Consider the following 57,671-nt stretch of genomic DNA (forward strand, 5'->3'; position numbering starts at 1 on the left):
CAATAAAGTATTTCCCGTTCGACTTGCATGTGTTAAGCACGCCGCCAGCGTTCATCCTGAGCCAGGATCAAACTCTCTGATAAAGTGTTTGATGCACTCAAGACAACCAACTAGCTTAGTTATCTCTCGTCATTACTGTTCTAAAAAGTTCATTCTCTTCGAATGATGTTTGTAAAAGAAATTTTCGAGAATCGTATGTGTTTCACTGTTTAGTTATCAAGGTTGTTCCGCTGTCAGCTCTTTGCGACAGCTTATTTAGATTATCACATTTGGAAGATCTTGTCAAGAACTTTTTTCAAAAGTTTTTCGAAGTGTTTTCCAAACGGATGCTTCGCTGCAATCTTTCTTATCTGTCTCAGCGACTTGATTACTTTACCATAAGTTCAGTCGATTGTCAACAGTTAATTTTAATTTTCTGAAAACTTATTTATTTTTCAGTATTCCAGAAGCAATTCCTTGCGACAGCTTGTTTAATATACCACTGCCGCAAGGAGAAGTCAAGCACTTTTTACAAATAATTACATATTTTTTTGTGCAGATTATAGATATGGCAGGCGCGTCACCACGCCTGCCATATCTTCTTTTCTTTATTCTAATTCTTTATGCTGGTGCAAATACTTTTCCCTGGTCGCAAGCCCGCCACGAATATGCCGCTCCGACTTATTCACATCCAACACCTCCCGTGCCTGCCTGGCAAGCGCTGGATTCAGGCTCACAAGCCTGCTTGTTACGTCTTTATGTACCGTGCTCTTACTAACCCCAAACTTTTTCGCTGTTTGTCTCACTGTTGCCTTCGTCTCAATAATATAGTTCCCAATTTCCACTGCCCGTTCTTCAATATATTCTTTCAAAAGAAACGCCTCCGAAGACGTTGTTTTTACAGTGTATGCAGAGGTGTTTCTATAATATGAAAGCAAATGAGCTGCGTTAACGTAATTTAGTGAATCAAGGCGGACGCCTCTGAACACCTGTTATTCCACGCAGGTCGGTGCAACGCTCCGGTGAACTAACTGCTAACTACGGCTTAATCGTGAAGGCTCTCCTGAGATGTTTAGTCGCAGTTGACAGTTAGCTCGGCGAAGTGTTGCGACGACCTGCGATGAATATAGCTTCCAACAGTCATTATTCTCGCCGAAACCAATCATATTGTTGTAGCATTCTTCTGTCAGCAGCTGAAATTTTTTCCATTTTTTATTTTTCATAGCATTCTGTCCCCTTTGTAATCGTCTATTATTTCCCGCAACATTTCTTATACTTCTTTCCAGAGCCGCAAGGGCAAGGATCATTTCTTCCTATTTTGGGACTTTCACGGATGAATGGAACCTGAGGTTTTGCGTTTATCCAAGGGAACATATTTTTCTCGTCAAACTCGTCATCATATTCCTCATCGAATGCGTCATACCGTCCCTGTAATCGATCTCTGAGTTTATCTGCCGCTGTTCTTCCAAAACTTGAACTGTTTTCCAGTTCTTTCAGCAAAGCTTCTGCTTCTGCCTCTTTTCCAAATGTAATACATGCATCGCAAAGCAAATATATGAATTCTTCTGAGCATACATTTTCCTGTTTTTTTAAGTTGAAAAGCCTTTGTATCTCATGGGATTCTCCAAATTCACAGGCATTATACATCCATTCCTGAACACTTTTTGGGAATTCATACATGTGCAGTTTTTTATCGGAAAATACTGCCGCATGATTTGATACCATATCCACGCTCCAGGGCGACATATTTTTTTCTCTTGCATATTCTGTCCGGCTTCTTCCTTTTAGCATAGGCAATTCCAGTTCCAGCATAATTCCAGAAATTGCCATCCAGACTTCTGCATTTGCCGCAATGTCAGATTTCCCATTGCTCCATTCTGATATAGCCTCAAAAGCTTCCTCTAAAGTAGTTCCGTTCATTATACCGATTACAGTAGATATCAGACATCTCTCGGCTGCTTCCAGCGGTATGTTTACCTGATAACGCAGCTTTGAAAACAAAATATCAATCCATTCTGTTCTATTTGCCAGGTTTTCTGAAAGTAAACGAATATCTTCTATGGAAAATGAAGCATAGTCCATATCTGCTGCATATTTTTCCTGCATGGCAATTACTTTCTGCGAATCAATATCTTCTATAAAAGAAAAACATCTTCCATCACCTGTATAAGCAGTTTTAAAAATACAGTTAAAGCTGCCATACCAGTAAACATATCTGTAGAACTCTGTTTTGTCCTGATTTTTGTCATACAATGTACAGTAAATTTTGTATGCGTCCTCTAATTCCAGCATACCTTATACCCGCAGCATTGCCTCCATATTCTCAGAGAATTTCTTAATTCTACGATAGGTGTCTTTTTGCATTTTAGAGGTTATTTTTTTTAATAGCGGCTTATTTTCTTTGTAACCTCCATAATTCCAGAAGTTATCCTCTCCAGTGTCCTGCTCAATCAAAATATCATCACTTGGAATTCGAAAATCATGCATGTGGTATCCATCCCAGTCAAACAGGATCTGAATAATTTCATGCAAATCATCAATCCAAATACTATATGGATATCAAAGTTATTCTTGCAAAAACAACACTATCGTCATATTTTTATATAGAATAAATTCCCAAAATCTGCTATGATAAAAGACATTGAACGTACAAATTTATTTAAACGACAGAGGTGTTAGACATGAGTTGGTATAACGAAGCAGTTTTTTATCACATTTATCCATTGGGTTTGACAGGTGCGCCGAAGCAGAATGCGTATGAGGAGCCGGTTCACAGGCTGAATACGCTTCTTCCCTGGATCGACCATATTAAGGAAATCGGATGCACCGCTTTATATATAGGTCCTTTATTTGAAAGTGTGGGACATGGTTACGAGACAACAGATTATAAGAAACTGGACTCCCGTCTGGGTGACAATGAGGATCTGAAGAATTTCGTAGCAGCATGTCATGAAAAAGGAATTAAAGTTATCTTCGACGGTGTATTTAACCACACCGGACGTGATTTTTTCGCATTTAAAGATATTCAGGAAAAGCACCAGAACTCACCTTATGTAAACTGGTACTGCAACGTGAATTTCTCCGGAAATACCGAGTATAACGATGGATTTTCCTATGAGAACTGGGGCGGATACAACCTTCTGGTAAAATTAAACCAGCGCAATCCGGATGTACAGAACTATATCTGCGATGTGATCCGTTTCTGGGTTTCTGAGTTCGATGTGGATGGAATTCGTCTCGATGCTGCTGATGTTCTGGATTTTGATTTCATGAAACAGCTTCGCCGCACTGCTGAAGAAGTGAAACCGGATTTCTGGCTGATGGGCGAGGTAATCCACGGCGATTACAGCCGCTGGGTAAATGGAAGCACCCTGCACAGCGTTACCAACTATGCCCTGCACAAGGCACTTTACAGCGGCCACAACGACCACAACTATTTCGAGATCGCACATACTGTGAAATATCTGCAGAACATGGGCGACCTGGATCTTTACAATTTCGTGGACAACCATGATGTGGAGCGTATTTACACCAAGCTTTCCAACAAAGCGCATTTTGCTCCGGTTCACGTACTGCTCTATACGCTTCCAGGCGTTCCAAGCATTTACTATGGTTCTGAATTTGGAATCGAAGGCCGCAAGGAAAGAACCTCCGATGACAGCTTAAGGCCTGCATTGAATCTTGCGGACTACGCAGATGCCACTGAGAAAAATCCTTGCACCGCGCTTATTGCCGCTCTTGGAAAGGTTCGCCAGAATACGCCGGCACTTAACTATGGAAGCTATGCGGAGCTGATGCTGACCAACCGCCAGTATGCTTTCGCCCGTGACCTTGATGGAGTTCGCGTGATCGTAACTGTAAACAACGATGATAATGCCGCTTCCATGAATTTGCCAGCTGGAAATGCTGCTGAATATGTAGGCACACTTACCGGGGAAAAGGTTTCCGTGGAAAATGGCAGCATTAATGTAACCGTTGCTGGAAACAGCGGAAATATCTGGGTTGCGGCCGGGGACATGCCGGAGTATAAGCCAGTTGACATGGCTGCGAAAAAACCAGAGACAGCTTCCGAGAACAGTTCAGCGAATACAGCAAAAACAGAAGCCGCTTCTACAACTGAAGCAAAGGCTTCCAACTATAAATCAGATGCTGAGCCAGCTGCTGAAAACACAGCTGCCTCTGAATCCGCTGTAAATCCCGCAGCTTCAGAAGTCGCAGCTTCCAACGATGTTTCTGCAGACAAAGAAGCCGCTGCCGACAATGAAGCTACTTCCCAGACAGCTTCCGAGAAATCCGAAGTAACCGTAGACTGGACCAAGTCACCGGAAGACATGACTGTGGAAGAACTCCAGACTGGCATCCTTGCCAAAATGGCAAACAACGGCCCGGTAACCGACCAGATGAAGAAAACCGTTTACGACAACATCTGGCATGATTCCCTGGTAAACTGGCTGAAGAGCTTCCGTTAATGAACCTACTACACCTAAATACAACGAATGATTTCATGTAAGATTGGGCGCTGCCAATACACACCGCAGCATTTTATTCCATAAGCATGTATTTCATTCCCTAAAAATCAAAAACTGCTTTTTCTCATGCTATACTTACTCCAACATATCATTGAACCGATAAAGGAGTATAAGCCTATGAAGAAAAAGCAGTTTTTTTATACATTTGCAGCGGGAATTTTCGCAGCAGCGATATTAGCAGGCGGACTTGTTTCCAGCCCAACTTTGGTAAGCGCAGACGAAGAACCTACGGCTGAAGCCACGGACGCTTCAAACAACCCCCAAGACAACAATGCCAGCCAGCTTCAGACCCTTCTGGAAAACGAAGGCTTCTATGTTCAGCAGGGTTCCTTCTATGAACTGGACACATTAAAGGAGGCTTCCGCTGGCCGTCTTCTCAGCTGTTTCGGCAATAATGCAGGTTCCTCCTACATGGTCTTCAATCTTCCTGCCGCCCCGGAACAGGACAATGCCAAGGGAAATCCAGACTACAACTGGCCGGACGAGACAGCCACTCTCTATGATGATCCAAATGTAGAAAATGCTCCGGCGAATCCATATTTTGCCCCGGGCGGCTGGCAGTATAAGCTTGGACAGGACGAAGCTATCGTTCTGATCACACAGCTTTCCCCCGAATGCAAGTACTATTCCTTCATCAATTACGTAATGTTTACCCAGCAAAAAGAGGGAAAGGATTACACCAACGAAAAGGCATTTTTCAGCGCAGGAAATGAGGAAACCGGTCTGTATCACCCTATTTTCGGTTCCATCGGGGACTCTGTAAATATGGTAAATATCAAGCATGATGGAGACAGCGCATACGGTTCTCAGGCGGTTATTGTAATCAGCGCCAACCAGACTGTAACCGAAAAAGTAACTGCACAGCTGACTGCTGCCGGCTACGATGAAAGCATGATCAATGTGATGCCGATTCCCGTAGACACCTATAATATGGGGCTGCAAAAAGGAGCCGACACCTTTAGTTTCCTCGGCCGCATTTCCCAGCCAACAGATCAGGACGCCTATGACAGCTACACAGAAAGTCTTTCTGCAAACTCCGTTGTTTACCGTGTTTCCCCGCAAAAAGAGCTGGATGCAGATCCTTACGAAAACGCAGTTCTCACAGCCCGCGGAACTGGCGAACATGAAATTTCCAAATTGAAAAATGGCAGCCAGCATCTGGATGAAATTCGGGAAGCAATCATCTCCCAGTACGCAAATGAGTATGATTATGAAGAGCTCAGCACAGATATTGCGGTTCCGGAGGGACTTACTGCTTACCTGAATGACCGCAATGCACAGGGTGACAACCGGGATACCGCCTATGTGATGACAAAAGATTTTACCTTAAATTCCGATGAGGATTTCGTTGTTGTTTACGGAGTCAATCACACACAGACCGGAAAGGCCTTATACTCCAACGCGGTTCTCTATGCCCGCCCTATGCTCAACGGCGTATGCAGCGTGTACGATTCCCTTTTCCCAGGCAGCGCGGCTTCCTATCTTGAGGAAGACTGCGACAATGCAGACGATTATTATGTGTACAAAATGGCCCGTACCCAGATGGATGATTACACCGCCATCATCGAACATTCTACCGGAAATGAGAAGGGAAAATTCTATGGTGTAGACAACGGTGATACCCTTCTTCTGGCCTTCCGTGCATATATGGATGAGAACAACGTAGGGGCTTCCTATTATGAAATCGTGTATGACCGGGCAATTGTGTTCCATAAAAAGTAATAAATTCGCTGCCAATAGTTCTGTTAGCATTATCATATAAAAAATATGCCAGAGAAAAAGCACTCTGCATCTATATGCAAATGCTTTTATCTCTGGCATTTATGATTGTCTTTTTATCGAAATCCTTTCAGATATTCCTTCTGTTCCGGTGTGATCCGGTAGCTTTCCACGGCCTTCTGAACGGTCTTTCTGTGTACCCAGTCTGATAATTTATGCTGTTCAATATAGGGAACCGTGGCATCCCACTGCTTGGCAAGGGCGGTGGCAAAATACCAGGCAATCATCATATTTACATAATACTCCTGGGATTGAACCGCTGCCGCCATTTCAAGATATTCCGAGGAAAAATCTTCGTCCAGGAAAAGGCGCATCAGCATACCGATTCCATAACGAATGACATAGGTTTCTCCTGAAGAAATCCATCTCTTTGCTTCCTCCAGCACCTGATCTTTATGCCTGGCAAAGCACTTCGGTGCCGGGTAATCACAGGTTGCCCAGTTGTCAATACAGGGAAGAAATCTCTGAATCTCTTCCATACATTTCTCATAGTCCTTTATCCCCGTGATCAGCATCATGTGAAGATTATTTTCTTCATAATATCGGTGAGGAAGCTGCCGCAAAAACGCCTCTGCCTCCGAAGTCCCGGCGAATTCCTTTGCAAATTTCCGAAGGACTGGCGTACGGATTCCAATGACCGTTTCCTTGTCTGTTTCGGGCATTAATTTGCTGTGAAAATCACGGTATTTCAAATCCTGCAATTCAAATAACTGCTTCTGCAGTTTGGTCAACTCAGCCATATTTTTCTATTCTTCCATTTCTTTACTCCGCTTTCTCCGCTGCCTCCAGGCTTGCCATCAGCAGCTCGTAGAAATCATCTTCCCCTTCCAGCTTCGGAGAATTCTCCCCTCCGCCGTTGGTACTGCGGCGCATGGTGGCGTAGAAATCCTCTCCTGCAGACACCAGATCCATCTCATACAATTCATAGCCAAGACTTCTGCACAGCCTGCAGAAAACAGTGAGAGGATCCTTCTCCAAACGGGTTGCCAGAAGCTTTTTGCGAAGTTCTCCATCTTTCAGTGCATCGCCCTGCAGACGGTCCAGAATTTCCAGTGTAGTCATATGCGGTACCTCCTCTGCGTTATTTTCATCTATTTTAACGCGCAATCTGTCACTGTGCAACTGTGAATTGTGAATGTTTTTTTTACACCGCGTTATGGTATTCCTCCACATAACTCCGCTTCTGATCTGTCATAACCAGCATGATCTCATCCATAGCCGGACCGATATACTGAATCTTATCCGGCGGAGCCGCGATGATCAGCTGCAATGGCAGGCGGCGAAGGAATTCCAGTACGCCGCCAATTCTCTCATCATCCATGTTGTTGAACGCCTCATCAAACAGCACCAGTCCAGCCGCCTCTCCTCCAATATTGTTGCTGTAAAGCTGTACGAAAGAAGCTGCCACGGTCACATAGAACGGGGTCTGTGTCTCACCGCCGCTCTTTTCCTCGCATACCTTGGAATAGTAAGAATAGGTGCCGTCATCATGTATGATCTTAATATCATAATCCATATAAGTACGGTAATCCGTAAACTCCTCCAGAGTCTGCGTGCTGTTTTCACCGCCTACAGAAAGCCGTTCAAACAGCTCCTCAATCACATCCTTATGAGCCTCATGGAACATTCCGGAAAACAGGGATTCCCCTTGAATTACATTGAAATCGTCCATGATCATTTCATAATAGCTGCGGTATTTCTTGCTTGGCATAAACTGGAATTCATAGCGCTCACTGCTGAAGTCAATCCCCTTTAAAGCCTTGTTCAGCTCCTTAAATTCCCCTTGCGCCAGCTTCATATTCTCCTGAAGCTTTGCAAGAAACTGCTCCTGGAACTCTGTTTCCGCAGCATGTCGGGCAGACTGTACTTTCTCCTCATAATCCAAAAGCTCGGAATTTTTCAGTCTGTCATATACAGCTTGAAACTCAGAAAAACCTTCCAGGCTGGCAGCTGCACCGAAATCATGCTCTGTCTTGTATTCCACCATGGCATTTATCATCTGGTCTTTGATTTTTTCCCACCTGTCACTGTTGTTTCTTCGTTTGCCAAGATACTCATTCTGGAACTGCTCCACCGGACGTTTTCCAAGCGCTTCCTCGTACTCCTGATTCCAGGAATTTAAGACATCCCCAGCTGCCTCTCCCAGGGAAAGGACCTTCCCCTTCTCTGTCATCTCGTTCTCCAGAAAGGCCTGTTTTCTGGTAATCAGATCCTGAATTCTAGTTCGTATTCCGCCGATTTTCTCCGTATCAGAATTCACAGAAGCATCCAGCCCACGCAGCACTTTTTCCAGTTCTTCCAGCTGAATCTGCTTCTCAATCAATGTAGAATTTTCCTTCAGCTTCTGGATGTTTTCCTGGCATTTGGCAATGGCCCTGTCCACGGTTCCAAGAGTATGAAGCACATCCAGGCGGTACTTGATATCCACATCACTGTCTGTGGAAAGAAGTCCCAGAATTTCATTCATCCCGGCCAGTTGCTTCTCCTGATTTTCCAGAAGCTCATTCATCTTCTGGTACTCCTCCTCTGCCTGAACCAGCTGAACGGTAAAGGCATTTTTGCCGATAAACGGCACCCGGAATACCTCTGGTTTGATGGCGCTTGCCACCCGGTTCTGGTAGCGCATACAGCCCTTTGTAATGGAAATGGGGTACTTTTTCAGGTCCTCGTAACGCTCGCACATCTGCACTTTTCCCAGGATCATGTTGCTGTACTGGCGGGCATATTGATTCTGGGAAGTTACAACGGAAGCCAAAGTTCCTGCAGGAGCAGTATCATAATTTTCCAAATCTCTGGTATTGATCAGACCCACGCCATAGACCTTTTTCTCCTTGCGAAGGCGGTCATAGATTCCAAGTGCAATGTCGAAATTCTCCGGCTCCACAAGCACATAAAAACGCTGTGTATTCAGATATCCTTCTACTGCATTTCGCCATTCTTCATCCTGGATTTCCAGCATTTCGCAGAGAACTCCCGGCTGGATTTCCCGTCCCAGGCTGGCAAATTCCTCCTGTATAGTTTCTGTAAGGAGTTCTACTCCTGATGGATAGGTAAGCTTTTTACGCTTCAGTTTGCTGATCTTTTTGTTCAGCTTTTCCCGTTCTGCGTGATTCTGTTTCAGCTGGATCTGCAGCTTGGCAAGCTCTCCCTGAAGTCCTGCAAAATACTTCTGCTTGCAGTGGATCACATCGTCTGTCAGGCTTTTCAGTGCTGCTACATTGGCCTCAGAATCCAGTTTCTGCAGCTGTGTGCGGTATTCCCGGACGCAGGATATCAGTTCCTGGGAATCACCGCCTGCATCCTTAACGCCCATGAGAAGCCGCTCGCTGTCTTTCGCCGCCTTTGCAACACTTTTCTTCAGTTCCGATTCATCCTGCAGTGCATTTCTACGCTTTTCCAGCTGTCTTTCCAGCTCTTTTTTCTCTTCCTCAAGAGCTACAAATTCCTGATTATGGCGCAGTTCTACCCGTAGATTGGTGGCAATTTCCTGCTTCTCGGCACGTTCCTTCTGCAGCATTTCCAGCTGGACTTTGGCCTGTTCCAGACGGACTTCCTCGTTCTTTTTGGCTGCATCTATGCTTCTTATTTTGCCTTCCACAAGGTCCAGGTCACTGCGTTTCAGGAAATATTCATACATCTGATCCCGTTCCATCCGCTCCTGCAGGCGCTGATGCAGTTCCTGAATCTTTTCCAGCTTTTTCATCCGCTTTTTCACATTATCCAGGGTGCGCTCCATATCCTGATAGGTGCGCACATTCTCCCGGAGAACCTCAATATTAACCTCTTTTTCATCCAGCACATAGGAGTAAACAAAGTCCTTGATATCATCAATAGGCTTAAATGCAAGAGCTTTCGGAATCAGACGGAAGAACTTGTCTTCGATTCTTCCAAGCCTTGCTGTGACCATTTTTCGCGCTTCCACATTGGTCTTGCACCACTGGCGAATGTCAATGTTGGAGCCTCGGAATTCTGCAATGGATTTCACCTGATTTCCGTAAAGAAACAGGTCATCGGAAAGTCTGGTGTTCTCCATCAGATAACGGACGGTCGTTTCCTGCCCCTCAGAAGCAGAGTCTACCACCGCGCCGATAATGAAATACTTATCCTTGCTTTCCTCATAAAATTCCAGCGCAACATGGGCACTGATCTCCCCGGTGCGCTCATAAGGCTGATTCTCTTTTCCGGTTTTGCAGCGGATATAGCCGGTCAGTTTTCGCTTGCCGTTTTCGTGGGCGGCCTTGTTGAAATACCCGGTGGAACAGATGATCACGAACTGGATTGCATCCAGAAGAGTGGATTTTCCAGCGCCGTTTTCACCGGACAAAAGAGTGGAATCTCCAAAATCTATGGTACAGTTGTTGAACCTGTGCCAGTTAATCAGCTTCATCCTCGTCAGTTTCTTCATTGCTTATGTTCTTTCCCTTTCTGTATGTTTCCAGTTTCTCAAATGCAGTTTTAATGTCTTCCACGCGTACAGCCATCAGGATAGAATCATAGATCAGAACCCTTGATTCCTCATCCCCCAGGTCCCGGTCCAGAAGTTCCACGATCTGGTATCTGCGGAACAGGCTCAACGCATTTCGCATGGTTGTTTTGTCGATTATTTTGTCACGGATATTTAAGCTGAGGAAGCGGTCCTGAATGTCTCCAAGGGTGACGATCACCTCTTCCACTGCCGAAAGCTGCCGTTTCTTTTCATCATAAAGGATCCGAAGAATCAAAAGCACAATGGAATCGTAAAGCTTCAGATTCATGCGGTTGATTCCCCGGGGGCTGGTCAGCTGAACCACGCCATATTCCTCGTTAATCTCCAGGCGGTAGCCCAGTACCCCTAAATATTCCTTAAATTCCTTGCGGTATTTCAGCACGAAATAATAGTCCGGTCTGGTATTCTGGTTTCCTTTGCACAAAAAGCAGGTTCCCAGAAGACGGTTGCAGACTCTGCCGAAATTATCCTTCTCTTTTTGAAGCATTCCCTCCAGATATTCCATTCTCTCTCCTCCGTATCCGAAAATCTTTGAAACGGTAGCCGTTCACTTCCCGTTCTTCCATTGTCTCAATTGTATATCCCATATTTTTCCGCTGTCCGTAAAGCCTGGTGTAAATCAGCTTAATAAAATCATCTTCATTGGCAAGGGGCAGCTGGCTGGCGTTCATCTCATCCACATTTCCAAGCTGCTGATCTACATAGTCCTGGATTTTTTCCACGCTGACCACCTTCTGGATCTTCTCAGCCATCCTCCGCATTTTTTCCCGGCGCAGTTCTTCGTCCGGCTCTTTCTCATCCAGGCTTGCAGGAGTAAATTCCCGCTTGCCTTCCACTGCAAGATACAGGGAACTTTGTTCCAGGATGGAGCACTGGTAGATCTGCACCAGGTCATCCAGGAAATCAATGCGGTAGATGCCGCCTAGGTCCATGTTCTCCCGGTTGATCTCTTCGTTGATTCCCATAAGGATCTCTTTTAGCTGACCTCGCACATCCTCGTTTCCTGCAAGAAGAAACTTGGCGCGCCCTATGGCAGCTCTCTGGTACTGGGTGTTTTTCTGATTGATCTCCTGGAGAATATCGTCCATGCCGCGGAAAGCTTCTATAATCTCATGTAGATAGCGGTAAATCAGCTCCCTTCCCTCTTCCACAGAAACTTCCCGAATAGATGCGATCTCCCTTGCCGCCTCTTCCAGAAACGCCTCCTCATGGCTTTTCTCTTCCAGTCGGGAGATGATCTCCGGCCGGAATTTGGACACGTTGTCAGAAGTAAGAAGGCGGTGGTAGGCCTTATCTACAATGTTGGTAATATAATCATTAAACAGGGCATCCATAATCTCTGCCACTGTGCTGTGTTTGGTCAGTTCGTCAATGTAATGTTTGATGTTGGAATTCAGATTCTTCAGGCCGGTGATCAGAAGATCCGTGTTTTCCCAGATCTGCATCAGCACGATTCCCGGCTTGTCCATGGTTCCAGTCACAAGGCTGTATATGGTATAAATGTAGCCCTGGTACTCGATCTGTTTGCCGTCTGCAATGTCCAGCAACGTCTTAATCACCTTCACTGCATACTCTTTGAAATTCACTCTCTGCACATAGCTTTTGTCTGTCTCCACTTCGATCCAGCCGTAATATTCCAGACGGCGCAGGATTCCGTTGGCGCGGCTCCGGCTGTCATATGCCTGGAATTCCTCTTCCACCAGCTGGGCTGCGTTTTCCTGGTTAAAATAAAATTCCAGTTCATCTGCCAGCACCTCTCTTTCCACTCCAAAGGAAAGCTGATGTTCCATGATGGAAAAAAGCCGGCTGATACATTCCCAGTATACAATTCGGTTGGGTGAGGACAATGGGACGAAAAAATTTCCCGGAATTACATGAAACATAGAATATGTCCTTTCTCTAAAAGTTAAAATGAGGGGCAAATTCCTTTGCCCCTCGAATCTTGTTCTATTTTAGCATATTCTATTTTATTGCGCAAGCCGCAGCAGTCCCAGAATCAGCAGATGTGCCGGGTAAAAAATGTAGAAAAACCATTTGGAAAAGGTTCTGTGCTTTTTCCCCTGCTGTCCGTTGTACAGATAAATAATGCAGACTGCGGAAAGGAAAATTCCAGCCACAGCGCCAAGAGAACGCAAGATGCTCATTCCTGGCGACATGGTCTCTATGTTTTCTGCCAGATTGACCAGCCCGAAAAGCAGCATGGCGTTTCCAAACACCTTCCACAGCTTCTTTCGCCGCTGCGCAGTGAAATCCTCTGCTATTTTGCCTTGTGCATCCGTCAGTCCGCAGGTGGCAAACCACAGCGTAAACAAAGGAGCCAGCAGCGCCCAGTCGCTATATATGGAAAGAACCACAAGCACGATTATGCAGGCATTCCGCCTCCAGTCTGCCTGGACCTTTTCCCGGACCACAAGGATCAGGAAGCACAGGAAAAGGGTAAACATCATATTCATATTTACGAAGCTGATGGTTCCCTCCTCTGTAAATGCCAGGCAGAAGGGGATTTCGGAAATCGCCGCAAACAGAAGCAGACGCTTTCCATATTTCTCTTTGGACCTGGTGTAGCCATAGCCCTCTACCAGGAAGTAGCACATAGTAATGGCTGTGAAATATCCCACATCTACAAAAATCTCAAACAGAAGGGTTCCCGGCTCTAAGAAAATATTTGCGATATGATTCAGCAGCATAGTAAACATGGCGATGTATTTTATTTCGTCTCGATTCATCTTCGTCCTCTCCCGCCTTCCCGACAACTTACGTGCGCATCATATCCTGCCTGCACAATGGAATCACACATGGAAAATCCGCAGCAGCATATCCGCCATACCAACAGAATATCCCACAGACGCAAACATTCCCTGGCACGCTCCATCCGTCACAACCATCAGCGGCAGCTTTTCAGAATCCACGTACATGCGGCGCGCTGTCATCTCTTTATCTTTGCCGAAGTCATGGAAAAATACCTGAATCTTTGGCAGCATCTCCAGACATCTGCAAAGAGTCGCGTTCTTCAGTGCATCCTCATTTCTTAAAATAAACACAAGGTTCTGCTGGATTTTTTCATATTTTTCCTTCAAATCCATAATCTCGTTGAGGATATGCTCCGTAGGCTCACGGCCTTCCTCCAGCCAGAAGAAAATCTTACGCTGGACGCCATCGCCGTGTTCCAGATTTTCATCCGCGCACGGTGTACCTGTCACCTGCGAAATCAACACTACCTCACCATCTTTATTTCTAAGCCTGGAATCCGGAATAGAATGCCGATTCAGCATTTCCTCCAGGCTGTACTCCCGAAGCTCCAGCTCCACCTTCTTGGTCTCGTCTTTTTCAATATGGAAGTCATACCGCTTGCCAAGAATATTTCCGTTTGGCAGACGATTTCCTGTCAGAATCCGGTAATCCCCAGGCATAATATCCAGCTCAAGCTTTCCGTTTTCCCATTTGCTTCCGCTGAAATCAAGAGTCAGATAGCCCTTTCCATCAGTCACAGAAATGGTCCAGTTCTGGTAGTAATTCCAGTTCTCATTCTCCCCGGCCAGAACAGTAAGGTGAGCTTCCTTGCGGCTCTCTTCCAGCACCGGAACGAACTTTATGCCATCCCAGTACTCAATGGCACCATCTGTAGGATTCAGCCTGGACGGAATTCCAAGGGTTCTTGCAATGGCAACAAACAATACTTTATGGGATTTCTCCCCTGCAATCTTAAGATCCAGCGCTGCACCAGGAGTGGTGTAAGCCGTCAGACGCTCCTTGTCATTGCGAACAGAAATATTTTCCTTGATCCAGGTCCAGATCCGCTTAGGATCAGACTCGAAGGCATCCCTCTGTTTCTTATCGAAATAACCCAGAATCTTCTTTCTCCATTTCGTGAGAACCTCGTTCTCTACTCTTGGATTCCACACATAAGGAATATAGATCTCGTCCGGATTAAATTCCCGGTAAACAGAAGCCTCCTGATAGTGGCCTTCCAGCACCTCCGGAAAAGCATCCCTTCTGTCCTTCTCAGACAGAACTGCCATCATCGGCTCCACCTCTTCCATGGTGTGTCCATACAGGCAGCGCTTCCACAGAGGCTGGAATTTGGCAATCTTGCGGCGGCAGTGCTCGCCTTCCTCTGCAATTCTTCTGTTATTTTCCTCTTCCTGTTCTTTGGAAATATTCCACTTGGTCCGGCCTGTATCTTCCGGGGCGATCATATCGAAATCCACCCACAGCTCGTCCTCATATTCCTCTCCCAGGGTGCAGACAAATTCATCTCCATCTCTGGTGTCGATCACCCGCTCGCCGTAAGTGCCCTCATAAACTGCACAGATCAGCAAACTTCCAAGGCCTGTGACAAAAGAAATGCATCCGTTTTCATCAGCGCTTATCTTCGCCACTGGGGAAAACTCCCCGTAATTCATAACCTCGGCCTGCACCCTTGCGCCGCCAGCCGGGGTTCCTTCCAGATCTTCTACCCGGATGGTGATCCGCTTGGTCTTTGCATATTTGCCAAGAAGATTGATGATCCTGTTCATTCCGTCTTTTCCAATGACATCTTCGTCCGGCATGGCACGGTCGTACCATCTGGAACCGATCATCATTGCTCTGGATGCAGCGTTGGTAAACCAGCCCTTATCCAAAACTGCTTCCGGCTCACAGGCTCCCAGGTAATGCCAGTCGCCGTCGCACCAGACCTCCACCCAGGCGTGGTTGTCGTCACAGTGGGACCATCTTGGCACATATACTGGTCTCGCAGGGATTCCTGCACTTCGCAGCACATTTACCACAAAAACCGCTTCCTCACCGCAGCGTCCCACACCGCTTCTGTAGATTTCCAGAGCAGAGCCGGTACGCATATCCGTTCCCTGATACATCACTTCGCCAGCGCACCAGTGGTTGATCTCCAGCACAGCTTCCATCATGCTCATGCCCTGGATCCGGTCCTTTATTTTTTCCCAGAAATAAGTACGGCAGGGTTTAATTTCTTCATCATTAGTTCGATGAAAAAGCACATAGTTCAGAAAATAAAGCTCCGGGTATTTCTTCACATAAGGGGAATTTTCCCAAAGCCAGATTCCCTGCTGGACATAATCCAGATAGGTGTCGAATGTGTAATTTCCCACATCGCTGTAAGGCATGTTGCTGTACAGATACTTCATTCCAATCACAATATCTGCATTTAAGGTTTCCATTCTTTTCTCGATTTCTTCTGCTTTTCCTGGAAGTTCCCTGGAAAAATCCTCAAAGTCTTTCTCTATCCGGTCCCTGTTTTTTTCAAGAAACATCTTTAATCTCCTTCTTATCCAATGTCTAACATATTCATAATGTTGCCATAGCCAGCGTCCTGGGCCAGCTGCTGCAGGCCATCCTTAACCTCTTCCAAAGAGTAGTTGTGGGCTTCCAGGAATTCATCCCCTTTGGATGCTGCATACTCGTAGAAAAACATGGCTTCTGCCAGGTCTTCCTTGTCAGAATAATCGATTCTGTCCAGAAGCTCGTTCTCCGCCTCGTTGATTTCCCCATTGTCCACCATTGTTTTCAGATGGTGAAGCTTATCACCGGAAATCTGGTATTTGGATTCTACCGGGAGCTCTACCTGCACATATTTTTTTCCAAGCATCACGCTTGCCAGCACACGAGCTACTTCTTTAATGATACGCATAAGGTAATCTTTTTCGTCATCTGTAAACATGTTTTCCTCCTGTAGACAAAAAGGTCCTGTCATGACAGCTGTGTGCGTCTTGACAGAACCTCTGACCATTTATTTCATTCTCGCTGTTCGTTTGTCAATATATTCAGACAGGAAATCAACACTTCCTTCAATACCAAGTGTACTGCTGTTCAGGCTCAGATCATAGGTATGAGTCTCAGACCATTTGGTCTTGCAGTGACTGTCATGATATTTCTTTCTCTTTCTGTCTTTCTCTTTGATAAAACGTTCTGCTTCTTTTTCTGTTTTTCCATAAAGACGGGAAATACGGGCGATTTTGTCTTCCATATTTCCAAGAACGAAAATGGAAATCAGTCCCGGATAGTCCTTCAGGATGGTCTCAGAGCAGCGTCCTACTACTACGAAGGATTCGCCTTTCTCTGCTTTTTCCCGAAGGAAATTGAACTGCATGAGGGCAACGTTGTCTGCCGGAGAACTGCTCATTCCCTTAACGGTACGGTAAAGGAATTTGTTGTGCTTCATCTCGTCGAAGATCTCAAGCTCCTCGCTGCTTACGTTGTGGCTGTCTGCCACCTCTCTCAAAAGGTTGTGATCATATAAGGAAAGTCCATAGCGCTTGGCGATTCGCTCTGCGATCTCATGTCCCGCACTTCCGAACTCTCGTCCGATGGAAATGATCACCTGTTTCTGTGTTTTCATGGTATCCCCTCCTTTTCCATAGTTTCATGCCGCGGATTGCGGACCAGCTGAGCTGCTTCCGCAATCCAATCTGGCATTATAAATATCTTGCATAGATCATAAACATTGATACAAAGATTACGATGATCGTAGCCGGTGCCATAGTTTTGCAGTATCTGCCCCACTTAATCATGTGGCCGCTCTTGGCTGCGGTAGCGATTCCTACTACGTTTGCAGAAGCTCCGATTGGGGTTGCGCTTCCGCCGATATCAGTACCCATTGCAAGAGCCCATGCAAGAATGGAAATATCGATTCCCTGTGCTGCTGCCAGGCTGTCGATAACCGGAATCATGGTAGCTGCAAACGGAATGTTGTCAATAAATGCACTTGCAACTGCAGATACCCAGATGATGATTGCGATCATTACCTTCAGGTTTCCGCCGCTTACCTTGCCGATAAATCCAGCCAGGATAGTAAGGATGCCAGTCTGCTCAAGACCGCCTACTACTACGAAAAGTCCGACAAAGAACAACAGGGTCTTATAGTCAACCTTTTTCAGAAGCTCCAGTGCATCCTTGCTGGCTGTGATCAGTGTCACTGCTGCAATAAATACACCGATGCAGGATACGGTAAGTCCTGTCTGTGAATGGCTTACCAGCAGAACAACTGCGCAGAGGAAGATGATCCAGCTGATGATAAAACCTCTCTTGTCTGTGATTGCTTCAGAAGGATCCGGCAGAGTAGACGGATCGATCTTGCCTGCATTCTCTGTAAGCTCCTTGCGGAAAACAAAGTAGAAATAAATTACTACCAGAACCAGTGCGATAAATGCGATCAAACCGGTGTTTGTTACAAAGTCTGCAAAGGAAAATCCAAGGGATGTTCCAATGATAATGTTCGGCGGGTCTCCGCACATAGTTGCGGATCCACCAAGGTTTGCGCAGAAAATTTCTGCCAGGATCATCGGTACCGGATTGAATTTCAACAGCTGTGAAAGCTCTACGGTAACTGCTGCCAGAAACAGGATAACGGTAATACTGTCAATAAACATTGCCAGTACAAAGGACAGGAGCATAAATGTGATAAAGATCGGGATGATCTGGTATTTTACCAGTTTCGCGATCTTCATGCATAACCAGCGGAAAAATCCGGATTTTGCCATACCTTCTACCATGATCATCATACCAGCGATGAACACGATAGTCTCCCAGTTGATTCCGGCGGAAGCTTCGCTTGCTTCCCCTGCGGTGTGCCAGAATCCCGACGAGAAAATACTATGTATGTTCAGTGTTTCAATAATTGCTGAGGGACTGTGCATACAAAGGCCAAATACAAGAACCAGTGTAAGGAGCGCACATCCCAGAGTAACAATGTGTCTTTCCCAGATTTCTGTGATGATCAGAATGAACATCGCCAGGAAAATAATTACTGCTAAAATCTGTGCCATTATTTCTTTCCTCCATGACTGTCGAACCATGCCATCCAGAGTCCCACTCCAATGGCTGCCACAATCATTATTCCTATAAATATATTAAGTAACATATAGTTTTACCTCCGATCATATCTGTGTTTACATGGAAAATGATCACTGCGAGTCCTGCAGCAATCAAACAACAGAATATGGTCTTCAGTGTTTCTGCCCGTCCTGGTGGTGGATGTAACAGATAATAAATCTTCTTCCATCCGCGTCATTTATGGTAAGCAGACGTTTCTTTTCTTTATAAAATACGGTATTCGCCAGCAGAACTGCAAGCATGATGATCACCAGCTCTGTTCCTGTCATCCCCTTCTGCCGAAGGCGCTGGTCCGCCTCCAGTCTCACAGACACCTGCCTGATTCCTGTCAGTTCTTCGGCACTGGTGTGGGTACTTCTGGAAAACTCCGGTGATATCAAAGAAGCGGAGGCCGGGATCAGATCAGAAACATGCAGAATGCTCTTCGCCTCCATGCTGGCGAAAAAGATACATAAAACCGCCAGTATCATGCCAAGAAAAAGGCAGATACAGCGATTTTTCCATTCATTTTTCTTCAATAGGCCTCACCTCGATACCTGAAAAAATTCGTCTCTATAATAGCAGATTTTCAGCGCTTTTTCAACTGTTTTTACACGGGGAAAAACAGACTGGAATACACCTGTTTTACAGGGATTCCAGTCTGCCTGCGCTTCATTTCTTATTATGGAAAATACTCTGTAACGGAAGCGGATTATTCAGCGTCTGTTGCTTCTGCATCAGCTTCTGCATCAGCCTCTGCGTCATCTCCGTCAGCCTCCGCATCTGTGCTTTCCTCTGCGTCAGCTTCATCTGCTGCGTCCTCGCTGTCATCAAATGGGATAACTGCGCCGTCATATTTCTCGTTGATGAAGTCTTTGATCTCGTCAGATTTTAATACGTCTACAAGAGCTTTGATCTTGTCGCTGTTCTCATTTCCTTCTTTTACTGCGATTACGTTTACATAGGTTTTTGCTGCTTCGGAATCAGAGGTCTCGTATGCAAGTGCATCTTTGGATACAGAGTAGCCAGCCTGAAGAGCATAGTTTCCGTTCAGGACAATGTAAGCAGTCTCTTCTGCAACACGTGCTACCTGCTCTGCTGCAAGCTCAACGATCTCTACGTTGTATGGGTTCTCCTCAATGTCGTTTACAGTTGCCTCAAGACCAACGCCATCTTTCAGAGTGATGATTCCGTTGTCCTGAAGAAGGAGAAGCGCTCTTGCCTCGTTTGTGGTGTCGTTCGGTACTGCGATTGTGTCGCCGTCTGCGATATCATCAAGGCTGGATTTTGTTCCCGGGTAAATTCCGAATGGCTCATAGTGGATTCCGCCTGCGTTTACAAGGTGGGTTCCTTTCTCCTCATTGAAGCTGTTCAGATATGGAATGTGCTGGAAGTAGTTTGCATCGAAATCTCCGCTCTCTACAACTTCGTTTGGCTGTACATAATCATCAAATACAGTTACCTCAAGGTCATATCCCTCTTCCTCAAGAATTGGCTTTGCTGCCTCAAGAATCTCAGAATGAGGTGTCTCGGAAGCTGCTACTGTGATGGTTTTGTCGTCATCTGCTGCGAATACAACGGATGTTCCAACGGTTCCAAGTACAAGTGCTCCTGTGAGTGCTGCTGCGATTAATTTTTTCATAATAAACTTCCTCCTTGTTTTTTGAAAAATATATTTAGTTTCTACATTACAATCATTTTTTATAATAAACAGGGGCTACTAAAAACTCCTGTCAATTATCGATTTTGGTTACTGCTCACAGATACCATTTCTTATAAAATAATCTGTGGCTTATTTTCTTTTATCCAGCTTGTTGGCTATGAACATACCAATTGTCTGGAAAATCTGTACCAGTACTACCAGAAGGATAACGGTCACCAGCATGATGTCCGTCTGCCAGCGGTTGTATCCGTAACGTACTGCAATGTCTCCAAGTCCGCCTCCTCCTACGGTTCCTGCCATTGCGGAGTAACCAAGGATAGTTCCTGTTACAATGGTAGCTCCTGAGATCAGGGATGTTCTTGCTTCTACCAGCATTACCCTAAATACGATCTGAAGATTGCTTGCTCCCATGGATCTTGCAGCCTCGATAACTCCCGGGTCTACCTCATTTAAGGAAGACTCTACCATTCGTCCGATAAAAGGGATTGCCGCAATGGTAAGAGGTACGATGGTGGCTGTGGTTCCATAGCTTTTTCCTACCAGAAATCTGGTGAATGGAATAAGCAGGATCAACAGGATCAGGAATGGGATGCTTCGGAAAATGTTTGCTATCACATCCAGAATCTTATATAGTACTGCGTTTGGCCGCAGACCCTCTTTGTCGGATACTTTCAGCAGGATTCCAAGAGGCATTCCAAATACATATCCGAAGAAGGTGGAAAACAGGGTCATATATAATGTTTCCCCTACACCTGCGATTATCATATCGGTTACTTGTTTCGTCCACATAATCAGTTCGCCTCCCCTATCTCAAGTCCACGTTCTGTAAGGAATTTCTTCATCTCCGGTACATTGGTACTGTCACTCATGAACTGGAGAATCATTTCTCCTTTGGCTACACCGCCTACGTTTTTGGTGTTTGCCTTCAGAATGTTTACAGGTTCGTGGAAGGTTAATATAAGGTTTGCGATTACTGGTTCGAATGCGGAGTTCTCAGAGAATACGATTCGAACGATTTCGCCGTCCTGGATTTCTGACTGGGTAAGCTTTTTGCTTTCTACATCGTTTCCAGAATCCTTGCTGATCAGTTCTTTGGCTACCTGTGATTTCGGGTGGCTGAAGATTTCTTCTACAAGGCCTTGTTCTTTTACTTCACCGTCTTTCATAATTGCCACATGAGTACAAATCTCACGGACAACTGACATCTGGTGGGTAATGATCACAATGGTGATTCCGAATTTCTGATTGATGTCCTGCAAAAGTTCAAGTATGGAGGATGTGGTCTGGGGATCCAGGGCGCTTGTGGCTTCGTCACAGAGCAGGATCTGTGGATCGGAGGCCAGGGCTCTGGCGATTGCCACTCTTTGTTTCTGTCCACCGGAGAGCTGTGCGGGATATGCTTTCGCTCTGTCTGCCAGTCCTACGATTTCCAGAAGCTCCAGGGCTTTTGCTCTTGCTTCGGCTTTTTTCTTCCCCTGGATGTACAGTGGGAAGCAGACGTTTTCCAGTACGTTTTTCTGCATGAGCAGGTTAAAATGCTGGAAAATCATTCCTATTTTCTCTCGCTCTTTGCGGAGTTCTTTTGGGGAAAATTCGCTGAGGGATTTTCCGTCTATTAATACTTTTCCTTCGGATGGTACTTCCAGAAAGTTCATACAGCGTACCAGGGTACTTTTTCCTGCACCGGACATTCCAATGATTCCGTAGATGTCTCCGGATTCAATGGAGAGGGATACGTTTTTCAGGGCATGTACAGAACCGTCTTTGGTTTCGAAGGTTTTGCTCACATCTTGGATTAATATTGAAGACATGTCTTTCCTCTTTCCTTTAAGTGGTGTTTCATCGTCGATATGGTTACTATAACACAATTGGAGTAAAAGTGTTAATTCTTAAAAGTTAGGGCTAGTTATAGGATAAAGCTATAGCTAAGGTGGACGCCAGCGGGGGGTGTAGTGGGTGATTAGGTTCAGCTTTAGTTGCAAATGGAAGTTTGCGTAAGTGAGTGGATTATCGTAATGCTTTGTCTTTGTATTTGGCAATTTCCTCCAGATATTTCTGCCCTAATTTACTGATCGTGGTGCCCTTCCTAGCGAGGTAGCCGATGGTCATGACCTCGTCGGAGTCTAGCTTCACGGCGCAGTAGTCGGAGCCGTTGAGTTCTTCGCAGATGATTCCGGAGCAGAGGGTGTAGCCGTTAAGGCCCACCATCAGGTTCAGGAGGGTGGCGCGGTCGTTGGCTTTGATGAGACGCTTGTATTCGTAGGTGCTCAGAACTTCTTCGGCGAAGTAGAAGGAGTTGTAGGTGCCCTGCTCGAAGGAGAGGCAGGGGTACTCGCGCAGGTCCTCCAGGGTGATCAGATCGCGGTCGGCCAGGGGATGCCCTTTCCACATGTAGACGTAGATGCTGCATTCCAGGATGGGATGGAATTCCAGGTTGGACTCGTGGAAAATCTTCTCCAGGACTTTGCGGTTGAAATCATTGAGGTACAGGATTCCAATCTCACTTTTGAAATCCTTTACATCGGTAATAATGTCATAGGTCCTGGTTTCGTGGACCGCGAACTCATACTCATCCATTCCGAACTGCTTGACCATTTCCACGAAGGCATTGACCGCGAAGGTATAATGCTGCATGGAAACACTGAATTTCTTCTTGGTTTGTTCCTTGGAAATATATTTGGATTCGATCAGGGCGTACTGTTCTACCACCTGACGGGCGTAGCCTAAAAATTCCTCCCCCTCAGGAGTTACCGAAATTCCACGGTTGGTCCTTCGAAAAAGCTCCACCCCAATTTCCTCCTCCAACTCCCGTATCGCCGACGAAAGACTTGGCTGTGAAATAAAAAGTGTACGCGCTGCCTCATTCATAGAATTTGAATTCGCTACGGTAATCGCATAGCGAAGCTGTGCCAGGGTCATACGGATTCCTCTTTTCTATACTGTACTTGACAAATGTCGTTTATACACGTCGTATCAATTAACAGAGATTACTCCAACGCTTGCTCATAGTCATCATAGTCATCATGTTCACTGCTCTCACCGCCCATTCTCACGCGAATGCCGTTGATCTCCACATCTTCCATGGGGATTACCAGGCATTTGCGGCCGTCGATGATGCGGGTTTCGACCAGTTCTACTTTCTCAGGCTCAACGTGGATGACAACGTCCGGGGTTTTGATCTCGAACTTGCGGGTGTTGGTGATGTTGGAGGCAACCATGGTGGCTTTTTCTCCGGCTGCCACGTCATACTGGTCATCGAAGGTTTCCAGCTTTTCCTCTTCTACGCCGCAGTCCTCAAAAAGGCGCTTCACCTCGGATTTGGTAAGTACCACCGGATCCGGAGAATCCTTCTGGGCTTCGATGATCTCGTTCAGCTTCTCATGAATGTTCACAACTGTATCGTACTGGCAGTCCTCGCCAAGAGTTTCCTCCACAAGCAGGTTAAAGGAATCTCTCTGTCCGCCAGCTGACAGCGGCGCTGTGCATCCGAACATCTCGTCCACAAAAACATCATGGAGCTGCTCTGCATTCTTGGCGTAATAGAGCATTCCGTGAATGTCTGTGCTTCTGTCATTAAACACCGGGAAAAGAAATCCATTTTCCGGCATTTCCACGATCCAGTCGCGGATACGGTCCTGGATCAGGTTTGCTTCCGCATTATAGCAAAGTCCCGCCTTGGACAGCTTCACCGGGCAGATGCTGCAAAGAATGTGCTCGTAGATTTCCTCGGAAGCGTCGTCCATCTCAATGCCGTCAGAGGTTTTTCCCGGAATATCGTATACGGCATGGACAAGGATTATGTAATAATTCTCCGGGTAGTCATAGTTCTCGATAATTTTGTCGTAAAAGCTTTCGATCAGCTGGTCATCCTTTAACTTGCTTTTGCGAAGCTTCATGAGGAATTCGTGCTTGCCGCCCTCTTTTTCCTCCTCTAATGGAAACTCCATATTCATCAGGTTCTTTCCCAGTGTACCGGAAAGTGTTTTCTTGAAAATCTCAAAATATTTGAACATCTCTTCCTCGGAAAGGGAAAGAAATGCTTCTTTCAGCTCTGTCTTTTTATTTTTCTCAGCATCTACATAGCAGCCGCAAATGCGGGTAATGTCGCAGTTGGCTGGTGTAAACTGCTTCTTGATTTCGGAAATCTCTTTTTTGTTCATGTGTATAAGCTCCTTCTATAAAAATAGCAGATCATGATTAATCGTCGTATAAAACAGTTCCTTAAATTTCTCCATATCCCGTGTCTGCCCAAGCGCCCACATCATCTTCGTCACAGACGCCTCCAGAGTCATGTCATAGGACTCCAGCACCGGGAAACGCTCCTTGATGATTTTTCCCACCTGGTAAACTTCCATATCACTGCCCTCATGGGTAACCTGGGTCGCCATGCACACCGGCTTCCCAGCCTCGATCCAGTGCCCGATTGCCTCCATGAAATCGTCATTTTCATAATGAGGCAGCCCGCCCACACCGAAGGACTCAATGATCAGCCCGTCATAAGCCGGGAAAAGGGCATCCAGCACCTTCCCGTCAATTCCAGGTATCAGCTTCAGAAGAAAAATCTTCTGGTTCATCTCATGGTAAAACACCAGTGGTTTGGTAGACTGGTCCTTGTCATCAATGTAGAAAATAATTTTCTGATCATGGATGGACGCAATATCCGGATAATTAATGCTGGAAAAAGCATTATAGCTTTTGGAAAATTCCTTCTTCGCCCGGGTACCTGCTATCACCTTGCCTCCAAACACAATGGAAATTCCATGGGCCCGGTCATGGGAAGCAAACCGCAGACTGTCCATCAGATTAGACCTTGCATCTGTAATTGCCAGATCAATAGGCTTCTGCGCTCCGGTAATTACAATGGGCCTGCGGTTATTCTGAATAAGATAAGACAAAGCCGCAGCTGTATATGCCATGGTATCGGTTCCATGGCAAAGCACAAACCCGTCATAAAATTCATATTTCGACTCAATCAGTCTCGCCAGCTTCAGCCAGTGATCTGCACACACATTGGTGCTGTCCAGGGCAAAAGGCTGCACCGTATCAATGGTACAGAATTCTTTCGCCTCCGGAATATATTCCAGCAATTCCTCCGCCGAAATCTGCGGTGCCAGTCCATCTGCTGTATATTTTGAAGCAATGGTACCTCCGGTAGCAATGAGAAGTATTTTTTTCATGCGTTTCTCCTTCATTTGATATTTGAACATCAACTCTTGGCAACTCGTCTGGCGCTGCACCATCTGCCAAAAAAGCCCGCCCGAATCTTCCCCAGGCAGGCTCTTTTATCATGTTATCCAACTTATGCAGTTCTCATTCGTTTACCTAAGAACTTCAATTATCGTTTAGCGATTCTTAGTTTTCCTCAGTTGTTTCCTCGGCAGTATCAGCAGAATCTGTACTTGCAGTCTCGCTGTCGGCACTCTCGTCTGCAGCAGTCTCATCGGTGCTGTCTGTACTCTCCGCTGCATCTGTCTCTTCTGTATCATCAGCTGCAGTCGTGTCCTCGCTGCTGTCAGCTGCCTCGCTGTCCTCAGAATCAGCTGCTTCACTGGTATCTGCTGCAGTATCTGTGCCTGCATCCTCGCTTGTATCAGCGGTGGTATCCTTGATTGTGAAGCTGTGGTCATCTGTAATTGTCAAAGTAGCAAGCACCTTATCATTCACAGTGATCTCTGCATCATCCAGCCACTGCTGGGTTGTCTCAGAATAATAGTTGCTGCGCTTGGTATTCTCAAGGGATTCCTTCTTGGAAGCAGTTGCATCCTCATCATTTACCTTGTCCATACGAAGAACATATACGTTGGTATCTGTCTCAACCAGCTCATCATAAACCTCTCCGTCCTTCAGAGTTCTAAGAGCCTCAACAACTGCATCATCATAGGAATTGGAAATATCCTCGTCATCACTGTCATTTGTGAAAATAGTTCCGGTCAGTCCGCTGTAAGTATCATCAACAGCCTTGGCTGTCTCGCCCATATCTGCTGTCGGATCCTCTTTCATCTTATCCAGGATCTCCTGTGCCTGCTCCTTGCGGGTAGCAATATCATCATCGGTAAGGTCATCTCCACTGATGGAAATACTTACATAGCTGAAAGAAGACTGCTGTGCCTCCTCATCCGTTATGTTAACCTCAGCCTCGTTGCGGATCGGATCGTAAATTCTCTGTCGGTAAGTCTCAAGCTCCAGAAGAGTCTTAACCTGATCTTCGGAAACAGCAAGCTCCTTCAGAGTGTCCTCGTCATTGTCCTGCATAAACTGTGCTGCTGCATCTGCAATAGCAGTCTCATCATCAGAAGTAACCTCAACGCCATAGTCTGCAGCCTTCTCCTTCATGATGTACATCAGCTCAACCTGCTCCAGGAACTGTCCTACAGCCTGCTCGCCGTATGTAGTGCCAGCATCTTCGTCTACAACCTGGCTCCAGATATTTCCAGCACTTCCCATAAAGCTCTTATACATGGCAACCGTCTGTGCCTGTGACTCACGTGCGTACAGACTTACAACCCCCATAGGAATGTCTGTGCCATCCACAGTTGCAACGGTCTTCTCTCCATCTATAGACTTACTTCCACATCCGGAAAGCATTCCAATTGCCATTACGCCACTTAATGCCACTACGGTTGTGTTCTTCACGATTTTCTTCATATTGATCACCAATTACCCTTTCACTGATGTGCCACTGAGTCATCACGCACAGCCGGCATGATTCCCCAATGCGGACACGCTAATAAGAGTATAAAACTTTTTTTCCATGAGGGCAAGTAGAAAGGGGAAAATCTGATAGAATTCACACAATTTTCGCGAATTTCCATCGGATTTTCCCCACCCAAAGCCTACTTTAAATCAAAATATCCGAAAGCATTCAACAGCCCAGCCGTCTACTGCTTTTCGCTCTTTCCTTCCTCTTCCACCAGTTCCATCAGTTCCTTCGCAAACACCGTCAGTGCCTGCACAATATCCCCCACCGGCGCAAACAGGAATTTCGGCTCTTTGTCCGGCTTGAACTGCAGCTGTCTGCGGTATTTGGCAACCAGCGGCGGAATTCCCTCCGGGTTCAGCTTTGCACTTTCATAAAGGGTAATGCGGATTTCCTTTTGCAGCTGCTTGATTTCTGTAATATATCCCTGATGAGCCACAGCCTTCAGTCTTGCAATGGCAAGCAGATTCAAAACAGCTTTCGGCGGCTCACCGAAACGATCGATCAGCTCCTCCAGCATATCATCATACTCCTGCTGGGACTCAATTCCCGCAATACGCTTGTAAATGTCCAGCTTCTGGAACTCATTGCTGATATAAGTATCCGGGATAAACGCATCCATATTCAGATCAATGGTGGTCTCGAAATCCTCCATTGTGTGAATGCCCTTCGCCTCTTTGACCGCCTCGCTGAGCATTTTGCAGTACAGGTCATAACCCACTGCATTCATGTGTCCATGCTGCTGCGCTCCCAGCAGATTTCCTGCGCCGCGAAGCTCCAGGTCACGCATTGCGATCTTAAACCCGCTTCCAAGATCTGTAAATTCCCGGATCGCAGAAAGACGTTTCTCCGCCACTTCCCGCAGCATGGTATTTCTCCTGTACATAAGGAAGGCATAGGCCGTCCTGTTGGAGCGCCCGATTCGTCCTCTTAACTGGTAAAGCTGGGAAAGTCCGTATTTGTCAGAATCATGGATGATCATGGTATTTACATTGGAAATATCCAGCCCAGTCTCAATAATCGTGGTAGAAACCAGCACATCAATATCCCCATTGATAAAGTCATACATTACCCGTTCCAGTTCCCGCTCGCTCATCTGTCCATGAGCAAAATCCACCCTGGCTTCCGGAACCAGCTTGCTGATCCGAAGGGCAACCTCGTCAATATCTGTCACCCGGTTATAAACGTAATAAACCTGTCCTCCTCGCCGAAGCTCTCTTCCGATTGCCTCGCGAACGGTCTCCTCGTCATACTCCATAACATAAGTCTGAATAGGCATACGGTCCATAGGCGGCTCCTCCAGCACGCTCATGTCACGGATTCCGATCATGCTCATATGGAGGGTTCTGGGAATCGGCGTTGCAGTCAGGGTAAGCACATCAATATCCTTTTTCAGCTGCTTGATCTTCTCCTTATGGGTAACGCCGAAACGCTGCTCCTCATCAATGATCAAAAGCCCCAGATTCCGGTACTCCACATCCTTGGAAAGCACTCTGTGGGTACCGATCACAATGTCCACCTGGCCCTTTTTCAGATCCTGGATGGTCTTTTTCTGCTGGGCAGAAGTTCGGAAACGGCAGAGAAGATCCACTCGCACCGGGAACTCCTTCATTCTCTGGATAAATGTGTTGTAAACCTGCTGGGCCAAAATGGTGGTAGGCACAAGATACACAACCTGTCTGCTCTCCTGCACTTCCTTAAAGGCAGCGCGAAGGGCAACCTCCGTTTTGCCATAGCCAACGTCACCGCAAACCAGACGGTCCATGATCTTGGTGCTCTCCATATCCCGCTTGGTATCCTCAATGGCATTCAGCTGATCCTCGGTTTCCTCATAAGGGAACATTTCCTCAAACTCACGCTGCCATACGGTATCCGGTCCGCATACATATCCCTCTTTTTCCTGGCGCACCGCATAAAGCTTCACCAGCTCTTTGGCGATATTTTTGACCGCGCCCTTTACCTTTGACTTGGTGCGGTTCCACTCCTGGTTTCCAAGCTTATTCAGCTTCGGCGTCTTGGCAGTGTCCGCGCCGGAATATTTCTGCAGGGCATCCAGCTGGGTTGCCAGAATATACAGATTGCTTCCGTCCCGGTACTCGATCTTGATGTAGTCCTTGACAACTTTGTCCACTTCCACCTTCTCGATTCCCCGGTAAATTCCAAGTCCATGCTTCTCATGAACCACATAATCCCCGATGGAAAGCTCTGCAAAATCCTGGATTCGCTTTCCATTGTAGGTTTTCTTCTTTTTCTTTTTTTTCTGCTCCTGACCGAAAATATCTGTTTCCGTGATCACCGCAAACTTGATCAGCGGATACTCAAAGCCTTTCCGGGCATGACCATACATTACCATAATCTCGCCTGGATGAATCTGGCGGTCATAGTCCTGTCCGTAAAAAGCATTCAGGTCATTTTCCCGAAGGTCCTTCGCCAGTCGTTCCGCCCTGGTACGAGAACCAGAAAGCAGGGCAATCTGGTAACCCTGTTTCTTATATTTCTTCAGATCCTCCACAAGAAGCTCGAAGCTGCTGTTGTAGGAGGTCACGCTCTGCACGGTCAGATTAAATTTCTCCGGAGCAAAATTCCACTCCACAGCCCGCGGTTCCAGTGCAGACAAAGAAACTGCCCTGCACTTATTCAATTCTTTTTGCACTTTGGAAAATTCACACAGCCACTGTACCGGAAGATCCTGCTCCCCCTTTTCCTCCCTGTGCATACGGCTCTGGCGGTACTCTTCCTCTACGCCAAGTCCGTTTTCCAGAATACGGTTGGGCTCATCCAGAAACAGCAGTGTTTTTTCCCTGGGAAAATAATCCGGGAAGGATACCAGCCTTTTGCCGCTGGTCCATTCCACTGCCGGATAGATGGCGATCTCGTCCAGGTTTTCCAGGGACCTCTGGCTCTCCGCGTCAAAGCTTCGAATGGAATCTACTTCGTCTCCCCACAGCTCGATTCGCCAGGGATTCTCTTCTGTCAGGCAGTAAATATCCACAATTCCGCCCCGCACGGAAAACTGTCCCGGCATTTCCACCTGGCCTACCCGCTCGTAGCCCAGATCCACCAGCGCCTTTTTCAAAAGATCCATATTGATAACGCTGTCCCCGTAAAAATGCAGTACTTTTTTGCCGATTTCTTCCAGGGGCATCAGGTAGTCCATACAGCCGTCAATGCTTGTGACAACAGTCAGGTCCTCCTGCTCCAGAAGCGCCTTTACCACACACATTCTCTGGCGAATCAGCAGATTTCCCTGAATATCTGCCTGGAAAAACAAAAGATCCTTCGCCGGATAAAACAGGGTATCCTTATTATAAAAGCGCAGGTCCTCGAAGGTTTCCTTCGCCTGGCGCTCATCTCCTGCGATTACAAGGCGCAAGGGTGCTTTGCCGGAAAGTCCATGGATCAGGTGCGCCTTCTGGGACTCCAGACAGCCTGTGATCTGAACAATTCCCTGGTTCTTCTCAAGGCTTTTTTCTATTTCTTCAAATTCTGCCATCCCCTTCAGGGGCTGGGTAAATGAAAGCATGGCTTTCCTCCTTTATCGATTTTTGCCGCCCCAGGAGCATATTGAAAAAAAGTTCCAGGGGCAAAAGAAGCCCAGCTTACTGACTGGACTTCCTTCATTACTGTTTTCTATGCATCACGAAGTATATTGCTGAGCTAACTACTCAGTAACCCTCTTTCGATTATATTCATTCATGGCCGCATCCGGACCATCTGTGATGATTTTTTCTACTGCATCTGCGGCAAGCTCAATGGCCTCATCCACAAGCTTGCGGTCATCTGCTGAAAAACGTCCAAGCACATGATCAGCAAGATCCCATCCCTTTGGCTTAGCGCCTACGCCGACCTTCACACGCATAAACTTCTGTGTGCCCAGTCTGCCGATGATATCCTTCAGGCCATTGTGGCCTCCTGCGCTGCCCTGCTTGCGGATGCGAAGCTGTCCTGGCTCCAGGTCAATGTCATCCTGGATGATGATCAGCTCGCTCTCCGGATCAATCTTGAAATATGCTGCCATCTCCTGCACCGGACCGCCGCTGAGATTCATGAAAGACAAAGGCTTCATGAAAATCACCTTCTCGCCGCCGATAAAGCCGGAGCCATACATGGCATTAAATTTTACGCCGCCCTGTGGAATCTTATGACGCTCCACAAGCACGTCAATTGTATCAAACCCCATATTGTGGCGGGTCGCCTCATACTGCTTCCCGGGGTTTCCCAGTCCAACAACTAAATACATAATCTACAATCCTTATATTCATCAGTTAAAGTAAACCATTTCATCTGCCAGCGGCTCGCATGGAGTTACATTCTCTGCATAGAGCACGATTCCCTCGCCCTGGTATTCTGAACGGTTCTCAAACGCAACCTTGGCAGTTACCTCTACCCATTCGCCTGGCTTCAGCTTCGGCGCATAAGCACTCTTGCAGATATAGCCAAGGAAAGAAGTGTCATCTGCACAGCAGGTCATAGCAGTACGTCCTGGAATAAAGAACTTGCTTCCCATTCCTCTCGGACGTCTTGCACGGGCCTTGAAGCGCAGTGTTTTACCAACGTAACGATCTGGATGATCCATGGCATCCACAAACCAGATACCGTAATCTTCCGGCGGAATATCCACGATATCTGCATCCAGGTCAAATGGCATCTGATCTGCGAAGATATCTGTCATCTCCCCTTCTTCATCCTCAAAAATAACCTCGGCACTTGGGTTTACCACTTTAATGCTTCTGCGGAAATTGGAAAGAGGATATTCCATCTTGCTGCGGTTGAACACTACCATATCCGCATTGCGGACCATATCCATGAAAAGGGATTTCATGTTCTGCATGTAAACCTGAAATGTGCTTGCATCCACACAGGTGATGTGCTGCTCAATGCCCCAGCCCTGGGGAAGGCGCATTTCCTCAAATTTGCTTACCAGCCACATTCCATTGTATTCCATAACCACACGCTCCGGCTGGTGGATAATATCAAGAGCCTGGAGACGCTCCGGTGTAAACTCTTCTTCCTTCTCAATAACCTCTATGACAACATTGTCCTTTGCAAGGGCATCCTCATCATATTCTTCCTCACCCTCTTCGCAGAGAATAAGAAGTGTTTTGCCCTCTGTGCGAAAATAATCCTGCTGCAGGGTAAAGCTGAGGAAAGAGGTCTTGCCGCTTTCCAGGAATCCGGTTATGAGATAAATCGGTACTGTAATTTCATCCATGTTACAGAAACCTCCCTGTATTTTTTACTGTCATTATGCTACGCCGAAAAGTTCAGCCAGCTTGTCTTCCTTCAGTTTGGAACCGATCACGCAGAGACGTCCTGTGTACTCCGGTGATCCCTCACGGATCTCAGTTTCTTCCGGAACCATATCAAAGTAGATCCAGGTTCCATCCTCTGCCGGAAGCATTCCCTTTGCACGGAGAATTACGCCATATTCCTCTGAAGTGGAAAGGCTTTCAAGCATCTTCTCAAGACCTTCTCGTGTGAATTTCTTGATTGTCTCACGTCCCCAGCTTGTGAATACTTCGTCTGCGTGATGATGGTGATGATCATGATGATGTCCGCAGCCGCACTCCTCATCGTGATCGTGGTGATGATGCTCGTGATCATGGTCATGTCCACAGCCGCACTCCTCATCATGGTCGTGGTGATGATGCTCGTGATCGTGGTCATGTCCGCAGCCGCACTCTTCATCATGGTCGTGGTGATGATGTTCGTGATCGTGGTCATGTCCGCAGCCGCACTCCTCGTCATGGTCGTGATGATGATGCTCATGATCGTGGTCGCACTCTTCATCATGGTCATGGTGATGCTCGTGATCATGGTCATGTCCGCAGCCGCACTCCTCATCGTGATCGTGGTGATGATGGTGCTCATGCTCTTCCTTCAGAAGTTCATCTGCCAGGGAAACCGGATGCTCCATAACCTCAAGGATCTTCTTGCCGTCCAGCTTCTCAATTGGAGTAGTGATGATAGCAGCCTTCTCATTGATGGAACGAAGAAGCTCCATAGACTCCATAGCTTTCTTCTCATCTACAATATCGGTACGGCTCATGATAATAGCGCCGGCATACTGTACCTGGTTGTCAAAGAACTCGCCGAAGTTTCTCATATACATCTTGCATTTCTTTGCATCCACTACTGTGGTGTAGCTGTTCAGCTGGATGTCTACATCTTCCTCAACACCCTGTACAGCCTTGATCACGTCGGAAAGCTTACCTACGCCTGATGGCTCGATCAGGATACGGTCCGGATGATATTTCTCTACAACTTCCTTCAGAGAAGCACCGAAATCACCTACCAGAGAGCAGCAGATACATCCGGAATTCATCTCACGAATCTCAATACCTGCATCCTTCAGGAAACCGCCGTCAATACCAATCTCACCAAACTCATTCTCGATCAGTACTACCTGCTCGCCTTCAAAAGCCTCTTTCAGAAGCTTCTTGATCAGTGTTGTTTTACCGGCTCCAAGGAAACCGGAGATAATGTCAATCTTTACCATTTTGTATTTCCCCTTTCTATTCTACGGGGCACCAGATTCGCATCTTCAGAATTTTTTTTCAAAAAATTCCAAGAATGCTTTATTCGGCACCGGGATTTTCGCATAACATGTTTTGACCAGGAAGCATAAATACCCCCTGGTTCTTTGCCTCTTGGCAGGGCTAGAGCATGTTTGAAAAAGGCCCTAGTTTGCCCTACCTGTCAGAAAAGGGGACATGACAATGTCACATCCCCCCTGATATATTATCCCAAATTCACAGATTTATGCAGATCAGCCGTTGATCATGAAGTGCATAAGCTTATCAATGTCTTCTTTCTCATATGCAACAATCTCAAGCTCCGGAATCTCACCGTTGGAGAAGATGTTTGCAAGAGATACATACTGTGATAATTTAGATTTCAGGTTCAGTCTGTCTCCTTCGCCAGTTACCAGCTCTACTTTACCTGCACAGCTGTCTACTACACTAAAAAATTTCTCAATGTCTTTAATATTAGATACCTTCATGTCAATATTCTCCTTTCAACATGTAACACTTTTTTCCATTTCTTTTCGTCGGGCTCATTATAGCGCAACTTTTCCCAAATTTCAACAGATTTTTGGGCTTGTGAGAAAAATCCCCAACAGTCACAAACAAAGCCTGATTTTGCCCGGTTCTTTAGGCATTTTTATTACGGATTCTCTGATTACAGAATGTTTTAATACTGGAAGATCGCCACTCCGTAAGCCGGAAGCGGATATGCAAAGGAAAATGGACGGTTGTCACATTCCTGTTTCTCTGCTTTGAATACCTTCTTTGAAGTCATACCATTCTCATCAAGGAGCTGGGTATACTGTTTCTTCTTCGGAACGCCTACTCGATAGTCCGGACGATCTACAGGAGTAAAGTTGCAGACCACCAGAAGATTATTCCTTTTTGTAGGTGATTTTCTTACAAAGCTGTAAATACTTCTGTCTCCATCATCTGCATTGATCCACTCAAACCCGAAAGGATCTCCATCCATTCCATAAAGGGCAGGATACTTGCGGTACATTTTCAGCAGATCTCTTACGAAATCCTTCAGATCACGATGCTTCTCTTCTCCTAAAAGGAACCAGTCAAGTTCTCTCTCCTCGCTCCATTCCCGAAGCTGTCCAAATTCCTGTCCCATAAACAGAAGCTTCTTACCAGGATGACAGAACATAAATGTATAAGCTGCCTTCAGATTCTTAAACTTATCATCCAGCTCTCCCGGCATTTTTTCCAGCATAGATTTCTTCAGATGCACAACCTCATCATGAGAAATTACCAGAACATATTTCTCGCTATATGCATAAGTCATGGAGAAGGTCATCTTATTGTGGTTAAACTTCCGGAAATAAGGATCCAGCTTCATATATTCCAGGAAGTCGTTCATCCAGCCCATATTCCATTTCAGAGAAAATCCAAGACCGTCATCCTCTGCCTTACCTGTAACCTTCGGCCATGCAGTGGACTCTTCGGCAATCATTACCGTTCCGTGATTTCTTCCAAGTACTACTGTATTCAGATGTTTAAAAAATTCAATTGCTTCCAGATTCTGATTGCCGCCATATTTATTTGCAACCCATTGGCCATCATTCTTGCCATAGTCCAGATACAGCATAGATGCCACCGCATCAACGCGCAGACCATCCACATGGCACTCTTCGATCCAGAACAGAGCATTCGCGATCAGGAAATTCTTAACCTCCGGTCTTCCATAGTTGTAAATCTTGGTTCCCCAGTCCGGATGTTCTCCCTGTCTCGGATCTGCGTGTTCATACACAGCTGTCCCGTCAAAATTAGCAAGGCCATGTGCATCCTTAGGAAAATGCGCAGGTACCCAGTCCAGAATAACACCGATTTTCTGTCTGTGAAGATAATCTACCAGATATTTAAAATCCTGGGGAGTTCCGTAACGGGAAGTGGGGGCATAGTATCCGGTTACCTGATATCCCCAGGAGCCATCAAAGGGATGCTCTGCAATTCCCATCAATTCCACATGGGTGTAACCCATATCCTTCACATACTCTGCCAGCTTCACTGCCAGCTCTCTGTAGTTATAAAAGCCTTTCTCATCCTCTTCTGTTGCCGGATGTTTTCTCCAGGAACCAGGATGCACTTCGTAAATTGACATCGCATCCTTCGTCTCATCAAATTTCTGTCGGTTTTTCATCCAGGTTCCGTCTTTCCATTTAAAGTCACGGATATCTGTAATTCTGGATGCAGTTCCCGGTCTTAACTCAGACTCATTGGCATAAGGGTCAGCTTTATAAATATGCTCCCCATTCATTCCAATAATGAAAAACTTATACAGCTGGCCAATCTTCGCTCCCGGCACAAAGGTCTCAAATACACCAATCGGACCTGCCTTCGTCATAGGATTCGCCTGCTCATCCCATTCATTAAATTCTCCGATTACAGAAATCCCCTGAGCATTCGGTGCCCACACTGCAAAATAGACGCCCTCCTGATTGCCTTCCTTTACAGGATGCGCTCCCAGCTTTCTGTAAATATCATAATGAGTTCCCTGTCCAAACAGGTATTGATCAAGTTCTGTAAACTGTAATTTCTCTCCCATCAGAAAGCTACCTCCCTAAACTTTCAATTATGGATATACCGGCATAAGCAGTCATATCCTTTTCGTAAAACTCTTACGCACATTATAACATACTCTATTCCTCCATGCTACAATTAAATTGGCTATTATTCCCAAAAACAGCAGTTCCAAATCCCTCTTTCCTGTAAAAAATACGCCCATACTTATGAAATTTTCTCATAAGTACAAGCGCATTTTTATAAGCTCTTATTCTTCAGAATCACTTCCGTCATCTGAGCCATCGCTTCCATCTTCAGAGCCATCTCCGGAATCTTCTGTATTTTCACCGCCAGAAGAGTCATCACCTTCTGTGCTGTCGGAGGTATCGGCATCAGATGTACTGTTTCCTGCATAGCCAGGCACCTGGCCCTGATCCAGAATATCCTGCCAGAAGTTATTGTAGGATGCCACCTGAAGAGTAACATTCTTCGCCTCTGCCATCTCACTGACAGTTACCAGCTTAAAGCCCATATTAATCAGCTCCGGAATAATTCTTTCTGCAGCTTTTACAGAAGGCTCATGAATGTCATGCATTAAAATAATCGTACCGTCCTTGATCACACTGGCATTATCCTCCATAATGGACTTGTAATCAAGATCCACATCCTTATAGCTCCAGTCCAATGAATCAAGTGACCACATAAAGAATGGTTTGCCTACTGCATTCATAATTTCCTCGTTAGCATTTCCGTAAGGAGCTCTTATTACTGTGGATGCCTGTCCGCAGGCATCGATCAAAGCCTGATCTGCATCATTGAACTGTTTCACCACACTGTCAATGTCAAGCTCAAACATATTCTTATGATCCCAGGAATGATTGCCAATCTCACAGCCAAGCTTCAGCATCCGCTTCACATCATCCGGATAAAGCTCAACATTCTGTCCAAGCATGAAGAAGGTTGCATGTGCATTATTCTCTTCCAGACAATCCAGAAGCTCTGATGTATACTCACCAGGACCATCATCAAACGTAAGTGCGATCATCGGACGTTTCTTCTCAGCATTGTACGAACCGTCGTCATTAAAATAATAGTCCTGAGTTCCCTTCGTTACCCATCCGGTCTGCATATAACCATTGGCATCAAAGGAATATTTCACATCGTCAATGTCCGCAAACCCGCCGGTATAATATGTACCATCTGCATTCTGATACCATCGTCCGTTGGCATCCTCATGCCATCCCGGTGTAAGAGCAGAAACCTTAGTCAGATCGCTCTGCCCTTTTAGCGGCTGTCTCTGTGCTGCCGTAGGATCTACAGTCTGTTCTGCGTCAGCCTGTACCTGTTGAGACTCCCCTGTACTCTTTCCTCCGATACGGCTTACAATTGGAAAAATCACCCCGCGTATTACAAATATGACGGCAAGTACCATAGCCACCACATAAGTAATCAGCTTAATGATCTTCCTTCGTCGTATCTGGCGCTGCTTTTTACGCATTCTTTCGCGTATAACACTTCTATCCATCTATACTTCCCTCTTTATCCGTTGTTGCAAAAAATCCCTTATAACACTTTTTTCAGCTCCAGATCATCTGTTACCAGCAGAATGTCAGCCTCTTTTCCCACAGAAAGAGAACCAACCTCATCGTAAATGCCAATGCTCTTAGCCGGGTTTCTTGTAGCCGAAAAAACAGCTTCCTCCACAGGCACACCGAAAGAAACTACCTTGCGCATGCAGTCGTACAGGTTGGTCGCGGAGCCTGCAATGGTACCGTCCTTTAGGGTAGCCTTGCAGTCCTTCATGGTTACTTCCTGTCCGCCCAGCTGGTAGGTTCCATTCTCCATACCGGTGGCCATCATGGAATCACTGATCAGTACAATTCTCTCCGGTCCGAACATTCTAAAGGTTCCACGGATTACAGAAGGATGGATATGAATTCCGTCACAGATCATTTCCACCATGCACTGCTCATCATCAGAGGCTGCACCGATCAGTCCCGGTGCTCTGTGAGCCAGCGGCTGCATGGCATTATAAAGATGGGTCACATGATGCGCGCCTCTTCTCATTGCTTCAGATGCCGTCTCATAATCTGCACCTGTATGTCCGAGGGAAATACAAACCTCGTTATGTACTTCGTCAATAAACTCCATAGCCCCTTCTACATTCGGAGCCAGAGTCACAAGCTTCACCATATTGCCGGAATAAGCATTCAGCTCACGGAAAAATTCTGCGTCCGGTTTGCGGATATAGCCTTCTACATGGGCACCTTTTTTCTTCGGGTCCAGGAACGGTCCCTCCATATTAATGCCTCTTACTGTAGCACCTTCCGGGAAATCTCCTACTGTCTTTATGGTTGCGAAGATTTCCTTCAGTTCCTCTGCCGGAAGTGTCATGGAGGTCGGACAATAGGAAGTCACTCCATGGCTCTTCTCATATTTCAGAATAATCTTAAGCCCCTCCGGGTCTGCATCGGAAAAGTCGTGGCCAAATGCACCGTGGCTGTGTACATCCACCAGTCCTGGAAGCACCTTCAGTCCTTTGGCATCTATTACAGTCTTGTCTGTAACCTCTGCCTCAGTGGCTACGATCTTATGATTCTCTACATATAAATCCTGTATCTGAAAACTTCCATCTTCCTGAAATACTTCTCCATTTTTAATGATCATGATTATTCTGCCCCCTCCTGGGATGAATCTTCTGTATTGGTATCCTGTGCATCTGCATTACTGTCAGCTTTCTCGCTGTCTGCACCGTCATTTGCAGTATCCTGTTTCTCTTCCTCTGTTTCACCAGCGGCTGTCTGCTCTTCACCAGCCTCATCTGTGGTCTGTCCCTCTTCGGTATCTGCTGCCTCTGCATCTTCTCCTGCAGTCTGGTCATAGTTTGCATTTGCAATAATAAAATCTTCAACTCGCATCAGGCCAATCGTCTCATCTACTGCAACCTGACCATAAGTGTCAATCAGTGCAGCAAGATCACCGGATGCATACTGCTCAACCAGCTGGTCCTGAATAGCAAGGCACTCCTCATCATCCAAAGTCATGCCCTCTGCATCCATAATTCCCTGAATGATCAGATTCTGTTTTACCTTCGCCTGTGCATACTGCTGGCACTGCGCTTCGAAATCATCCATAGACACTCCCTGGGACTCTACAAAGTCTTCCAGTTCCATATCTGCCTGCTTCGCATATGCCTCCGCCTGCTTTTTAAAGGTCTCCACAGCATCATTTACATCCTCCTCCGGGTATTCCACAACCTCAGAATTGGTGTATACGGTATTCCATGCAGTGCTTCTAAGGCTGTTCTCCGCCTGCTCCTGGTTCTCCTGCTCAAGCTCACTGCGCACAGATTCTTTGTACTCATCAGTATTCTGATAATCTGTATTGGCAGTTACCCAGTCGTCGGTCAGTTCCGGCGGACGCTTAAAGCTCTGCACCGTAATCTGGAATACAGCTTCCTGTCCTGCCAGATCTGAACTTCTGTAGCTCTCCGGGAAAGTAACGGTGACATCCTTGGTCTCGCCCTTCTTCATTCCCACGATTCCTTCCTCAAATCCCGGGATCATGGTGCCGCTTCCGATCACAAGATCGTAATTATTGGCAGTTCCGCCCTCAAATGCCTCGCCGTCCTTAGTTCCTACAAAATTAATGGTAGCGGTATCGCCGTTCTGAATAACTGCATCTGCATCATTCACTGTTTCTGATTTATTCTGGAGGTTCTCGGCAACACGATTGTCTATATCTGTGTCTGTAACCTCCTGTACGGTATTGTCCAGGGTGATTCCCTTATAATCTGCAATCGTGACGTACTTCTCAACACTGTCAACGGAAACCAGGCGGGTGTTGCCCTCAGAATCTGTCTTGGATGATGAGGTATCTGCGTCCTGCTCAGTAGCCTGTGCGTCACTTGAGTCTGCCTCGCTTTTATTATTTCCACAGCCATTCACGGCAAGTGCCATGCACATCACCAGCGCTGCAAGATATGCTTTTCTTTTCATACTAAATAAACTCCCTTCAGTTTCTCTTCTATTAAAACTAACATATTTTCTTCCAAAAAGAAAGCCTGCCAGCACATTTCATTTTTTCTTAAGAATTAGAGGCTTTCTGATCAGCCGCCGTTCATAGGCGGTACCGGAGTCGGTCTGGAAGAATCAAATACTTCACTTGCGTCAAACAGATCCGCCAGCAGATCCGGATTGTAATACATTCGGTATCCGTCCACATTTCTTCTTCCCATGCGGAAATATTCATCTGTGATCTGTACAAAATATTTATTGGAATCTACATTGCAGTAATAATCATAGCCCTGTGACTTCAGATAATTAAACTTCTCATCTCCTGTGTAAACGCCTCCATTATTAATGTCCGCACCAAATGCAAAGATGATAATGTCTGTTCCTCCAATAAGTGGATCCACATTTTCCTTGTAATTGGTAGTATCGGTCTGGAGACGTTCCATGGAAACCGTGGACATATTCTTGTGCCCCCATGTGTGGCTGGCAAAGGTCCAGCCCTCTTTTTTCATGGCATCTGCAACTTTCTTGGCTCCTGCCCGCTCTGTTTCCAGGTCAAAATCCGGGTGCGCATTCAGCCATGCAAGCTTGTCATCATTCAGGTCATCTGGTCTTGTCTGGTAGCTGATATCCGTGCGATAGCCCAGAATACCGTTATATCCGGTCAGTGCCACAATTCCCTTATGTCCGTGATATGCAAAATCCGGATGCGCTTCCACAAAGCGGTCGATCAGCGGCACAACATCATAGTCGCCCACCACAGTGCTTCCATCATCCTGCACATACTCATTGCGCACCTTGCCGTCCTCATCTACGACAAGCTTAGTGGCAATTCCGTCTCCGTCCTGGGAATGATAGTAGCACACATCATCCTGTGATAATACAAAGGGCGTCTTGCCCTCAGGCAGATAAACGGTCTTGGCTTTCATATTGCCGTCATCATCAAGTCCTGCCAGGTCGTAAAGGTTGACCATGACATACCCTTCCTCATACATGATCTGGGTAATCTTGTTAAACTCATCCATCGTGGTCATTACCTGATTGTAGCCATCCTGCTTGTAGTCCCCGTCAAATGCCTTGGAGGTGTCTACAATAAGAGAATGGTAAAAAATATGTGTCACCTGCTCCGGGGACCAGGCTACGCAATTGTCTTTTTCTTTTTTGTATTTCTTCGCTGCATTCTGAAAATGCACATTATATTGATATGCATTGTCATTTTTCAAAAGCTTGATGGCTCCGTCATAATCGTACTGAGCCGCCTTATTCTTGGCAGTGGTCAGAACCTTCTTCTCATGGCGAACCTGTCTGTGGATAAAACCTGCTCCTGCGGCGGCTGCCTGGGGCATGAAATCTGCCTCTGCTTTCACCGGAGCCTGTGTCACAGTAGGATCTGCTGTTTTATTTTCCTCAGAATCTGCTTCTTCGTCATCCGCATTTCCTGAATCATCTGGATTCTCTGCTTCCTTTGAGTCTTCGGATTCAGCTGAATCCGCCGGATCTGTCGTCTCTTTGGAATCTTCCGTCTCATTCTGCTCTTCCGATTCTTTCTCCGGAACAGGCGTTGCCGTAGCTTCCGCTGTTTCTGTATCTTCTTTCTTCTCAGGAATCAAAGCTTTCGCACGGGTTACAAGGGTCTCCACACCATCCTTCAGTCCGATCTGATCACCCCAGAAATATCCTGCTCCTCCAAGGAGTATCAAAACAGTAACAATAAGAGCCAGATTACGATTCCGCATCTGCCTCTTCTTTCTCTGAAGATTACGCTGGTGTCTCTCTTTCCGCCGCTCTTCATAATACGCTTCTTCCTGCTTACTCTCCTTGTCTAATTCCTGTAATTCTTTATCAAGCGTCCCTTCCGTATTGCTGTCGGGGGCTTGTTTTTCTTCCAGAACAGAAGTCTCCTGCTGTTCTGTATCCGTTTTCTTCATATTGTGTATAACTCCTTATTTGTCCTGTCAGCTCCCCCCGTTGATCTGTTATGGGAAACAGCATGGAACATATCTGTCTTGCTCATAACAGGCTGTCACAAACTGATTCGACAGCGATTCTGACATTAACATTTTAACCATATCAGATAAAACTATCCATTTTGTAACCGCTGTTTTCCATTATACATGATATTTATATGAATTACCACCTATTTTCCCACAATTCTTCCCTGCCATATCTTGTCAGGATGCCGATTTTTTAATTGCCTTTTCTATAAAACAATGGTAAAATAGAGTTTATGTAAGCAATAAGAAACTTTTTATGGTAGGAGGATAAGTATGCATCCAGTAACAATTGTCCTTCTGGTGATTCTCGTAATCCTCATCGGATTACTGATTGGTTTGTATTTCTTTGGCAAGAAGACCCAGAAGAAACAGGAAGAACAGCAGGCACAGATCGAAGCAAGCAAACAGACCGTTTCCATGCTCGTTATTGATAAGAAGAGAATGCCACTTAAGGAATCCGGTCTCCCACAGATGGTCATTGACCAGACTCCCAAGCTTCTTCGCCGTTCCAAGCTTCCCATCGTTAAGGCTAAGGTTGGTCCGAAGATTTCCATTCTTATCGCAGATGAGAAGGTATTCGACCTGATCCCGGTGAAGAAAGAGATCAAGGCAGAGGTCAGCGGACTTTACATAGTCGGTGTCAAAGGCATCCGCGGCAATCTGGAAGCCCCGGCCAAGAAGAAAAAAGGCTTCTTCGCCCGCTTTAAGAAATCTGCAGAGGAAGCTCAGGCAGCCCAGACCGAGACCAAGAAATCCAAGAAGAAAAAATAATTCAAAAATGCCCTGCATCGCTGCGGGGTGTTTTTTTATCGTTTCATAGGAATCAAAATCTTCAGTTCAAACCAGTTATCCGTCTTGCCGGCAACCACAGAGCCGCCGTATTTTTCCACAATCTTCTTCATGCTCTTCATTCCATAACCATGGAAACGTTTATCTGCCTTGGTTGTGATCGGAAGTCCGTCCTGAAACTGAATGTCCTCCTCGCAGTAATTCTCTGTACGGATACGGATAAACTGTCTGTCCTGAATTACGTGAAGGGCAATCAGCCGCTTCTCCCGCTCTTTGATCTTCACCACGCTCTCAATGGCATTGTCCAGCATGTTTCCAAAAAGTGCACTGATATCCATATCCTCCATAAAATTCAGGAGCTGGCCTTCACCTATGAATTTCAGCTCAATGCCATGCCTCTGGCAATGCATGCTCTTGCTTGTAAGAATGGTATCCAGAACCTTATTGCCTGTCTTGTTCTGTGTCTCATAAATCTTGATCTCGCGCTCCATCTGCGCCAGATATTCCCCGGATTTCTCAGAATCCGCGCCGCTTTTCAGCAGATTGATCTGGTGCTTCAGATCGTGATATTTCTGATTTACAATGTCAATGCTCTCCTTGGAAAGCTTATAATTGCTGTACTGCATGTTCATAATATTCCGAAGGGTATCCTTCTCGAATCTTAGCTGAATCTCCTTCACCTGGATATGATATGCATAAAGCACCGCCATACCGCTTAAGTCTGCCAGGGTACGGATAATGAAAATATCCATAGCAGTTCCGCCGCTGAAAAGACTGTTTGCATCTACATAGCTGAGATTGCTGATGCCGTATACAATTGCGGTCACAATGCAGGCAACGATCATCTCCCGTCTGGTAATCTGCAGTTCCTCAATATCTTTTTTCAGATAGCGCTCAATAAAATAAATGATTGCGTAAATTACCGCATAAATCAATACCATGTGAACACAGCTCCAGATCAGCTGCTTCATATTTCCACTTTCAACAGCAGGGAAATCGCCTGTATAAAAATAAATAATCTGCCAGCAAAGAGAAGCCGCAAATTCTGCGCTGATAAACGCCTTTGCACAGAAGAACCCGGTCTCCCGCCAGGACAGTTCCCCTGCCATTTTAATATACAGAAGCATCAGGCCAAACACACAAAGCATAAGAGGGATAAAGAAAATCTGCTTAATCCCGTCCGTGAAAAACATTACCAGGAAAATACTGATAAAGCTGAGCACGCTGTACAGATATTTCCACCAGTCCTTTTTTCCACGACCTTCTACAATTACCATTACAAAAGCAGAGAGCCAGTAAGAAATGGCATAATAATAACCGGGTGTATTCACTACTGTACTGCTCATTTTCCCACCTCATTCATATATTCATTCAGGGCATCCAGAAATGGCTTGCGCCTGCTGCGGCTTACCTGAATGGTATCGCCGTTTACCATAATGTCACTGCCCTGATAGGTCTCCACAAATTCCAGATTCACAAGATAACAGCGGTTGCACCGGAAATATCGCTTGGGGTTGAACTGATTGTCCGTATCCCGCATAGTTCCCTTTGTCTCAAAATCCCCGTCCAGGGTGTGGTAGATCAGCACATGATCCTGCACCTCTACATAGCAGATCCGTGCTACATCCAGCTTCTTCTTGCCGCCCTTTAAGACAATGGTAATGTATTCCTTCTCAGGAGCCTTCACCTTGGACAGCGCCCTTGCCATGCTCTCGGAAAAAGAGAAGTAGGAAATGGGCTTGAGAATATAGTCCAGCGCATTGACCTTGTACCCCTGAATGGCGTACTGGGGCATATTTGTGATAAAAATAATAATCACGTTGGTATCCAGCTCGCGTATTTTTTCCGCTGCCTTCATTCCGTTGAGAAAAGCCATCTCGATGTCAAGAATAATCAGATCGTAGCTGGCTGTATAGTCAGTCACAATGTCCTCTCCGTCCTGAAATTCCGTAAGAGAAAATTTCACCTGATTTTCTTTTTCGTATCTGCTCAGACATTTCTTCAAAGCTTCCCGGTCATGCCGGTCATCTTCCACAATCGCAATTCTTACCATAGTTGTTCCTCACCCGTTCCGTAATATCTCTCTAATATGAAAACCAGCTGCGTCCGCCTGCGCTTCACAGTATTTCCATTCCCCCTCTGAATTTCCATACTGCTGGTACTTTTCATAAAAAACGGCCCTCCGGTACAGTGATCACTGCGCCAGAGAGCCGAATCACTTATACTTGCTTAATAAGCATAGTATAACAGGAATCAGGTTCTGAAACAATTATATTTTATTTTTTAAGGGCTGCCTTTTTCTGGTTTTCCTTGATAGTCTTCTGATCCTCCTCGATGTGCTTCTCCACATCCAGGCGGCTCATAAGGATAATAACAACGGCATAAGTAATCACATCCGCAGCCAGGAACGCAAACGCAAGCACCTGCTCCACGCCGCCCATCTGGCGGTAAACCACCTGGCCGGTGTAATTTGCCACATTTTCAATGATCTCCAGTGTCTGCGGGTTGCATGCAATACCAGTGTTGCTGTAGCCTGCAAATGTGAGAAGGCTGTTCAGTACACCGATGCAAAGTCCGCTAAGACCAACCATAATGGAGCTGTAAACAGACATAGTAAATCCGTCGCTTCGGAAACCGTTTTTCGCTTCCAGGTGATCCAGTACATCAGAAAGAAGTGCCATAGTGACATACACTGCCGGAATACTTCCGATTCCCTTCAGTACCATACTGGTTGCAACCATTCCAAAGCTGTGTACATTTAAGAAGCAAACCAGTCCGCCTACAACGGAGAAGCACAGTCCTGAAACAACGGCTCTCTTTTTACCAAGCTTACGGGCAATGGGCCATGCCACTACCATACCAACCGCAGTTGGGATTCCGCCAACCAGACCAAGTGTTGACATCAGTACTCCGGAAGTCTGCTCCGGATTGGAAGAATTGATAACGCTATCAAACATCCATCTTACATAGAAACTCATGGAGCTGTTCTTGATCAGCTGACCAAACTGGAAGATCAGGAAGTAAAGAATGATGATCCACCAGTATTTATTGTGGATACAGCCTTCCAGCTGTTTCTTCAGCGGAAGCTTCTCTTCCTTTACATTCAGGTTTGCTGTCTCTTCTGTAATACGCTCTCTTGTAAAATAGTACTCCAGCATACAGCCAAATGCACTTACTAGGCAAAGCACGATGGAAATGATTCTCCAGTGCGCATAGCTGGCATCCACATCAATTCCGCCGTCCTTTGTCACAAACAGGAAGCTCTGCAGAAGGATCGGCACAAGAATGCTGGCTCCAACTCCTGCGGATGCAACCATTGCTGCATTTGACAGGGTTGCCAGAAGTCCGCGGCTCTCAGAATTTCTGGTGGAAAGAGAAACCATGGAGCTGTGTGCGCAGTAAAAGCACGGATATGCAAGCGCATAGTACAGATTGTAGGAAACTGCGATCCAGATCATCTGAATAGCATTGCTTCCCTTGTTTGGTGTCATAAACATAAGGATAATTGCCACGATCAGCATAGGAGCTGCAAGAATCAGGTACGGTCTTGCTTTTCCCTGTGTGGATCTGGTGTTGTCGATCCACTGTCCAATCATCAGGTTTCCGAGAACTACGAAGATCACGGATACGATTGGAAGAAGTGTAGCAAATGCTCCGAATTTTGTCCAGCCAAGTACATCCACATAATAACGGTTCAGATATGCACCAAAGATGGAGTTGGCAAACATGGCACAGAATGGAGCCAGAAAATAACCAATGATCATTTCCGGGATTTTCACCTCATCAGACTTGATCCTGGTTTTGAAAACCGGCTTTTCTGCAACTTTTTTTGCAAAATTAGTAATGTTCAAGTGTTTCGCCTCCTGGGTTTATTTGACTCTTAAGATAAACTCTTTTCCCTTTTATTTAAACTTTGTCTGCTATTAGCAGATAAAGTATTTCTTGCTTTTTAAGGCGTTTTTACTTCAGGTCAAAGGACATAAAGTCAAACGCACCAGTTCCCTTGTAGCTGAAATACAGTGCCTCTTTCTCGCCAAGTCCGCTTAAATCAGCCGCAAAGCCATGCTGCTCTTTGCAAGGTTTCACCTGGATCTTTGCCACTGGCTTGCCGCCTTCCTCTGTGGTCACATAAACAACTCCAGTTGCTTTTCCCTTAATGTTAATGCGAACCTTTGAGGTCTCACGCAGGTCAAAATATTTGAAACCTGCCACTGCTCCGTCGCACATATTTGCCACATACTGGTCAGAGCCCTGTTCACGGTCTTTTCCCTCCTGTGTCAGATATGGATGACCAGACTTGAAATGCTTGATCATGCTCAGGAAACGGGTTCCCTTTTTGCCATATACGTTGCAGGCGATGTAGGAAGGATAGTTTCCTTTTCCCTTAAGCGGTCCGTCATTCAGACCACAGGAGGTCATCTCTGCCTGATAGAATTTGCCATTCTCGAAGCGGATGCGCTCTGCACAAGCCTGACGGGAAGACTGCTTACGGTTACTGTGTCTGTGATAGAAAACATAATAGCTTCCATTAATCTCGATCAGGCTTCCGTGAGTGTTTCCGGTACAGTTTCTTGCATTTTTTACATCTGTGATTCCAGGAAGGCCGATGTCCCCGTTGCTGACCAGAACACCACCAAACTCAAAGCCCTCTGTAGGGTTATCGCTTGTTGCATAGCAAAGCTCATGGCTGTTCAGGGAGCTGTAGATGAAGTAATAGGTTCCATTGAATTTACGCATGGAGCTTGCCTCCAGGAAGGGATGCCCCTCATAAGAACTTCCTGGTGCTTCTTTCTCACTGGCAATTCCAATGTATTTCGGTCCCATTTTTACAGTAAGCATATCTGCGGGGTCCAGCTCGAAGCACATTGCACCGTGCTCAGTCGGCTTGGAGCCATCAAGCAGAAGGGGATTTCCCTGAAGGGCAAAGCCTGTGTAAAGATACAGCTTTCCATCGTCATCCATAAAAATGCCCGGGTCAAACTGCAGTGGCTCCTCTTTCTTTCCAATAGGAGTGCCGTCTGCATATTTTACATAACCATAGAATTCATATTTGCCTGCCGGCTTGTCACAGACAGCCACAGAGATCATCTTGGTGCCGCCCATGAAATAATAAAGATAAAATCTTCCGTCCGATCCCTGGATCATATCCGGTGCTGCCAGACCATTTGTAAGACGGATCTTCGGCGCTGCCGGATCCTGCTCTCTTTTGAAAATAACACCCTCATAACGCCAGTTGCCAAGATCGTCTACCGGTGCTGACCAGCATACATAGTCTCCAAGACAGAAATTCAAGCCGTTAAAAAGATCATGAGAACCATATATGTATACACGTCCGTCCACAATATGCGGCTCCGCATCCGGCACGTATTCCCAGCTTGGCAAATACGGATTTACAGCCTGCTTTGTTTTCATACTTCATCCTCCATTTACTATTTTTGCTTTGCTGCCCGCGCTTAAACATAAGCTTCCCAATCAGCAGACAGCATGTTTTATTTTATGCAAGTATTATAGCATCTGAATTTTCCCGTACCCGTTTTTAGCGCAAAGTGTATGAAATTTATCGCAAGTAGTACAAAACCGATGCGCAGCTTGCAGGACGGGCTGCTACTCCTTCACAGTTATGCACAAAAAAGGCACTGTGAAAATGTGCAATTCTCACAATGCCTTTTTCACTCAAAATATATAAAATTTATCGCCTTCTGCAGATATCCATAAATTTTTTAATTGCAATTCTCCGATTATCTGGTATAATAATCACTCGGTAAACAACTTCATAACAAATTAGCTCTGGTATAAAATTGGAAACGACACAAGTGTACGCTTGATAACGAACAACACATGTGTCTTTTTTGTACTCAAAATTCAAAAAAGGAGAAAAATTTTATGCCAAAAACAAAGTTTCAAAATGTAATCTTTACCCTGATGATGTCCTTTCTCATGGTTTACGCCATGATCTGCTACAACATTTCCCTGAACATCGGCGGAATGAGCAACCAGGTATTCCTGATGGCCTTCGGTGAAATGAAAATCATGTGGCCGGTTGCATTTGTGCTGGAATTCTTTATTGTGGACAACCTTGCTCATAAACTTGCCTTCCGCATCGTCACACCAAAGGACAGACCATTTGCAATCACAGCAGCAATTTCCATTATGATCATCTGCATCATGTGCCCGGTCATGAGCCTGATTGCCACAATCTTATTCAAAAACGCAGGTTCCCAGTTCGTTGCCGTATGGTTCCAGACAACCTTCATGAACTTCCCAGTTGCTTTCTTCTGGCAGCTCATGTACTGCGGTCCCCTTATCCGCTTCCTCTTCGGCAAAATGTTCCCGGAGAAATAATCAGTATTTGAAAAGGCATTGCAGGATTTTCGCTTCCTGTAATGCCTTTTGACTTATATCTTCTATATAGATTTTATTTTGTATACACAAGTTTCGTTTCCCCAGTCATTCCATAATCATCTGGGTCTGGGGTGCCGAAGATCCAGCCGTCGTAGCCCTGGGTGATCATAATGTTGCGAAGGGAGCTGGTCACGCGCACGGTAATGGTATTTTCACCGGGCTGTATGTAGGCAGTGAGGTCAGCGGTGCGGCGGTCCATGTTGACCGGGACTTTGGTGTCGTTGATCCAGATAGCGGCGGTTCCGCCCTGGAAGCTGTCGGCCTGGAATTCAATTTTGCCTGAGTTCGTTTTGGCAGCTTCTGAAGAAGCTGATTCTGTGTCGCCTTCGCTGGCTTCAGTATTTTCTGCAATCTGCCATTCATCTGGAAGTTCAAATGTAGTGGTGTAGGTTCCAATACCAGACACAGTTTCACCAACAGACTCTATATCTTTCCATGAAACCAGCTCAGCCAAGGTTCCGACGTCTATTTCTACGTGATTGGTTGTGTAAGCAGCTTCTGTTGTGGTAACTCCGGTATCCTCGTTTTCCTCGGTGCGGGTTACTTTCTCGCCAGGCTCGTAAGAATCTATGGTAAGGTTCCAGTTACTCAGTGTAAGTACATTATTAATAGAACTTTTTTCCTGCAGTTCATCTACTGCTTCATTGCCTTCTTTCTCTTTTGCACCAGCTGCATTTTTCGAAACATTCTTCTCAACTTCTGATTTCGTATCTGCAATGTCTTTTGCTTCATTCCTTGTTCCTTCTCCAGAATTCTCTGCCTCAATCTGCTCCACAGAGTTTTCTCCGTCATCCCCATGCTTCAGTGCAAACACCATCGTCTCTCCAGGTGCCGCATCCACATGCAGCACAGTTCTGCCATCTTCATAGCTGACGCCCTGAACCTTTTCCACGTTTCCGCTCCAGGTGTCGATCACATAAGGCTCATAAATTCCATCCAGTGAAATTTCACCCTCGTAGTTTTCCTCATCCTCATACATGTAGTGATAAAGATAGAGATAATCTGCATCCTCTGCACTTCTCATAACCGGAAGAAGCTTTGTATTTGCCTCCTTGTACTCCACTCTTGGAGATACCCCAAGCTCCTGAGATGCCGCTTCCTCATCCGGTGTAATGGAAATCAGGTTGGCTGTGGACCAGTGGGTTCCGCTTGTCATGCTTACGCTCATCCCAAGACGGTTGCATTCCTCAATAATCACTTTCGTGTCATGAATCCACTCTGGAGAACCCCACGCGTAGGTTTCCTTGTCCAAATACTGGGACTCATCCAGAGTTACAAACTCAATTCCGCCATAACCATCGTCATAAAGTTCCTGCACAGATTCCCGCAAAGTCTCATCTGTATGAGAACCTTCTGCCAGCCACCAGCGGGCATAAGGTTTATATTTCATTTCCGGCTGGGAAAATTCCGCTGCAATCTGATTGGCAAAGTCGTCCTCACTTCCGTTATTTTCTGCTGCACTTACGTGTATCAGTGATCCATTCAAAGACATGGCAGCCAGAATTGCTGCCATAGCTGCGGCCTCAAATTTTTTCCTTTTCACTTTTCTCCTCCTTTTAAAAAATGGGCACTCGATAAGAGCACCCCATATTTTATTTCCAGCAATTCAATCTGAGATTATTTTTCCTCTAAGTGAGCATCCAGGAATTCCAAGCCTACCGTTTCCGCATAATCCCTTCCCTCTTCGAAGTTCATCTCAAATCCATGAGTAGAACGCTTTCCATATATCGGAACCAGAACAGAGCCTTCACTTGTATAAGACTCTTCCAGTGCTTTTTCAGAATAGCTATATGGAACCAGGCTGTCATTAATTCCGTGAATTAGCATAACATCTCCGTCATACGCACTGATGGTTCCATAAACATCTAAATCATAAACTGCCTTCACATATTCAGAGCCAACCGTTCCAACTGGCATCTCCGCCTCGCCTTCTGGAATATCTTCTGCAGATGCATAGGTCTCCTTTGCATTGTCCGCAATGCAAAGTGCCGGATAAACTAGGATCATAGCCGCCACATCATCCGCACGGTCTGCCGCTGTCAGCGCACTGACAAGTCCGCCCTGGCTCTGTCCAAGAAGGAACAGATGATCCTGATCCACATAATCCTTTGATTTCACAAAATCCATAACTGCGCTTAAATCAGACTTCTCTGTCATAACCGTCATGTCCATAAAATCCATATCGCTGTTTCCATTCTGGGAACCGCCGCAGAAATCAAAGGTATAAACCACATAGCCGTCCTGTGCTGCTTTTTCCGGCCATTTCGCACGCTCCATCATTTGGGAAGTGGAGCCGATTCCGTGACTCATAATGACCACCGGATAAGTCTGGTTTTCGTCAAAATCAGCTGGATAGTAAAACTGTCCGTAAATATTGTTGTCTCCATTTTTACACCAGGAAACCACTTTTGTGCAGCCATCCAGTTCGGTGGTGTAGCCTTCCTCTATTTCTGGATTTGCTTCCTCTGCTTCGCCTTCTGCTTCAGAATTTTCTTCTGTATCTGTACTTTCCGTCTCTGCCTGCACATCTGCATTCTCTTCTGCCCAAACAGATGTTGCTGCACAGCCTGTGCTTAATACTGCTGCCATACCAAGTGCCAATAATACTTTCTTCTTAAACATCTCTCATTCCTCCAAATTCGTTGACTTATTATGAAAAAGTTTATCATCCTTACTGGCAGTTTGCTACCATACTTGCATAACCTTGCATTTTTCCGTCATAATCTTCATTCATGCAAGTGCCTTTCATCCGACCAGTAAAAATATAGCGTGCATAAACATTTACGCACGCCACGCTGCTCATTTTTCCATGCTTGGCAGGGGAATCAAAATATTAATATTGAACACTCCGTCCTCCGCTGTCACGGACATATTTCCGTGATGATTTTCCGTAATCATCTTAATGCTCTTCAGACCAAAACCGTGATGCTCTTTATCTTTCTTGGTTGTCTCAAAACCATCGCCAGATTTTTTCAATTCTCCCTCATAATAATTTTCCTCATGAATGGACAGGAAATTTCCCCGGGTACGCACCAGAATATTGATTGTCCGTTTCTCTTCCTCTTCCAGATGGGAAACAGCAGTCACCGCATTGTCCACAATATTTCCAAACAGGGAACAAAGCTCACTTTCTGATAAAAAATCCAGTTTTTCTCCCTCTGCGATACAGGTCATGTTAATTTTGTTATATTCACAGTAGAGTTTCTTTTCTGTGAGAATGGTATCCAGAATCTTGTTTCCCGTCTGAAACATAGAATCATAAATTGCCAGTGCTTTCTGGATTTCCTTCGCCTCTTTTTCGTAGGCACTTCCAGACAGACTTTGCAGACGCTTGAACCAATGCTTCAGATCATGGCATTTGATATTGATCAGTTCCATATTTTTTCTGGAAAGCTCATATTGCTGCTGTTTCTGATAGAGCAGATCTTCCAGCTGCTGCTTCTGGGCAGAAATGGAATTGCGCTTCAAAGTACCAAACTGTACCATCAGAAGCAGCAGACAGGCAACCATGGAAAAAATTTTCCACGCAGCGAAAATCTCTTTTGTCTCCACGCCAAGCATATGGTCTACCATATAAAACTTAAACACCGTATCAATCAGCCCTGCTGTTACCAAAAGCAGCAAGAGGAAACCCGGGTGAACGGTTACATGCTCCGTTTCATCGATTCTCTTTTCCATAAAATGCAGTACCATATATACGGCCACTGCCAGCAACACTACATAAAGCAGAATAAATGCAATCCCATCGTTTATGTTCAGAAAAGTCTGTAACAGAATAAACACGCTGTACAAAATAATCTGGGTACTGTACGCCGCCACACTGACGAAAAAGATTTCCCTCACAGAATTTTCATAGCAAAATACCATGGTCAGCATGCTCAGAAGAAACATGATTATGATTCCCGGGATACTTTCCCACATGGTTTTGGTATTGCTTACAAAGAGCAGCGTTCCAAACAGACAGATTCCGCTTCCGGCAGCCGCTCTTATCCAGAACAGCGGTTTTCTGGCAAAATTACGGCACATCAGGAAACTGAACAGCAGTAATTCAAAGGTAAGTTCACATTTCCAGACAATCTCCCATATGTTCATGCGCTGCATCCTCCTACATAATCATTCAGGGCTTTCATAAAGCTTTTCTTCCTGGGATGGCTGATCTGCAGCTGGATTTCCCCAATGCTTACCAGATAACCTTCCACAGAAGTCACGTAATATAGGTTTACATAATAGCAGTTGTTGCATAATGCAAATGTGTTGTTTGGAAGTTCTTCCATTACCTTTTTCATGCTGCCATAGGCTTCCACATCCTTTTCCTCAAGATGATAGATTACTTTGTGGCCCAGTACTTCCACGTATTTGATTTCGTCTATAGAGGTTTTCACAAGGCCGTTTCTGGTGTTGATGATGAACTGCTGTTTTTCACGGGAATGGATTTGCTTTACCGCCCGTTTCATTTTCAAGCTGAAGCTGAAATAGTTAAGGGGCTTTACAATGTAATCCATAGCATCCACCTCATAGCCGTGAACCGCATACTGTGCCATGCTTGTCACAAAAACCAGCACTGCCTCTGTGTTTCTCTCCCGGAATTTCCGCGCCGCCTCAAGCCCGTCCATGTACGGCATCTGAATGTCCATAAATACCATCTGGAAGTCCATTTTCCGCTGTTCCAGAAAATCCATGGCATCATGAAACTCCGTTATACTAAAATGCTCATTCTCCTCTGTCTCAAACCGTCCCAAAGCATCTGTTATTATTTCTCTGTCTGTATCGTTATCTTCTACAATCGCAATGCGAAGCATTTTTCCTCCTCCAATCCCCAAATATTCCCACACTTCTTCCATAATATCTTATCTAAAATAATAACATTTTTCCACGCTTCTGCATCTTTTTAACGCAATATGCTGTTTTTTTATCGTGTATGGATAGTTTACATGGACAGATTGCATAATTACGGTGATTATTTCCCACGTTCCGTTTCAAGAAATAAAGAAAAGTCCCTTTACAGCTATCTTTCAAACTGTAAAGAGACTCACCCAATGTTTATGCCATTTCTACTGCAGCATCTTTACTGAAATTTTTGCACCATTTCTTTACCTTTGAAAATGGCAGATTCAAAATCTCGGATATTTCTTCCTGCGGATAACCCTTCGCGAACATGTTATAAACAACTTTTTTATTTCTTTCTTTTTCTTTTCTTTTTAAACGTTGCTTATGCTCTTTGAGACGCTTTTCAACTATTTCTTCCGCCATTTCTCCAGCCATCTCTTCTGCCATTTTCGGAGCCATATCAGCCGCCATATCTTTCGCTATTTTAGCCGCCATCTCTTCCGCCATTTTAGGCGCCATCTCTTCCGCCATTTTAGGCGCCAGTTCCTGAGCAATCACCCTACCCTCTATCTGCGCCTGCAATTTTACCGCACCGTCCCATGCTTCACACATGTCCTTCACCTCCATAACTCTTTCATCCACAATCGTATACTGCTCCAACAAAATCCCCAGAAACCACCTGGTTTCCACGCTTAACTTTTGTATTTCTTCTTTATGATCTTCTATGTACTTTCTCAGTTCTTCCTTCTTCCGGCTATGGTTCATAATCTTAAAGATTTCTTTCCATTCCGTATGGAACAAATCTGGATTCTGCTCATGAATGTCAACTAAGCCAATATCATATTCAGGAAGCTGTCCTGAAAATTTCTTCACTTCTTCAGGAATTTTCATCATTTCCTGTAAATGCTGTTTGCTGATCCAACGTTTCTCGCCCAGATAAACTACCAGATGAAAAACTGGAATCAATGGTTGACGTTCATGAGTTTTTTCAGAATCATCTTTTTGCTTGCGTGCTTTTAACTGATTCGTATATTCGACTCCATCATAAGTAAGACAGCGTACCGGCATTTCATAATCAGCACTGGATTCCACTTCACATGCAATCAGGAATCTACAGCCAGGCTTATCATAAAGCCGTAAAAAATCACGCTCCCTTTCCAGATAAATTCTCTTCGTTCCATTTTGAGAAGAACTGTTTTTCTTTTGTAAATTTACCAGATCAGCAGTATCCGCTACTGATACCCGTTTTTTCCTCTGTACTTCTTTCAGATACTGAGCCTCAATAATCTGCTTCCCTGCAAATACAGTTCCATTAATCAGATCCGCAAATCGCTCATGGTCTGCCAGATATTCTTGCATTCCCTGGTCTTTAGCCCCAAAGGCCTTCACCTTCTTTCACTTTATACTACTTACAGGAATTTGCTGCCGAACGGCATAAGAAAAATACAGAGTTCCTGAAATGTAGTACCAGAGTATCACAAAACCAAGGCCAGTTCAATGACTTTAGAAAGTTTTAAGAATATCTATTTTATTGTTTGCATTTATATAATATCATTTTTGTTTTAGGAACGCAATGCTCTATGAGATGATTTGTAATCAAATTAAAAATATATAGCCAGCTACCAGCTATTTTTCACTGATGGCTGTCTTCTATTCCTATTAGTCTACTCTTGCAAATCTATCATAAACCCATCTCCAACCGGAACTGCTCTATCCTCCGGATTTTCATTTTCTCCATACTCACTGGAAGATTCTTCTACATAAAATTCATCATCCCCATCCTGATATACAAATTGGTTTCCAGCATCGTCTGCATAATAATATAACTGCAAAGTTAGCTGTTTCGCATTTGGAGAAATTCCGGAATCTGTCAGATCAAATACAAGATCTGGATTTCGATATGAATTCAGTTCAAAAACCAGTTCATTTCCAAGATCATCTTCTCCGCGGATCAAGAATTCATCATTTTCTGCCATATCTGGCAATTCACCATAAATTGTTCCGCCCAAAATATTATATTTAATTTTTGAAATAGCAATGTTTTTCCCATTTTGCAGCTGCATGGATTCCTTAATGGGTATTTCCTTCGTATCTGCGGCTAAGGTTTCCAGCGTAGCAGTAAAGGAAAAAATGTATTCATCCTTCTTCTCAATCTGATCATCTTCCGTTTTAAATGTACCAATCGTTATATCAATTTTCTGTGAACCAGACAAATCATTTCGGTAAAATTTTGCCACATAACTTTTAGAGACTGCATCATCAGCTTTCGAATTAGTATTAAACGAATACTGCCCCTCCAGTGCTAAATTTTTCCCATCGATTACGGCCTCGGCACTGTTCATGGATATATCATTATCACCGCTCTCATTGCTCAAAGAATAAGCAATCCACAAATTCTCATGATCCATCGCCACTTCCTCTAAAGATACTGCAATCCCGTTCTTTCGAATCGTTTTCTGAATTTGTTTTACATAATCATCCGCATCTTCTGTACTGCCTAATATCCTGCTAATTAAAGAAGTCATTTTATTCCAGGCAGCTTTGACCTCATTCTTATGTGTTGCTCCTATTGCCACTGCAATTATTATCACAACACAGGCAACCGCAAACCTCATATATTTTCTGAACACTATGGTTTTATTTTCTCTCCAGGGTTTTGAAGCCTGATAGATGTAATTTTCATTAACATCCGCAAATACCTCCAGAAAATCCCAACCCTTGTTATCCTGCATAGCCAGCCTCCTTCAACAAAGCGTAAAGTTTTTTCCTGCTGCGTGCCAAAACTGATTTTATTTTGCTTTCCCCACATCTGTGTCTGTTTGCGATTTTCTTTATAGAATCCATGTACCAGTAACGTCGTATAAAAATATCCCTGTCACGTTCAGAGAGCCCCTGCAAAAAGTCATTGAAAATTTCTACAATTTCTTTCCTTCGCAAATACGCATCAATTTCTGAAGAAATTACACTTCCTAACTTCTCTACCTCTCCTGCAATATTTTCCATGTGAGAATTCATTCGCTTTTGTGCATTTCTTTTGCGATATCGGTCAATTGCGGTATTTCTCGTAATCTTTGAAACAAAAGGAGCTAATATAGAAGGCCTTTTCGGAGGAATACTATTCCATGTAAAAAGCCACGTATCATTCACACATTCTTCTGAATCTTCCCGGTTATATAAAATGTTATGCGCAATCAAGAAGCACATATTTTGATACTTGTTTTTTGTCTCTGTAATCGCACTTTCATCTCTGGCAAAATATAAATCTACAATCTGTGCATCATCCATTCCGTGATTTTCTTTCCAATGCTCCTGTATATTTTGTTTTTCATCATATATCACGCAAAATTTTATCATCCGTCGCATAGAATGCAGTATTTCTTAAAAAAAATCCTCTCTGCAATTTACCCACAACTGCAAAGAGGATTTTCGCTTTCCTTATCTTTTAATCTATCACATCATTCTGAAACCTTGACAAATGCTCATAGGGCAAGATCAACCTGCCGCGGAACAGGCCGCAGCCGTCGTTGATGAGGCTGTTGTTGACGGCGGAGAACATGTTGACGTCCAGATCGGCAAGCTCCAGCTGAAGAAGGCGCATGCCTCGCTCGTAGGCTTCGTCGAAATAGACGCATTCTCCTTCCGGAATCACATCCC

At 45.4% G+C, this 57,671-nt stretch carries 46 protein-coding genes, 1 rRNA gene and 1 pseudogene (1 of these 48 running past the window's edge); 4 read left to right on the top strand and 44 right to left on the bottom strand.

The genetic code is table 11. The features are described 5' to 3' along the window. From H8S54_RS02770 to H8S54_RS02785, 4 genes and pseudogenes are all read right to left on the bottom strand, one after another. Positions 1–83, bottom strand: a 16S ribosomal RNA gene (locus H8S54_RS02770); the annotation flags it as partial. Positions 84–587: 504 nt separating this feature from the next. Then, entirely contained in the window at positions 588–851 is a 264-nt protein-coding gene (spoIIID, locus tag H8S54_RS02775; RefSeq protein ID WP_173767004.1) for a sporulation transcriptional regulator SpoIIID, read from the bottom strand. A gap of 379 nt (positions 852–1,230) precedes the next feature. Beyond that, positions 1,231–1,314 (bottom strand): annotated as a pseudogene (locus H8S54_RS18755) (SEC-C metal-binding domain-containing protein); the annotation flags it as partial. A gap of 960 nt (positions 1,315–2,274) precedes the next feature. Continuing rightward, on the bottom strand, positions 2,275–2,526 hold the full coding sequence (locus H8S54_RS02785) for an IS1096 element passenger TnpR family protein (RefSeq protein ID WP_330600069.1): 252 nt from the start codon (positions 2,524–2,526) through the stop codon (positions 2,275–2,277). Between the two features lie 134 nt (positions 2,527–2,660). Between H8S54_RS02785 and H8S54_RS02790 the strand changes: the two genes are divergently transcribed. Further along, positions 2,661–4,448: an alpha-amylase family glycosyl hydrolase gene (locus tag H8S54_RS02790; RefSeq protein WP_186900858.1), complete on the top strand. Its 1,788-nt coding sequence runs from the start codon at positions 2,661–2,663 to the stop codon at positions 4,446–4,448. A gap of 177 nt (positions 4,449–4,625) precedes the next feature. After that, positions 4,626–6,230 carry a hypothetical protein gene (locus H8S54_RS02795; RefSeq protein ID WP_186900859.1) on the top strand — a complete coding sequence of 535 codons (1,605 nt, stop codon included), beginning with the start codon at positions 4,626–4,628 and terminating at the stop codon, positions 6,228–6,230. Positions 6,231–6,343: 113 nt separating this feature from the next. Here the strand turns inward: H8S54_RS02795 and H8S54_RS02800 are convergent, their stop codons facing one another. From H8S54_RS02800 to H8S54_RS02935, 28 genes are all read right to left on the bottom strand, one after another. Then, the gene (locus H8S54_RS02800; RefSeq protein ID WP_021925237.1) at positions 6,344–7,027 is read right to left on the bottom strand and encodes a DNA alkylation repair protein; all 684 of its coding nucleotides are present in this window, start codon (positions 7,025–7,027) and stop codon (positions 6,344–6,346) included. Positions 7,028–7,049: 22 nt separating this feature from the next. Beyond that, positions 7,050–7,349 (bottom strand): hypothetical protein, encoded by a 300-nt coding sequence (locus H8S54_RS02805; protein ID WP_021925238.1) that lies wholly within the window; start codon positions 7,347–7,349, stop codon positions 7,050–7,052. 82 nt (positions 7,350–7,431) lie between these two features. Continuing rightward, the gene (locus tag H8S54_RS02810; RefSeq protein ID WP_186900860.1) at positions 7,432–10,692 is read right to left on the bottom strand and encodes an ATP-binding protein; all 3,261 of its coding nucleotides are present in this window, start codon (positions 10,690–10,692) and stop codon (positions 7,432–7,434) included. Then, positions 10,661–11,278 (bottom strand): DUF4194 domain-containing protein, encoded by a 618-nt coding sequence (locus H8S54_RS02815; RefSeq protein ID WP_186900861.1) that lies wholly within the window; start codon positions 11,276–11,278, stop codon positions 10,661–10,663. The genes H8S54_RS02810 and H8S54_RS02815 overlap by 32 nt, the downstream gene beginning before the upstream one ends. After that, entirely contained in the window at positions 11,238–12,656 is a 1,419-nt protein-coding gene (locus H8S54_RS02820) for a Wadjet anti-phage system protein JetA family protein (protein WP_021925241.1), read from the bottom strand. The genes H8S54_RS02815 and H8S54_RS02820 overlap by 41 nt, the downstream gene beginning before the upstream one ends. A gap of 84 nt (positions 12,657–12,740) precedes the next feature. Continuing rightward, positions 12,741–13,499, bottom strand: coding sequence for a TraX family protein (locus tag H8S54_RS02825; protein ID WP_186900862.1), 759 nt, complete (start codon positions 13,497–13,499; stop codon positions 12,741–12,743). 63 nt (positions 13,500–13,562) lie between these two features. Further along, the gene (locus H8S54_RS02830; RefSeq protein ID WP_186900863.1) at positions 13,563–16,040 is read right to left on the bottom strand and encodes a transglutaminase domain-containing protein; all 2,478 of its coding nucleotides are present in this window, start codon (positions 16,038–16,040) and stop codon (positions 13,563–13,565) included. A gap of 14 nt (positions 16,041–16,054) precedes the next feature. After that, complete coding sequence (locus tag H8S54_RS02835) at positions 16,055–16,447, bottom strand: DUF6483 family protein (protein WP_173767018.1); 393 nt, start codon at positions 16,445–16,447, stop codon at positions 16,055–16,057. A gap of 69 nt (positions 16,448–16,516) precedes the next feature. Beyond that, entirely contained in the window at positions 16,517–17,125 is a 609-nt protein-coding gene (locus H8S54_RS02840) for a cytidylate kinase-like family protein (RefSeq protein ID WP_021925245.1), read from the bottom strand. A gap of 76 nt (positions 17,126–17,201) precedes the next feature. Then, on the bottom strand, positions 17,202–18,551 hold the full coding sequence (locus tag H8S54_RS02845; protein WP_243176602.1) for an ArsB/NhaD family transporter: 1,350 nt from the start codon (positions 18,549–18,551) through the stop codon (positions 17,202–17,204). Positions 18,552–18,731: 180 nt separating this feature from the next. Continuing rightward, a complete protein-coding gene (locus H8S54_RS02850; protein ID WP_186900865.1) occupies positions 18,732–19,136 on the bottom strand; it encodes a hypothetical protein in 405 nt (134 codons plus the stop codon). A gap of 173 nt (positions 19,137–19,309) precedes the next feature. Then, on the bottom strand, positions 19,310–20,239 hold the full coding sequence (locus H8S54_RS02855) for a MetQ/NlpA family ABC transporter substrate-binding protein (protein WP_117849362.1): 930 nt from the start codon (positions 20,237–20,239) through the stop codon (positions 19,310–19,312). 150 nt (positions 20,240–20,389) lie between these two features. Further along, positions 20,390–21,049, bottom strand: a complete 660-nt coding sequence (locus H8S54_RS02860; protein ID WP_117849363.1) for a methionine ABC transporter permease — start codon at positions 21,047–21,049, stop codon at positions 20,390–20,392. A 2-nt stretch (positions 21,050–21,051) separates the two neighbouring features. Beyond that, positions 21,052–22,071, bottom strand: a complete 1,020-nt coding sequence (locus H8S54_RS02865) for a methionine ABC transporter ATP-binding protein (protein WP_186900866.1) — start codon at positions 22,069–22,071, stop codon at positions 21,052–21,054. Between the two features lie 196 nt (positions 22,072–22,267). Continuing rightward, on the bottom strand, positions 22,268–23,179 hold the full coding sequence (locus H8S54_RS02870; RefSeq protein ID WP_021924379.1) for a LysR family transcriptional regulator: 912 nt from the start codon (positions 23,177–23,179) through the stop codon (positions 22,268–22,270). 68 nt (positions 23,180–23,247) lie between these two features. Then, positions 23,248–24,420 carry a DUF4317 domain-containing protein gene (locus H8S54_RS02875; RefSeq protein ID WP_021924378.1) on the bottom strand — a complete coding sequence of 391 codons (1,173 nt, stop codon included), beginning with the start codon at positions 24,418–24,420 and terminating at the stop codon, positions 23,248–23,250. Positions 24,421–24,435: 15 nt separating this feature from the next. Then, complete coding sequence (locus tag H8S54_RS02880; RefSeq protein ID WP_021924377.1) at positions 24,436–25,437, bottom strand: asparaginase; 1,002 nt, start codon at positions 25,435–25,437, stop codon at positions 24,436–24,438. Between the two features lie 175 nt (positions 25,438–25,612). After that, entirely contained in the window at positions 25,613–26,905 is a 1,293-nt protein-coding gene (locus tag H8S54_RS02885; RefSeq protein ID WP_173767030.1) for an FKBP-type peptidylprolyl isomerase, read from the bottom strand. Between the two features lie 233 nt (positions 26,906–27,138). Next, positions 27,139–30,480 (bottom strand): transcription-repair coupling factor, encoded by a 3,342-nt coding sequence (gene mfd, locus H8S54_RS02890; protein WP_117849367.1) that lies wholly within the window; start codon positions 30,478–30,480, stop codon positions 27,139–27,141. A 138-nt stretch (positions 30,481–30,618) separates the two neighbouring features. Beyond that, on the bottom strand, positions 30,619–31,197 hold the full coding sequence (pth, locus tag H8S54_RS02895; RefSeq protein ID WP_173767034.1) for an aminoacyl-tRNA hydrolase: 579 nt from the start codon (positions 31,195–31,197) through the stop codon (positions 30,619–30,621). Positions 31,198–31,218: 21 nt separating this feature from the next. Further along, on the bottom strand, positions 31,219–32,169 hold the full coding sequence (locus H8S54_RS02900; RefSeq protein WP_021926477.1) for a TIGR03943 family putative permease subunit: 951 nt from the start codon (positions 32,167–32,169) through the stop codon (positions 31,219–31,221). A gap of 33 nt (positions 32,170–32,202) precedes the next feature. After that, on the bottom strand, positions 32,203–33,456 hold the full coding sequence (locus H8S54_RS02905; protein ID WP_117849369.1) for a CobW family GTP-binding protein: 1,254 nt from the start codon (positions 33,454–33,456) through the stop codon (positions 32,203–32,205). A 270-nt stretch (positions 33,457–33,726) separates the two neighbouring features. After that, complete coding sequence (locus H8S54_RS02910) at positions 33,727–33,960, bottom strand: hypothetical protein (RefSeq protein WP_021926479.1); 234 nt, start codon at positions 33,958–33,960, stop codon at positions 33,727–33,729. Positions 33,961–34,151: 191 nt separating this feature from the next. After that, positions 34,152–36,035 (bottom strand): 1,4-alpha-glucan branching protein GlgB, encoded by a 1,884-nt coding sequence (glgB, locus tag H8S54_RS02915; protein WP_186900867.1) that lies wholly within the window; start codon positions 36,033–36,035, stop codon positions 34,152–34,154. A gap of 225 nt (positions 36,036–36,260) precedes the next feature. Beyond that, on the bottom strand, positions 36,261–37,517 hold the full coding sequence (locus H8S54_RS02920) for a polysaccharide deacetylase family protein (protein WP_186900868.1): 1,257 nt from the start codon (positions 37,515–37,517) through the stop codon (positions 36,261–36,263). A 38-nt stretch (positions 37,518–37,555) separates the two neighbouring features. Further along, a complete protein-coding gene (nagA, locus tag H8S54_RS02925) occupies positions 37,556–38,659 on the bottom strand; it encodes an N-acetylglucosamine-6-phosphate deacetylase (protein WP_117849371.1) in 1,104 nt (367 codons plus the stop codon). Positions 38,660–38,661: 2 nt separating this feature from the next. Then, positions 38,662–39,990, bottom strand: coding sequence for a trigger factor (gene tig / locus H8S54_RS02930; protein WP_186900869.1), 1,329 nt, complete (start codon positions 39,988–39,990; stop codon positions 38,662–38,664). A gap of 110 nt (positions 39,991–40,100) precedes the next feature. Next, positions 40,101–41,933 carry a polysaccharide deacetylase family protein gene (locus H8S54_RS02935; RefSeq protein ID WP_243176603.1) on the bottom strand — a complete coding sequence of 611 codons (1,833 nt, stop codon included), beginning with the start codon at positions 41,931–41,933 and terminating at the stop codon, positions 40,101–40,103. A gap of 339 nt (positions 41,934–42,272) precedes the next feature. Here H8S54_RS02935 and H8S54_RS02940 point away from each other — a divergent pair, with 339 nt between their 5' ends. Beyond that, positions 42,273–42,770 (top strand): hypothetical protein, encoded by a 498-nt coding sequence (locus tag H8S54_RS02940; protein WP_021926485.1) that lies wholly within the window; start codon positions 42,273–42,275, stop codon positions 42,768–42,770. A 35-nt stretch (positions 42,771–42,805) separates the two neighbouring features. Here the strand turns inward: H8S54_RS02940 and H8S54_RS02945 are convergent, their stop codons facing one another. The 4 genes from H8S54_RS02945 to H8S54_RS02960 all read right to left on the bottom strand — a co-directional run bounded on the left by H8S54_RS02945 (position 42,806) and on the right by H8S54_RS02960 (position 48,200). Beyond that, positions 42,806–44,134 carry an ATP-binding protein gene (locus H8S54_RS02945; protein WP_021926486.1) on the bottom strand — a complete coding sequence of 443 codons (1,329 nt, stop codon included), beginning with the start codon at positions 44,132–44,134 and terminating at the stop codon, positions 42,806–42,808. Further along, positions 44,131–44,841 carry a LytR/AlgR family response regulator transcription factor gene (locus tag H8S54_RS02950; RefSeq protein WP_117849373.1) on the bottom strand — a complete coding sequence of 237 codons (711 nt, stop codon included), beginning with the start codon at positions 44,839–44,841 and terminating at the stop codon, positions 44,131–44,133. Before H8S54_RS02950 ends, H8S54_RS02945 begins: the two co-directional genes overlap by 4 nt. Positions 44,842–45,064: 223 nt before the next feature. Further along, positions 45,065–46,639 (bottom strand): MFS transporter, encoded by a 1,575-nt coding sequence (locus tag H8S54_RS02955; RefSeq protein WP_243176604.1) that lies wholly within the window; start codon positions 46,637–46,639, stop codon positions 45,065–45,067. Positions 46,640–46,748: 109 nt separating this feature from the next. After that, complete coding sequence (locus H8S54_RS02960) at positions 46,749–48,200, bottom strand: family 43 glycosylhydrolase (protein WP_117849374.1); 1,452 nt, start codon at positions 48,198–48,200, stop codon at positions 46,749–46,751. Between the two features lie 471 nt (positions 48,201–48,671). Between H8S54_RS02960 and H8S54_RS02965 the strand changes: the two genes are divergently transcribed. Next, positions 48,672–49,130, top strand: coding sequence for a DUF2798 domain-containing protein (locus H8S54_RS02965; RefSeq protein WP_021924850.1), 459 nt, complete (start codon positions 48,672–48,674; stop codon positions 49,128–49,130). Positions 49,131–49,203: 73 nt separating this feature from the next. Here H8S54_RS02965 and H8S54_RS02970 read toward each other — a convergent pair whose 3' ends face one another. The 8 genes from H8S54_RS02970 to H8S54_RS03005 form a co-directional block, all read right to left on the bottom strand. Continuing rightward, positions 49,204–50,733 (bottom strand): hypothetical protein, encoded by a 1,530-nt coding sequence (locus H8S54_RS02970; protein WP_186900870.1) that lies wholly within the window; start codon positions 50,731–50,733, stop codon positions 49,204–49,206. Between the two features lie 74 nt (positions 50,734–50,807). Then, the gene (locus H8S54_RS02975) at positions 50,808–51,812 is read right to left on the bottom strand and encodes an alpha/beta hydrolase family protein (protein ID WP_021924848.1); all 1,005 of its coding nucleotides are present in this window, start codon (positions 51,810–51,812) and stop codon (positions 50,808–50,810) included. Positions 51,813–51,989: 177 nt separating this feature from the next. Further along, positions 51,990–53,282: an ATP-binding protein gene (locus tag H8S54_RS02980; protein ID WP_021924846.1), complete on the bottom strand. Its 1,293-nt coding sequence runs from the start codon at positions 53,280–53,282 to the stop codon at positions 51,990–51,992. After that, positions 53,279–53,989 carry a LytR/AlgR family response regulator transcription factor gene (locus H8S54_RS02985; RefSeq protein ID WP_021924845.1) on the bottom strand — a complete coding sequence of 237 codons (711 nt, stop codon included), beginning with the start codon at positions 53,987–53,989 and terminating at the stop codon, positions 53,279–53,281. The genes H8S54_RS02980 and H8S54_RS02985 overlap by 4 nt, the downstream gene beginning before the upstream one ends. A gap of 241 nt (positions 53,990–54,230) precedes the next feature. Continuing rightward, complete coding sequence (locus H8S54_RS02990; RefSeq protein ID WP_186900871.1) at positions 54,231–55,109, bottom strand: Rpn family recombination-promoting nuclease/putative transposase; 879 nt, start codon at positions 55,107–55,109, stop codon at positions 54,231–54,233. 572 nt (positions 55,110–55,681) lie between these two features. Beyond that, on the bottom strand, positions 55,682–56,749 hold the full coding sequence (locus H8S54_RS02995) for a DUF4179 domain-containing protein (protein WP_186900872.1): 1,068 nt from the start codon (positions 56,747–56,749) through the stop codon (positions 55,682–55,684). Beyond that, the gene (locus H8S54_RS03000) at positions 56,739–57,356 is read right to left on the bottom strand and encodes an RNA polymerase sigma factor (protein ID WP_317259467.1); all 618 of its coding nucleotides are present in this window, start codon (positions 57,354–57,356) and stop codon (positions 56,739–56,741) included. The genes H8S54_RS02995 and H8S54_RS03000 overlap by 11 nt, the downstream gene beginning before the upstream one ends. 103 nt (positions 57,357–57,459) lie before the next feature. Further along, positions 57,460–57,671 carry the end of a nucleotidyltransferase family protein gene (locus H8S54_RS03005; protein WP_021924840.1) on the bottom strand. It continues 778 nt past the right edge of the window, so the window shows 212 of its 990 coding nt (coding positions 779–990); its start codon lies beyond the right edge, outside the window; its stop codon occupies positions 57,460–57,462.

It is taken from the genome of Blautia segnis, from assembly GCF_014287535.1.
GTDB lineage: Bacteria > Bacillota > Clostridia > Lachnospirales > Lachnospiraceae > Blautia_A > Blautia_A acetigignens.

Coding starts and splice junctions, on each gene's coding strand:
- H8S54_RS02790 (WP_186900858.1), top strand. CDS start 2,661: ATGAGTTGGTATAACGAAGCAGTTTTTTATCACATTTATCCATTGGGT.
- H8S54_RS02795 (WP_186900859.1), top strand. CDS start 4,626: ATGAAGAAAAAGCAGTTTTTTTATACATTTGCAGCGGGAATTTTCGCA.
- H8S54_RS02800 (WP_021925237.1), bottom strand. CDS start 7,027: ATGGCTGAGTTGACCAAACTGCAGAAGCAGTTATTTGAATTGCAGGAT.
- H8S54_RS02805 (WP_021925238.1), bottom strand. CDS start 7,349: ATGACTACACTGGAAATTCTGGACCGTCTGCAGGGCGATGCACTGAAA.
- H8S54_RS02810 (WP_186900860.1), bottom strand. CDS start 10,692: ATGAAGAAACTGACGAGGATGAAGCTGATTAACTGGCACAGGTTCAAC.
- H8S54_RS02815 (WP_186900861.1), bottom strand. CDS start 11,278: ATGGAATATCTGGAGGGAATGCTTCAAAAAGAGAAGGATAATTTCGGC.
- H8S54_RS02820 (WP_021925241.1), bottom strand. CDS start 12,656: ATGTTTCATGTAATTCCGGGAAATTTTTTCGTCCCATTGTCCTCACCC.
- H8S54_RS02825 (WP_186900862.1), bottom strand. CDS start 13,499: ATGAATCGAGACGAAATAAAATACATCGCCATGTTTACTATGCTGCTG.
- H8S54_RS02830 (WP_186900863.1), bottom strand. CDS start 16,040: ATGTTTCTTGAAAAAAACAGGGACCGGATAGAGAAAGACTTTGAGGAT.
- H8S54_RS02835 (WP_173767018.1), bottom strand. CDS start 16,447: ATGTTTACAGATGACGAAAAAGATTACCTTATGCGTATCATTAAAGAA.
- H8S54_RS02840 (WP_021925245.1), bottom strand. CDS start 17,125: ATGAAAACACAGAAACAGGTGATCATTTCCATCGGACGAGAGTTCGGA.
- H8S54_RS02845 (WP_243176602.1), bottom strand. CDS start 18,551: ATGGCACAGATTTTAGCAGTAATTATTTTCCTGGCGATGTTCATTCTG.
- H8S54_RS02855 (WP_117849362.1), bottom strand. CDS start 20,239: ATGAAAAAATTAATCGCAGCAGCACTCACAGGAGCACTTGTACTTGGA.
- H8S54_RS02860 (WP_117849363.1), bottom strand. CDS start 21,049: ATGTGGACGAAACAAGTAACCGATATGATAATCGCAGGTGTAGGGGAA.
- H8S54_RS02865 (WP_186900866.1), bottom strand. CDS start 22,071: ATGTCTTCAATATTAATCCAAGATGTGAGCAAAACCTTCGAAACCAAA.
- H8S54_RS02870 (WP_021924379.1), bottom strand. CDS start 23,179: ATGACCCTGGCACAGCTTCGCTATGCGATTACCGTAGCGAATTCAAAT.
- H8S54_RS02875 (WP_021924378.1), bottom strand. CDS start 24,420: ATGAACAAAAAAGAGATTTCCGAAATCAAGAAGCAGTTTACACCAGCC.
- H8S54_RS02880 (WP_021924377.1), bottom strand. CDS start 25,437: ATGAAAAAAATACTTCTCATTGCTACCGGAGGTACCATTGCTTCAAAA.
- H8S54_RS02885 (WP_173767030.1), bottom strand. CDS start 26,905: ATGAAGAAAATCGTGAAGAACACAACCGTAGTGGCATTAAGTGGCGTA.
- mfd (WP_117849367.1), bottom strand. CDS start 30,480: ATGCTTTCATTTACCCAGCCCCTGAAGGGGATGGCAGAATTTGAAGAA.
- pth (WP_173767034.1), bottom strand. CDS start 31,197: ATGTATTTAGTTGTTGGACTGGGAAACCCCGGGAAGCAGTATGAGGCG.
- H8S54_RS02900 (WP_021926477.1), bottom strand. CDS start 32,169: ATGGATGAAATTACAGTACCGATTTATCTCATAACCGGATTCCTGGAA.
- H8S54_RS02905 (WP_117849369.1), bottom strand. CDS start 33,456: ATGGTAAAGATTGACATTATCTCCGGTTTCCTTGGAGCCGGTAAAACA.
- H8S54_RS02910 (WP_021926479.1), bottom strand. CDS start 33,960: ATGAAGGTATCTAATATTAAAGACATTGAGAAATTTTTTAGTGTAGTA.
- glgB (WP_186900867.1), bottom strand. CDS start 36,035: ATGGGAGAGAAATTACAGTTTACAGAACTTGATCAATACCTGTTTGGA.
- H8S54_RS02920 (WP_186900868.1), bottom strand. CDS start 37,517: ATGGATAGAAGTGTTATACGCGAAAGAATGCGTAAAAAGCAGCGCCAG.
- nagA (WP_117849371.1), bottom strand. CDS start 38,659: ATGATCATTAAAAATGGAGAAGTATTTCAGGAAGATGGAAGTTTTCAG.
- tig (WP_186900869.1), bottom strand. CDS start 39,990: ATGAAAAGAAAAGCATATCTTGCAGCGCTGGTGATGTGCATGGCACTT.
- H8S54_RS02935 (WP_243176603.1), bottom strand. CDS start 41,933: ATGAAGAAAACGGATACAGAACAGCAGGAGACTTCTGTTCTGGAAGAA.
- H8S54_RS02940 (WP_021926485.1), top strand. CDS start 42,273: ATGCATCCAGTAACAATTGTCCTTCTGGTGATTCTCGTAATCCTCATC.
- H8S54_RS02945 (WP_021926486.1), bottom strand. CDS start 44,134: ATGAGCAGTACAGTAGTGAATACACCCGGTTATTATTATGCCATTTCT.
- H8S54_RS02950 (WP_117849373.1), bottom strand. CDS start 44,841: ATGGTAAGAATTGCGATTGTGGAAGATGACCGGCATGACCGGGAAGCT.
- H8S54_RS02960 (WP_117849374.1), bottom strand. CDS start 48,200: ATGAAAACAAAGCAGGCTGTAAATCCGTATTTGCCAAGCTGGGAATAC.
- H8S54_RS02965 (WP_021924850.1), top strand. CDS start 48,672: ATGCCAAAAACAAAGTTTCAAAATGTAATCTTTACCCTGATGATGTCC.
- H8S54_RS02975 (WP_021924848.1), bottom strand. CDS start 51,812: ATGTTTAAGAAGAAAGTATTATTGGCACTTGGTATGGCAGCAGTATTA.
- H8S54_RS02980 (WP_021924846.1), bottom strand. CDS start 53,282: ATGAACATATGGGAGATTGTCTGGAAATGTGAACTTACCTTTGAATTA.
- H8S54_RS02985 (WP_021924845.1), bottom strand. CDS start 53,989: ATGCTTCGCATTGCGATTGTAGAAGATAACGATACAGACAGAGAAATA.
- H8S54_RS02995 (WP_186900872.1), bottom strand. CDS start 56,749: ATGCAGGATAACAAGGGTTGGGATTTTCTGGAGGTATTTGCGGATGTT.